The 57671-nt window shown below is 65.0% G+C and carries 46 protein-coding genes (1 of these 46 cut by a window edge); 14 read left to right on the forward strand and 32 right to left on the reverse strand.

Annotation, left to right across the window (positions count from 1 at the left end; genetic code table 11):
* Positions 1-512, reverse strand: the 5' portion of a protein-coding gene (locus CH306_RS27435) for a hypothetical protein (protein WP_094648416.1). The gene continues 436 nt to the left of window position 1, outside the view; only the first 512 of its 948 coding nucleotides appear in the window; the start codon lies at positions 510-512; the stop codon falls past the left edge of the window.
* Positions 513-629: 117 nt separating this feature from the next.
* The gene (locus CH306_RS27440) at positions 630-1055 is read right to left on the reverse strand and encodes a hypothetical protein (RefSeq protein WP_032370876.1); all 426 of its coding nucleotides are present in this window, start codon (positions 1053-1055) and stop codon (positions 630-632) included.
* 253 nt (positions 1056-1308) lie between these two features.
* Here CH306_RS27440 and CH306_RS27445 point away from each other — a divergent pair, with 253 nt between their 5' ends.
* Together CH306_RS27445 and CH306_RS27450 are read left to right on the forward strand one after the other, a co-directional pair.
* Positions 1309-1671, forward strand: a complete 363-nt coding sequence (locus CH306_RS27445; protein WP_143544399.1) for a hypothetical protein — start codon at positions 1309-1311, stop codon at positions 1669-1671.
* Positions 1672-1685: 14 nt separating this feature from the next.
* Entirely contained in the window at positions 1686-2312 is a 627-nt protein-coding gene (locus CH306_RS27450) for a DUF6308 family protein (RefSeq protein WP_094648418.1), read from the forward strand.
* Positions 2313-2421: 109 nt separating this feature from the next.
* Here CH306_RS27450 and CH306_RS27455 read toward each other — a convergent pair whose 3' ends face one another.
* The 3 genes from CH306_RS27455 to CH306_RS27465 all read right to left on the reverse strand — a co-directional run bounded on the left by CH306_RS27455 (position 2422) and on the right by CH306_RS27465 (position 3895).
* Complete coding sequence (locus CH306_RS27455) at positions 2422-2757, reverse strand: hypothetical protein (protein WP_094648419.1); 336 nt, start codon at positions 2755-2757, stop codon at positions 2422-2424.
* A gap of 112 nt (positions 2758-2869) precedes the next feature.
* Positions 2870-3427, reverse strand: a complete 558-nt coding sequence (locus tag CH306_RS27460; RefSeq protein WP_094648420.1) for a hypothetical protein — start codon at positions 3425-3427, stop codon at positions 2870-2872.
* A gap of 3 nt (positions 3428-3430) precedes the next feature.
* Positions 3431-3895: a hypothetical protein gene (locus tag CH306_RS27465; protein WP_094648421.1), complete on the reverse strand. Its 465-nt coding sequence runs from the start codon at positions 3893-3895 to the stop codon at positions 3431-3433.
* A 202-nt stretch (positions 3896-4097) separates the two neighbouring features.
* Between CH306_RS27465 and mobF the strand changes: the two genes are divergently transcribed.
* A complete protein-coding gene (mobF, locus tag CH306_RS27470; RefSeq protein WP_179273037.1) occupies positions 4098-10271 on the forward strand; it encodes a MobF family relaxase in 6174 nt (2057 codons plus the stop codon).
* A 114-nt stretch (positions 10272-10385) separates the two neighbouring features.
* On the opposite strand, the gene CH306_RS27475 is transcribed toward mobF, so the two are convergent.
* The 5 genes from CH306_RS27475 to CH306_RS27500 form a co-directional block, all read right to left on the reverse strand.
* Positions 10386-16487: a helicase-related protein gene (locus CH306_RS27475; protein ID WP_256981291.1), complete on the reverse strand. Its 6102-nt coding sequence runs from the start codon at positions 16485-16487 to the stop codon at positions 10386-10388.
* Positions 16488-16513: 26 nt separating this feature from the next.
* Positions 16514-17128: a hypothetical protein gene (locus CH306_RS29680; RefSeq protein ID WP_068426468.1), complete on the reverse strand. Its 615-nt coding sequence runs from the start codon at positions 17126-17128 to the stop codon at positions 16514-16516.
* Positions 17129-17377: 249 nt separating this feature from the next.
* On the reverse strand, positions 17378-17860 hold the full coding sequence (locus CH306_RS27490) for a DUF4913 domain-containing protein (protein ID WP_094648424.1): 483 nt from the start codon (positions 17858-17860) through the stop codon (positions 17378-17380).
* Positions 17857-19758: a type IV secretory system conjugative DNA transfer family protein gene (locus CH306_RS27495; protein WP_094648425.1), complete on the reverse strand. Its 1902-nt coding sequence runs from the start codon at positions 19756-19758 to the stop codon at positions 17857-17859. The genes CH306_RS27490 and CH306_RS27495 overlap by 4 nt, the downstream gene beginning before the upstream one ends.
* Positions 19752-20411: a TraI DNA relaxase gene (locus CH306_RS27500; RefSeq protein WP_094648426.1), complete on the reverse strand. Its 660-nt coding sequence runs from the start codon at positions 20409-20411 to the stop codon at positions 19752-19754. Before CH306_RS27500 ends, CH306_RS27495 begins: the two co-directional genes overlap by 7 nt.
* A gap of 1486 nt (positions 20412-21897) precedes the next feature.
* On the opposite strand from CH306_RS27500, the gene CH306_RS27510 reads away from it, so the two are divergent.
* Entirely contained in the window at positions 21898-22449 is a 552-nt protein-coding gene (locus CH306_RS27510) for a hypothetical protein (protein WP_094648428.1), read from the forward strand.
* Positions 22450-22493: 44 nt separating this feature from the next.
* Here CH306_RS27510 and CH306_RS27515 read toward each other — a convergent pair whose 3' ends face one another.
* A complete protein-coding gene (locus CH306_RS27515; RefSeq protein WP_094648429.1) occupies positions 22494-25808 on the reverse strand; it encodes a type ISP restriction/modification enzyme in 3315 nt (1104 codons plus the stop codon).
* Positions 25809-25946: 138 nt separating this feature from the next.
* Here CH306_RS27515 and CH306_RS27520 point away from each other — a divergent pair, with 138 nt between their 5' ends.
* Together CH306_RS27520 and CH306_RS27530 are read left to right on the forward strand one after the other, a co-directional pair.
* Positions 25947-26882, forward strand: a complete 936-nt coding sequence (locus CH306_RS27520) for an abortive infection family protein (protein WP_094648430.1) — start codon at positions 25947-25949, stop codon at positions 26880-26882.
* Between the two features lie 206 nt (positions 26883-27088).
* Positions 27089-27451 carry a hypothetical protein gene (locus tag CH306_RS27530; protein ID WP_143545451.1) on the forward strand — a complete coding sequence of 121 codons (363 nt, stop codon included), beginning with the start codon at positions 27089-27091 and terminating at the stop codon, positions 27449-27451.
* A gap of 69 nt (positions 27452-27520) precedes the next feature.
* On the opposite strand, the gene CH306_RS27535 is transcribed toward CH306_RS27530, so the two are convergent.
* The 18 genes from CH306_RS27535 to CH306_RS27615 all read right to left on the reverse strand — a co-directional run bounded on the left by CH306_RS27535 (position 27521) and on the right by CH306_RS27615 (position 45010).
* Complete coding sequence (locus CH306_RS27535) at positions 27521-29911, reverse strand: DNA topoisomerase III (RefSeq protein ID WP_094648433.1); 2391 nt, start codon at positions 29909-29911, stop codon at positions 27521-27523.
* Between the two features lie 68 nt (positions 29912-29979).
* Entirely contained in the window at positions 29980-30552 is a 573-nt protein-coding gene (locus tag CH306_RS27540; RefSeq protein ID WP_256981287.1) for a hypothetical protein, read from the reverse strand.
* Entirely contained in the window at positions 30549-30695 is a 147-nt protein-coding gene (locus CH306_RS29315) for a hypothetical protein (protein ID WP_155288950.1), read from the reverse strand. Before CH306_RS29315 ends, CH306_RS27540 begins: the two co-directional genes overlap by 4 nt.
* A 73-nt stretch (positions 30696-30768) precedes the next feature.
* On the reverse strand, positions 30769-31197 hold the full coding sequence (locus CH306_RS27545) for a hypothetical protein (protein WP_094648434.1): 429 nt from the start codon (positions 31195-31197) through the stop codon (positions 30769-30771).
* Between the two features lie 10 nt (positions 31198-31207).
* Positions 31208-32833: a M23 family metallopeptidase gene (locus CH306_RS29815; RefSeq protein WP_094648435.1), complete on the reverse strand. Its 1626-nt coding sequence runs from the start codon at positions 32831-32833 to the stop codon at positions 31208-31210.
* Entirely contained in the window at positions 32830-33168 is a 339-nt protein-coding gene (locus CH306_RS27555; RefSeq protein WP_094648458.1) for a transposase, read from the reverse strand. The genes CH306_RS29815 and CH306_RS27555 overlap by 4 nt, the downstream gene beginning before the upstream one ends.
* Positions 33168-35027: an ATP/GTP-binding protein gene (locus tag CH306_RS27560; protein WP_094648436.1), complete on the reverse strand. Its 1860-nt coding sequence runs from the start codon at positions 35025-35027 to the stop codon at positions 33168-33170. Before CH306_RS27560 ends, CH306_RS27555 begins: the two co-directional genes overlap by 1 nt.
* Before the next feature lie 52 nt (positions 35028-35079).
* Positions 35080-36585 carry an SCO6880 family protein gene (locus CH306_RS27565; protein WP_094648437.1) on the reverse strand — a complete coding sequence of 502 codons (1506 nt, stop codon included), beginning with the start codon at positions 36583-36585 and terminating at the stop codon, positions 35080-35082.
* Positions 36582-38156: a hypothetical protein gene (locus CH306_RS27570; protein ID WP_094648438.1), complete on the reverse strand. Its 1575-nt coding sequence runs from the start codon at positions 38154-38156 to the stop codon at positions 36582-36584. Before CH306_RS27570 ends, CH306_RS27565 begins: the two co-directional genes overlap by 4 nt.
* The gene (locus CH306_RS27575; protein WP_094648439.1) at positions 38144-38980 is read right to left on the reverse strand and encodes a hypothetical protein; all 837 of its coding nucleotides are present in this window, start codon (positions 38978-38980) and stop codon (positions 38144-38146) included. The genes CH306_RS27570 and CH306_RS27575 overlap by 13 nt, the downstream gene beginning before the upstream one ends.
* Entirely contained in the window at positions 38977-39615 is a 639-nt protein-coding gene (locus tag CH306_RS27580) for a hypothetical protein (protein ID WP_094648440.1), read from the reverse strand. Before CH306_RS27580 ends, CH306_RS27575 begins: the two co-directional genes overlap by 4 nt.
* Positions 39616-39669: 54 nt before the next feature.
* Entirely contained in the window at positions 39670-39939 is a 270-nt protein-coding gene (locus CH306_RS27585; RefSeq protein ID WP_094648441.1) for a hypothetical protein, read from the reverse strand.
* Positions 39936-40142: a hypothetical protein gene (locus CH306_RS27590; protein WP_027494129.1), complete on the reverse strand. Its 207-nt coding sequence runs from the start codon at positions 40140-40142 to the stop codon at positions 39936-39938. The genes CH306_RS27585 and CH306_RS27590 overlap by 4 nt, the downstream gene beginning before the upstream one ends.
* Positions 40139-40438, reverse strand: a complete 300-nt coding sequence (locus CH306_RS27595; RefSeq protein WP_051364808.1) for a hypothetical protein — start codon at positions 40436-40438, stop codon at positions 40139-40141. The genes CH306_RS27590 and CH306_RS27595 overlap by 4 nt, the downstream gene beginning before the upstream one ends.
* 36 nt (positions 40439-40474) lie before the next feature.
* The gene (locus CH306_RS27600) at positions 40475-41113 is read right to left on the reverse strand and encodes a DUF6668 family protein (protein ID WP_027494127.1); all 639 of its coding nucleotides are present in this window, start codon (positions 41111-41113) and stop codon (positions 40475-40477) included.
* A gap of 32 nt (positions 41114-41145) precedes the next feature.
* Positions 41146-42858 carry a cutinase family protein gene (locus tag CH306_RS27605; RefSeq protein ID WP_094648442.1) on the reverse strand — a complete coding sequence of 571 codons (1713 nt, stop codon included), beginning with the start codon at positions 42856-42858 and terminating at the stop codon, positions 41146-41148.
* Positions 42859-42863: 5 nt separating this feature from the next.
* Positions 42864-43712: a hypothetical protein gene (locus tag CH306_RS27610; RefSeq protein WP_094648443.1), complete on the reverse strand. Its 849-nt coding sequence runs from the start codon at positions 43710-43712 to the stop codon at positions 42864-42866.
* Positions 43713-43801: 89 nt separating this feature from the next.
* Positions 43802-45010 carry a hypothetical protein gene (locus tag CH306_RS27615; RefSeq protein WP_068050844.1) on the reverse strand — a complete coding sequence of 403 codons (1209 nt, stop codon included), beginning with the start codon at positions 45008-45010 and terminating at the stop codon, positions 43802-43804.
* Positions 45011-46166: 1156 nt separating this feature from the next.
* Here CH306_RS27615 and CH306_RS27625 point away from each other — a divergent pair.
* The 5 genes from CH306_RS27625 to CH306_RS27645 all read left to right on the forward strand — a co-directional run bounded on the left by CH306_RS27625 (position 46167) and on the right by CH306_RS27645 (position 49683).
* Complete coding sequence (locus CH306_RS27625; RefSeq protein ID WP_027494123.1) at positions 46167-46643, forward strand: helix-turn-helix domain-containing protein; 477 nt, start codon at positions 46167-46169, stop codon at positions 46641-46643.
* Positions 46644-46902: 259 nt separating this feature from the next.
* Entirely contained in the window at positions 46903-47580 is a 678-nt protein-coding gene (locus CH306_RS27630) for a helix-turn-helix domain-containing protein (protein ID WP_032407514.1), read from the forward strand.
* 101 nt (positions 47581-47681) lie between these two features.
* Positions 47682-48131, forward strand: a complete 450-nt coding sequence (locus tag CH306_RS27635; protein ID WP_027494122.1) for a hypothetical protein — start codon at positions 47682-47684, stop codon at positions 48129-48131.
* The gene (locus CH306_RS27640; protein ID WP_027494121.1) at positions 48131-48742 is read left to right on the forward strand and encodes a hypothetical protein; all 612 of its coding nucleotides are present in this window, start codon (positions 48131-48133) and stop codon (positions 48740-48742) included. The genes CH306_RS27635 and CH306_RS27640 overlap by 1 nt, the downstream gene beginning before the upstream one ends.
* Positions 48743-48834: 92 nt before the next feature.
* Positions 48835-49683, forward strand: a complete 849-nt coding sequence (locus CH306_RS27645) for a hypothetical protein (RefSeq protein ID WP_139278505.1) — start codon at positions 48835-48837, stop codon at positions 49681-49683.
* On the opposite strand, the gene CH306_RS29695 is transcribed toward CH306_RS27645, so the two are convergent.
* Positions 49673-50017: a methyltransferase family protein gene (locus CH306_RS29695; RefSeq protein ID WP_231893830.1), complete on the reverse strand. Its 345-nt coding sequence runs from the start codon at positions 50015-50017 to the stop codon at positions 49673-49675. The two genes, CH306_RS27645 and CH306_RS29695, sit on opposite strands and share 11 nt — an antisense overlap.
* A 327-nt stretch (positions 50018-50344) precedes the next feature.
* On the opposite strand from CH306_RS29695, the gene CH306_RS27655 reads away from it, so the two are divergent.
* The 3 genes from CH306_RS27655 (at position 50345) to CH306_RS27665 (ending at position 54829) form a co-directional block, all read left to right on the forward strand.
* On the forward strand, positions 50345-51400 hold the full coding sequence (locus tag CH306_RS27655) for a DUF3068 domain-containing protein (RefSeq protein ID WP_051364804.1): 1056 nt from the start codon (positions 50345-50347) through the stop codon (positions 51398-51400).
* On the forward strand, positions 51397-52476 hold the full coding sequence (locus CH306_RS27660; RefSeq protein ID WP_051364802.1) for an acyl-CoA dehydrogenase family protein: 1080 nt from the start codon (positions 51397-51399) through the stop codon (positions 52474-52476). The genes CH306_RS27655 and CH306_RS27660 overlap by 4 nt, the downstream gene beginning before the upstream one ends.
* A 523-nt stretch (positions 52477-52999) precedes the next feature.
* Positions 53000-54829, forward strand: a complete 1830-nt coding sequence (locus CH306_RS27665; protein ID WP_139278506.1) for a hypothetical protein — start codon at positions 53000-53002, stop codon at positions 54827-54829.
* Between the two features lie 206 nt (positions 54830-55035).
* Here the strand turns inward: CH306_RS27665 and CH306_RS27670 are convergent, their stop codons facing one another.
* Positions 55036-56208 (reverse strand): ATP-binding protein, encoded by a 1173-nt coding sequence (locus tag CH306_RS27670; RefSeq protein ID WP_027494118.1) that lies wholly within the window; start codon positions 56206-56208, stop codon positions 55036-55038.
* A 383-nt stretch (positions 56209-56591) separates the two neighbouring features.
* Positions 56592-57593: a hypothetical protein gene (locus CH306_RS27675; protein ID WP_237606104.1), complete on the reverse strand. Its 1002-nt coding sequence runs from the start codon at positions 57591-57593 to the stop codon at positions 56592-56594.
* Between the last annotated feature and the right edge of the window lie 78 nt (positions 57594-57671).

Here is a 57671-nt window from a genome sequence, read left to right on the forward strand (position 1 = left end):
CCGAGATCGGCGGCGAGCTGCTCGGCGATGCGGTGTGCGTCGTCGGGGACGTACGCGCCGACCTCGGTGCGCGAGTTCGGGATCGGGCCCGGTCGGGTGGAGTAGACCTCCACGTCCAGAACCGCGACTGCGTCGGGACCCTCGACCGCCGAATCGGGAAGCGGTGGTGACGATTCGACGACGGCGGCTACTGCTGCGGTGACGTTGCGGGGTGCGGGGATGACGGTGCGCAGGACACCGTTCTTGTAGGCCGGGAGTGCGGTCAGGTCGGCCGCGAGCTCGCCGGGGCTGCCGATGAACTCGACATCACGGCGTGAGGTTCCCTCGGCGACCGAGTCGATGACGACCGAGACGGTGTCGAGCTCGTAGGTGTCCGCCACTGCCGCTGCTTGGGTGAGTGCGAACTGTCCAGCGGAGCGGGAGGTGTAGAACGAGCCGCGAGCGAGCACGAAACCGGGGTCGCCGTACTCGTTGATGTTGGCTACTTCGACGTTGAATTCGGGCTGGGTCATGTCTGTGGTCCTTCTGATGATGTGGGTGCGCCCGTACGCGGGAAGATGTGTCGAGCGTGCGAGGGCACGGGGATCCGCGACCGGTGCCGGTGCGCGGGCGGTGCGAGGGAAGTGCGGTCAGTGCGCGGTGGCAGGCGAGGACTGCGGTTCGGTCGGCGCGTCGGGTGCAGTCGACGAGGCGGCGTCGTGTTGTGGGTCGGGGCCGGCGGTGTTCTCGGCACCGACTCGGCGGCGCGGCGTACTGCGACCGGTGACGCGCTTCGATGCCCTGGATGTTTTCTTGCCGACAGGTGTCGGTGCGGTCAGTCCACTGCCGGTGAGTTCGGCAACGGTCCACCCGGCGTCGATCGCTTCTTTGTACGCGGCAGCGTGTTCGGCGTTCGCGTGTTCGGCGGCGCGAGTGGCCTCGGCGACTTTCTCGCGCGCGGCGGCGGACGCTTGGGCGGCGTCGAAGAGGGACTCGATGTATTTGGTGCGGTTCTCGATCGCAGCGCGTGCGCGCGCGATGACGGTGTCTTTGTCGACCGTGGGTGTGATGGACATCAGATGTGAGGGCCTTCCAGATTCGGTGCGCGGAAATCCCCACCGGACAGGCACCGATCGCTCACAGAGCAACACAACCCACAGTGCGGTGAACGCAGTGCAGGGTGAATCGGTACGGGTGGGGCGCGCTCGAACGTGACCCTCATCGACGCTCGAACTTCACTCGATCCTAGATCATCTGCGCGCTGGGCGGCGAGCCAACCGGCGCGGAGGTGGATGTTTCCTGTCGGTGCCTGCTGGCACTGTGCCGACCATGACCGACGACAACGCCACCACACCGCAGCCCCTCGTGCGCGTGCGAGAGGTGCTCGACGGCAAGGTGCCCAACGGGACGCACGTCGTCGTGCACGGCACCCTCGACGCGGTCACAGTGAAGACGTACGAGCAGACAGGTCAGTGGGCGATGGGGCGTCTCGTCGACGGCAAAGACTCGATCGACTTCTGGATGTTGGCGCGCGCGTTCGCACGCACCGGTCGATTGTGCGTCGAGACGGCCGGCCCGATCGCTGCGACCGCATGTGTGTCGGGCCCGCCGTATCGCACCGCGCTGGTGATCAACAGCATGGAGCGCATCGAACCCCGCCCGGAACCCGGCATCGATCGGACTGCTGTCTGACACGATCGACCGCTATGAGCGTCACTCTCCCCCCGCCCTTGACCGCCGACACCGACGACGATGCAGTCAATCTGCTGCGGCGGTACTACGGGAGCACCTACCTCGGCAGTGGGTGCTATACCGGTGCGCTCTTCGACAGCTGGGCACCGGAGAACCGCGTCGCCGACAGCAACCGGTTCACCGCCGACGATCTCGTCGCGATCACGTTCTTGTCGGTCGCCGTCAAAGCGGGAGCAGCACGCGAGCTCCTCGTCACCCGTGCCGCACGATTTGCGGAGTTGCTCGACGCCGTCGGCCCGGATCGCGACCTCGTCGACGAGACGGACGGGCTCACGCCCGACGCACCGATCCTGCTGCTGGAGAACGAACTACGAGGCGTGACCGACGTCGGCCGCACCATCGCAACGAAGCTGATGGCCCGCAAACGTCCCCGCCTGGTGCCGATCTACGACGTGGTCGTCGGCCGCGTTCTCGATACCGAGAAAGTGCACCGTGATCCCATCCGGGAAGCGCTGCGCGCGGACGACGGTGCGCTGCACGCTCGACTGCTGAGAATCAGGGCGGCAGCAGCATTGCCCGACGAGATCAGTGCGCTGCGCGTCCTCGACGTCGTCAGTTGGATGCACGGCAAGTCGGCGTAGACGGACGTGCACAGTCGTCGCGTTGCAGCCGTGCACATTGCGGTTTCATCGGCTGCACACGTCATCGTTGCGACTCGTGCAGAAGCGTCGGTGCGTGCGCCACGGACGGTCAGTAGTAGTCGTTGTCGTACTGGTTGCGGTAGTACCCGCGACGGGCCCTGCGGTCATCGACTCCGCTGGCACCGCCGAGTGCGAGGAGGGGAACCATGAACAGCATCACCGCGATGAACGCGCCGATCACCGCGATGAACGCGCCGAACGCGACAGCGAGAACGACGAGGTATGCGCCGACACCGATGACGGTGAGAATGTTCGCGACGAACCCCTTCCATCCGGGGTCGTTCTCACCGAGGTACCGCACGTACCAGATCAGGAATCCGGCACCGGCGACAGCGAGCAGGGGGAGCGGTCCGACGTCGTCGGTGAAGAGCGAGGAGAGCGTCATCGTGTACGTCCTTGTCGTGTGAGGACTGCTCTCACCGGTGCGGCGTCGCGGCCCAAGCCTGATGGATCAATGTGTACCGTGCGCCACCGACACTGATCGGTCGCGCACGGTTTCAGAACAGCGTTGGTGGTGCTTGTGCGTCGAAGCTGTGTCCGGCTAGCGCGGCCAGCATCCGTGGTTCGTCGTAGCCGCCAATGAGTGCGTCGCGGATCGCGATCGCGCGCCCGTAGCGTCCGCGCGGATCCCCGCCCGCTGGTGTCGGGCCGATATGTCGGCCGACAGCGACGGCGTGCGCGAGGTTCGCCGATTGGGTGCCGCGTTTGAGGTGCCCGTCGGCGACTCGCACGCACAAGGTTTCGTCGCAGTCGTGCTCACCGACGATCCCGTCACCGAGGTCGCCGTATTCGAGCAACAACGCGAACCGGTGCGCCGACAACGTGCGTGGCGTGTCGCCGTCAGTGAAGGTGAACCTCCCATAGGAATCAGGAAAACTGACGGCTGAACGCCACCACCAGCATGTCGGAGTTTTGACGACTTTCGTCCAGAACCGTGCCACCGTCTTGGCGGTCAACGGCCCTTGCAGCGGTCGCCACACCCGAGAAACCGGCTGCGGCTCAGCGGCGTCGGTGTCGTCACCGAACAACGCCAGTTGCATCACCGGAGCGGTCACCGGCTACCCCTGACCCGTCGCGGGATCGGCGTCCGGGACGCTGTCGCCGGTCGCGGGTTTGCTCGTCGCTGCATCGCCTGCCGACGTCGAGTCACCCGGCTCGTTCAAGGCCGATCCATCACGCGACTCTGCGTTTGCATCCGAGTCGGAGTCCGAGGTGTCGTCGCCGGTGTCCGCGCTCGCCGACGGCGCTGCGGTGTCGGCGAGCAGTGCCAGAAGTTTGCGTGCTTCGCCGGTCGTAATCCCCGCGAGTGTCGCAGCGGCGCTGAGTGTTCCTTCCCGGCCCCTGATGTCGTCGAGCGCGCGGGCCATCGCCAGCCGGGCCGCGTCGATCTGCTCAGCGGCCGCGAAGTAGTCCGTCAACGAGCCCATGTTTTTCTCGTCGCGCGCTTTGCGGTCGGCGACGACTTTTTGCTGCGCTGCCCGCGCCCGAGCACGCGCAGTCATCCGAGCCTGAGTCGACGCCATGCCGCCCACTCTAACCCCGAGCACCCTCGAATTCACAGATCCTGACACAACCTCCTCCCGCATCACCGATCCACAACCACCGAAACTCCACCCCACGCCACCAATCTCAACCCCTACCGATCTACAGCCAAAAGCCAAGACCAACCCCACAAACCTCATGCATTCAGGCCACTTTGGGGATTTCGCTGGTAGGGTCCGGTCCATGATGGGTCTGCACAAGCTCACCGCTGGGGACGGGTATACGTACCTGACCAGGCAGGTTGCAGCGGCAGATTCCACTGAACGAGGGGCCGCGTCACTGGCCGAGTACTACTCCGAGAAGGGGGAGTCACCGGGCCGGTGGACCGGGTCCGGTCTGGCCGAGCTGGAGACGATCGGCGCGGGGGAGCAGGTGTCCGAGGCGCACATGAAGGCGCTGTTCGGTGACGGCCTGCACCCCGAGGCCGACACGATGTACGCGGAGAAGTTCGCGGCCGAGCTCGCTGCCGGTGCGTCGACGAAGAACGCAGAGCGAGCAGCGGCGGCGGCGATCAAGCTCGGTCGCGCATTCAAGATCGACAACGGAGCCTCCGACTACCGGGTCGCGTGTGCGAAGGCGTTCGTCGAGCACAACCTCGCGGCCGGCGAGAAATGGAACGCACCGATCGAGGCCGAATCGCGCGCGACGATCCGCACCCGCGTCGCGCGTGAGATGTTCGAGCGCGAGTACGGACGCGCCCCGGCCGACGAGCGTGAACTGTCCGGGTGGGTCGCCAAATCGGGGCGACAGAACACCAAAGCCGTCGCCGGGTTCGACCTCACGTTCACGCCGGTCAAGTCGGTGTCGGCGCTGTGGGCGGTTGCGCCGCGGGAGATCTCGCAGGAGATCGAAGCAGCGCACGACGCCGCGATCGCAGCCGCCCTCGAATACCTCGAAGAGCACGCCTGCTTCACCCGTCTCGGCAACGGCGGTGTCGCGCAAGTCGACGCGAACGGATTGATCGCCGCAGCGTTCACCCACCGTGATTCGCGCGCCGGTGATCCGAACCTGCACACCCACGTCGCGATCTCGAACAAGGTCTCCACAACCCTGCCGGACGGGACGACGAAGTGGCTTGCGCTCGACGGGGCTGCGTTGTACCGCAACAACGTTCCCGCCTCCGAGGTCTACAACACCGCCCTCGAAGCGCAACTGCGTGAACGCATCGGAGTCGACTTCGCCGAACGCCCGAGCGAGGACCGGTCGAAGCGACCCGTCCGTGAAATCGTCGGCCTGGACACACGGTTGGCCGAACGCTGGTCCTCCCGCAACGCTGCCATCGTCGTGCGCACCGCCGAACTCGCACGCGAGTTCCAGGCCGAGCATCACCGCGAACCGACCGCCATCGAAGCGATCCGGTTGGCGCAGCGCGCGACACTGGAAACCCGGCAGGCGAAACACGAACCGCGCTCGCACGCCGAGCAACGCGGAGGGTGGCGCGCCGAGGCGATCGACGTCCTCGGTTCACCAAAAGCACTGTCGAAGATGGTCGCCGAGGTGACCGGCAAGAAGCGCACCCGGGCGAGCGTGGACATCGACGACCCGCGCTGGATCGACTACACCGCCGCCGACGTCGTCGAGGTCGTTTCCCGAGCACGCTCGCGCTACCAACGGCACAACATTCGCGCCGAAGCGATCCGTCAGGTCCGCACCGCCAACCCGCCGGCCGATCGCATCACCGACCTCGTCGAAGCGATCACCGACCGCGCCTGCGGCACCGACCTCGCCGTCACTCTCGGCGACGAACTCAGTGACGACGTCGCCGCAGACATCGCCCCGAATGTGATGCGTCGACGCGACGGCCGGGACGTGCACACCCGCCACGAAGCAACCTTGTTCACCACCACTGCCGTCCTCGACGCCGAGACGCGCATCGTCGCCCTTGCACAGCGCAACGACGGTGTTGCAGTCGCCGACGAGCATGTGGAGATGGCGCTGCTCGAGTCCGCTGCGAACGGCCGCGAACTCAACGTCGGACAACGCTCACTCGTGCGCGCAATGGCCACGTCCGGTGCAAAACTTCAGCTCGCACTCGCACCCGCCGGAACCGGCAAGACCACCGCCATGACAGCACTGACACGGTCGTGGCAGAACGCAGGCGGGCACGTCGTCGGGTTCGCGCCGACCGCCGCTGCCGCCGCAGTCCTGCGTCAAGATATCTTGACGACAACCGATACGTTGGCGAAGTTCGTCGACATCACCAAACGTCTACGCAATGGCGATCCGGTATCCGTCCCGGAGTGGTACACCAACATCGGACCGGACACGCTCGTCATCGTCGACGAAGCCGGAATGACCGGCACCCTCGACCTCGACGACGCAGTCACCGCCCTCGCCGAACGCGGCGCAACGGTACGGCTGATCGGCGACGATCAGCAGCTCGCGTCCGTCGCCTCCGGCGGTGTCCTGCGCGACATCCACGACCGCGTGGGCGCGCTCACGCTCTCGCAGGTGGTGCGCTTCCGCGACAAGGCAACCGGCGCCGCCGAAGGCGCAGCATCTCTCGCACTGCGCGACGGCGACGACGCAGCGATCGGCTTCTACATCGACCACTCCCGGCTGCACGTCGGCTCCATCGCCACCGTCACCGACGACGCCTACAGCGCGTGGAGCGCCGACCGCGCCGCCGGCAAGGACGCACTGCTGCTCGCACCGACCCGTGAGCTCGTCGCCGAACTCAACACCCGCGCCCGCACCGACCGCCTCGCCGCCACCGACGCCAAGGTCGGACGTGAAGCCGTCCTCGCCGACGGCCTCCGCGCGAGCGTCGGGGACATCGTCCGCACCCGCTCCAACGATCGCCGCAACCCGCTCTCGCAGACCGACTGGGTCCGCAACGGTGACCGCTGGACCGTCGAGAAAGTCGGCCGTGACGGATCACTGGTGGTACGCCATCTCGAACTCGGACGCACCGTCACCCTGTCACCGGACTACGTCCAGGAATCGACCGAACTCGGCTACGCCGGAACGGTCCACTCCGCGCAAGGCTCGACCGCCGACACCTGCCACGTCGTGGCCACCGGCGACGAAACCCGACAGCTCGCCTACGTCGCACTCACCCGGGGGCGACTGAACAACCACATGTATCTCGCGACCGCCTCCGACGGTGATCTGCACACCGCGATGACCGAACGCGGAATGCTTCCCCCGACCGCCGTCGACGACTTCCGGGCGATCCTGCGCCGCGACGGCGCACAGGTCTCCGCGCACTCGACCCTCGCTGCTGCCGACGACCCGCATGTGAACCTGGCACCGGCCGCGAACGCCTACGACTACTCCGTCGCCACCGCCTGCGAAGTCCTCGCCGGACCCACCGTGATGGCCGCGATCGACACCGCCGCCGACGCCGCGATCGCCGGCCTCACCGACGACGCCGCATGGCCGGTCCTGCGTGGACATCTCGCGATCCTCGCCGCCGGAGGCGACGACCCTGTCGCCGCCCTGAACACCGCGATCACCGAACGCGAACTCGGCACCGCGGGAGATCGGGCCGCAGTCCTGGACTGGCGACTCGACGCCACCGGACGCCACTCCGCAGCACGTGGAGCATCGGGGCGGGGGCCGTTGCCGTGGCTGCCTGCCATCCCCGACGCACTGCGCAAGGAACCGGAGTGGGCGAGCTACCTCGATGCCCGCGCCGACGCGATCGCCGTCCACCGTGAACGCATCGCCGCCGACGCCGCCGGGTGGACACCGACAACGGCACCGGTCTGGGCGCGGGCACTGCTCACCGACGAACCCGACCTCGACCTGCTCACCGATCTCGCGGTGTTCCGCGCCGCGCACGACGTCGACCCCGCCGACCGTCGACCGACCGGACCCGAGCAGTACGCGGCCGCGTCGGCAATCGTGCAGCGTCGCCTCGACACTCGCGCCGAGACGATCATCGGTACCACCAACGACGCCGTCGTTCGGTGGCGTCCGTTCGTCGACGAACTCGACACCCACATCGCCCGCGATCCGTACTTCCCGATCCTCGCCGACCGACTCTCCGCCGCCGCCCGCGCCGGAATCGAAGTCCACACCCTCGTCCGCGACTCCCTCGCCGCGTCGCCGCTACCCGACGAGCTGCCCGCTGCCGCACTGTGGTGGCGACTGTCCGGTGAACTGTCCGCCGCTGCCCTCGACACCGACGCCGCGGACACCGCAGCGCTGATGCCGTCGTGGGCACCGATGCTGACCGAACTGCTCGGCGAGCGCGCCGCCACCCGCGTGATGTCCGACCCGGCGTGGCCCTCACTCGTGGCGACCGTCGACGCCGCCGACCCCACCTTGTGGACGCCGGGGGAGTTGCTGGGGACTGCGTACGAGTTCCTGCACGGGGGCATCGACCCGGTCGATCACGGTGTCACCCTGCCCGCCCACGAACTCGCCACCGCGCTGACGTGGCGGGCCGAGATGCTGGTGCGCGAGAACCACCTCGCCCGCACCTACACCCCACTGCCCGTCGAACCACTCTCGATCGAGGACGAAGAAGCCCTCGCACCGCTCGACGAGACGATCGGCGACACGACCGGCGACGTGCTGCCGGCCGAGTTCGCCGATCCGGACTACCTCCCGGCACCGGCCAATACGCAGACAGTTTCAGCAGCGGTCGATGCGGACGCGCCGTCGATCCCGCTGGGCGGTGATGCCGACTACCTCGCCTCCCTCGACGCACTCGATGCGCCGCTGGAGTACGACGACGCCCCGCCGCCCGAGTACGACGGTCACAGCGACGATGTCACCGCCGACGATCCGGACGTCGATACCGACGTCGATCCGTACGCGGCGATGCTCGAACACGCACACGTGTTGGCACTGCCGTACCCGACGGTCACCGCCGACGAACGGGTCCGACTGCTCACCCGCGATCTCGCGGCGGCGAAGGCCGACCACCGCGCGCTGCGCACAGCAATTGCCGATGGCACCAGTCCGACGGTGTTGCACCTGCGCACGGCACTGACCGAGATGCAGGAACACGCGGACCGGCAACGCCCCGCCCGGATCGCGATGCTCGACGCCCGCCAGGACTGGATGGACACCGAATTCGAGGCCGAAGCGCTCTGGCACCGGATCGACACCGTCATCCGGCCCGCGGTCGCCGCCGACGTCGCAGCCGCCGAGGACGACGACGCTCGTCTGCTCGCTCAGCGTGGTCTCGACTGGGAGATCTGGCGCGCCGGATTCGCCGACGACGCCGCGACCGCCGCCCGCACCCGCGCACACGAAGCCGCTGCCGAGTACGAGCGCGTCACCGCCGCCGACGGAGGAGAAGTCACCACAGCCGACGTCATCACCGCTCGCGGAACAGCCGAAAGCATCGACCTCGCCGCACTCGCAGAACTCCAGCAGGAAGTGGACGGCCTCGACGGCATGTTGCTGCGGGCCGAGCACGCAGCGAGGCGTATCGCGGTGACCTCGACACACGCGCAGACCACCGTCGAGGTCCTCGACGCACCAGAAGTCGAGACAGCGGACCACCTCGAGCAGGAAACGCTTGCTCCGATAGAGCTGGTAGTGGAGGACGCAGCCGAGCCTGCCGCCGATCCGCAACCTGTGCTCTCGCCGGCGGACGCCGCCTTGCTCGCGAGGATGGAACAGGACCCGATCAGGCTCGTCCCGGACGCGGAGTTGATCGCGTTCGTCGACCGCGCCGGACGATCGCGCACCGCACCGACCGTCGTCGCGGACACCGAGAAGCTGTACGCCCGCCTCACCGAGCAAGCTGCAGCGATCGCCGCCGCCCGAGAACTCGACGCCGAACTGCGCCGGATCGGGGCAGAACACGAGGCGGCGCGCACCGAACACGCTGCACTCACCGATCGACTGTCGACCGCCAAACGGCGCGACCGCAAGACCCTCGAACCTGCCGTCGCTGACGCCCGACTACGGGAAGAGCGCCTCGCACGCCAGGTCCGCGACACAGAGCGGGCGGCCAGCGATGCAGCCGGACGTGTGCGGGCCGAGACCAGCGAATGGCCCGCGATCGCGGCACGCGCGAGCAACCCCGACCGCCGCGCCGCCGACCTTGCAGCCGCCGCCGTATTCGACACCGCCATCACCGAGCGTGACCGCCGTCTGCGGGCGGTGTCCTTGGCCGGTGAGCGTCACGCCGCCGAACAGCGCATCCGTGCTTCCTCAGCGACAGCCCGAACGGTGGAGGCTCCTGCGATCGGCGGAGTCACTGACACGACGAACCGTCGAACCGCCGATGCTCAGCCCGCCGACCCTGCCGCGCAGAAGAACATCGCGCGGCTACTCGCAGACGCACCCGGACCCGGACGTCCCCGCAGCGGCAAACAGACGCCGCGTCCGCAGCAGCTGCCCGACGCTGTCGTCACCGAACGCCAGCTCGATAACGACCACGGCCTGTAACGAGCTGCCCGGGCGGTCCGGTCGGAATGGGATCGGTGAGGCAATAGCCCGGGCCGTCCACGATCCGTCAGGAAATGTTGACGGACCGTGGATGCGAGCGGTGCGGTTCGTCGACTAGCTGTCGAGGCCGTACCCGTTGTCAGGTTCGTGACCCGGTTCCGGCCCTTCGTGTTCATTGCCCTTCCACGGCTTGGCGGGCCCCGGACCGTCTTCTACTGCGCGGAGGAAGTGTCCGGGCCGAGTCGATGTGTCGCCCGGTTGCAGATGTTCGCTTCCTCCTGCGGTCTGCGCGCTCGCATGTTGAGCAGCAACGGATTTGGCGTGCATCATGGCCCGCACTTCATCCGCACTTTCCATGCCGAGTTCTTCGACGAGGGCTTTGGTGGGATTGAGCATCAGCGACCACTTCGGGTCGCGGCCCTTCGCTGCCGCGCGTTCCGCGCGGGCGGCGTCGCGCGCGAGCGCTTCGGGGCTGGTCTCGGCTTCCTTGATCTCCCGCCGCAGCCGCGTCACTTCGTTCGAGAGGTCCTTGAGCTGTACCGCTTTCGGGAAGTCCGAGAGCTCGACCAGTTCGAGGTCATCGAGGCGTTGTTCGTCTCGATCGAGTGAGCGTTCGGCCTTCGCGAGGTCGGTGTCGACGGTGTACGCCATGTTCTCCATCCGCGTGAGCAGACCGAGTGAATGCTGGCTGCGATCGCCGTCCCCGATCCTCGGATACAGATCGTGGGCTTCGATGACCTTCGTCGACGACCCGAGACCGGAGAACGAGAGATACAGCGCACTGTCCTGGGCCGGGCGAGAGGCCTCGATCGGGAATCCGCTCATCTCCGCGATCACCATCGTCTTGGTCAACCCTTCGCCCTTGAGGGCCTGGTAGGTGCCCTGCAACGCTATGGCCATCGCATTCGCGGCGTCGCTGCGCTTGTCGTAGAACACCCCGCGGATGGTCATACCGGGCCACTGGTCGACCTCGCGCCGGCCCTTGAGTACCGGTGCTGCTTCTTTCAATCCGACGACCCGCTGGCGTGCGCGGGGTACTTCACGGCGCAACCGATCGCGGTCGCGTTCGATGGAGCGTTGCTCGGCGAAATGCGAATCCGCTTCGGACTGGAGCTCCTGAAGCTGGGAGTCCAGCTCGATCTGCTGGATATATCGATCGTCACCGGTGGCCAGGGCCTTGGTCATCGCCGAGTTCTCGGCGAGCGAATCGCTGTCGAGGTCGACCACACGCCGCATCGACCGGTCCGCTCTCTTGAGCTGTTCGATGAAGTGCGCCTTGCGGTGCACGGTCTGCCACATGACGGTGTCGAAGGTCTTCTCGGCGACGTAGTTGAACACCTTGACATGCGCGTTCTGGTTGCCCTGCCGGATGATTCGGCCCTCACGCTGTTCGAGGTCGGCCGGTCGCCATGGCACGTCGACGTGATGCAAGGCGATTGCGCGATCCTGGATGTTGGTGCCGGTGCCCATCTTCTCGGTGGATCCGAACACCACCGATACCTTTCCGGTGCGGCACATCTCGAACAGGCGGGCCTTCTCCGACGGCTTCGGGTAGTCGTGGACGTAGGCGATCCGGGCGGTCTCCATCCCGCCGGCGAGCAGCTCGGCGCGGATCCCGTCGTAGATCGACCACGACCCGTCGGCTTTCGGGGTGGATCGGTCGCAGAACACGATCTGCAACGCACCCGGTGTCGGGTGCGGTTCACCGGACGAGTCGAGGTAGACGTTCTCGCTCGATTCTCTGTGCACGTTTAGGATTCGCTGCGCGACGATGTGCGCGCGGGAATGCTCCGGCGGTGCCGGATCCAGATGCGCGACCCTCGGGTCGAGGGTGGCGTTGCGGCCGTCGTTGGCGACCTTGAGCGCATTGTCGATATCAGGCCGCTTGGCGTCGGCATTATCGGCGCGATACCCGAGGTCGGCGATGAAGTCCTGCACCTCGAGCGCCGGGGTGAAGGTGACGTCGGTGTTGCGGCCACCGTCCTTGACCGGGAGATTCGCCGGCACCTGATCGCGGGTGACGGCATCGGTGTACACGCTGGTCATGCCGATGAGATCGCCGACGTTGGTGAATTCACCGACCCGAGTCACTGCCCGCAGTCTCGATCCGGACGAATTCAGCTCGACTCGTTCGACGGTGTCGGTGAACGTTGCCCCCCAGTCGTTGATCGAGGCGACCCCGGCGTCCTCGAGGAGGTCGGGCCGTAAGTAGTGCTGCATGACCCACAGTTCGGCGAGGGAGTTCGCGACCGGGGTGCCGGTGGCGAACGTGGCAACTCGCTCGATGTATTCCTCCGGCGGGATGCCCTTGGTGATCGCCTCCTCACGGCGCATCGACCGCAGATAGTTGAGCTTGAGGTCCATGTCGGTCGCGCGGTGCGAGCCGGAATTGGCGAGCTCGGCGACCCCGGACGCGCGGGCGAGGTTCTTGAACTCGTGCGCTTCGTCGACGAACAGGTAGTCCGCCCCCGATGCCTCGAACGTGAGCCCTCGGTCCTTCCCGGCCTGTTCGAGGGCGGTTTCGAGTCTTTCTTCGAGCTTGGCTTTCATCGCTTCGAGCCGCTTCTTGGTCAGACCTTCGTCGACGTTGCCGAGTTCGGCGTCCAGCTCGGCGACCTGTCCACGGATGTATTCCGCTTTCGTACCGGGGTCGACCCCTATGGAGGAGAACACCGACCGCGGGACGACGACCATGTCCCAGTCCTGCGAGGCGGACTGGGCGACGAGCAATCGGCGCCCTTCGGCGTCGGTGGCCGCCGATCCGGACAGGATCCGTGCGCCGGGATACCACTGGCCTGCTTCGCGGACGACCTGGTCGATGATGTGGTTGGGCACCACCACCCACGGCTTGTTCGCCAGCCCGAGGCGCTTGAGCTCCATCGCACCCATCAAGATGGTGCCGGTCTTACCGGCCCCGACGACGTGATCGAGCAGCACTGTCGGTTCGGAGACGATCCGAGCGGCGGCGTCGCGCTGGTACGGGTACGGCGAGTACTTGTCCCCGAGACCGGGGAAGGACATATGTGCACCCGAATGCACCGGTGCGACAAGGGAGTTGAACTTGTCGTTGTAGATGTCGAGGAGCTGTTCGCGCCGCACTTCGTCGGCGTGCAACGCCCATTGCCCGAACTCTTGTGAGAGCCGCCGGGCCTTCGATTGCGCGGCGCGGGTCGCAGCATCGTGGATTGCTCCCGCGCCCGCGCGATCACGGAACTCCTTCGAGCTGGTGATCTCGACGGTGTCGCTGTTGAGCAGGTCTTGGAGAAGCTCTTTCCATGTGTAGTCCCCAGCGCGCATCCCGGCGTTGGCGATCCCGCGGTCTTCGGCGGGCCGGTGCTCGAAGTTGAACTTCGTCGACCATGCGTGACGTTTGGGCATCAGCGCCCACTTGAGGTCCTGCTCACTGCTGCCCGGGTAGTGGCCGACGGCGACCTCCCAGCGCCCCGACGCCCGTTCGATGGTGACCGGCACATCGGCCGGTACCTCGAAGGTTTCCCGGACGAACTGGGTGTAGGTCTCGATCGGCACCCACGGCGCACCGAGGGAGACATCGACGTCGGTCTTGCGCGGCGGGATCGCCGCAGTCAGGGCGTCGACGTTGGCTTGGTAGCGGGAATCGAGCGCGGCGACCTCTTCGGCGTCGGCGAGTTTGGTGCGGACGTTGCCCGACAGATACGTCGACGATGACACCCACCGGGTCGGATCGGTCAGCGTGCGGAAGGCCCGTCCTTCCATCTGCGTTTCGGCCTGCTCGACGGTGGTCCCGAGTAGCTCCGCGATTCGCCCGACGTCGAGGCGGGCTTGCTCGTCGAGGCTGATGGCCATCGCCTCGTCGACGGTCTCGGCGTAGTCCCGCAGCTCACGTGAATGCAGGACGTCGGTGTGGAAGATAGCCGCCTTGCGGGCGGTCATCGTCTCCTCGTCGAAGTGTTCGAGCGCGAAGACCGGCGCGAACGTCGGATCGGTGCGTAGTGCTTTACCGAGGTGGCTCTGCAGCTTGGTGGGCTGTCGGGGATTGATCCACGCATCGTCGGAGAGCCGGTCGTAGACGTCTTCAGGGATCTCCCCCGCGTACGGGTCTCCGGCGACGCCTTCGTCCTTACGCCAGGTGTCGATCAATTTCGCCAGAGCGGCATCGTGCCGCGATTCGGTGAGGTCCTTGGGCACGGTCATCGCGAACCGGTTGATCGGGCCGTAGCGGCCGACGTAGGCGTCGTACTGCTCACCCAGGATCTCCCGCAGAGCTTGCCGCTGCCCGGGACTGGTAGCGGCGTCCTTCTGCGACTCGATCAACGCGCGGGTGGTGTCGCGCAGGGCCAGCAACTGTCCCCATTCGGCGACCTGTTTGGCTCCGCGGGTGCTCACCGGCTCCCAGTCGCGGGAGTTCCAACGTTCGATGGTCTCTGCCTGCGCGTCGTGCCGAAGGGTTCCCACCGCGAGGTCCGACTCCTCGAGGGTGTTCCCGGCGGCGAGCAGACCGCGCTCGAAGTCCTCTCGGGTCGGGCCGAAGGTGTCGCGCCACGATGCGGTATGTCCGAGACCGGCAGCTTTCGCGGCGTCGACGATGGTTCCGAGCCGATCCTCGACCAGTGCCGGGAGGTCGACGTCGCTGTCGGGGGCGTCGACCGACAAAGTCTCGTTGCCGTACATCCCGTGCCCGACCCGCAGCTCACCGAGCACCCATTCCGGGTGATCGGTGTAGACGGCATTGATCGGCACACCTTTGTCCTCGCCGGCATCATCGAGTGCGGTGGCGTTCTCGAGCTGCAGGAACCGCTCGGTCAACTGTGCAGGTTTCGCCCCGTCGGCGCGGCGACGCAGCACGAGGATGTCGGTGACCACCTCCGTACCGGCGACGCGGCGGAACGCGTTGGACGGCAACCGCACTGCCCCGACGAGGTCGCCGAGGGCGGCGATGTCGCGGCGCGCCCGCTGGTTCTGGGCGTCGAGGGTGTAGCGGGAGGTCAGGACGGTGACGTAGCCGCCGGGTGCGGTCATCGCCAACGATTTGACGATGAAGTGGTTGTGGATCGAGTGCTTGGCCTGGTTGTGGACCGGGTCGTAGAGCCGATAGTCACCGAACGGGACGTTGCCGATCGCCGCGGTGAACGAGGACGCCGGCGCGGTGGTCTTCTCGAATCCTTCGCCGCGGATCTGCGCCGACGGATTCAATGCGGCGGCGATCGCGGCGGTGGTCGCGTCGAGCTCCACCCCGACCATCTGCGCCGACGCCGGGGCGTGAGCGATGAACGTCCCTGCCCCGCAACCCGGTTCGAGAACTCGGCCGCCGGTGAACCCGGCCCGGATCGTCGCCTTCCACATCGCGGCAGCGATCGCCGGGTCGGTGTAGTGAGCGTTGAGGATGGTCCGCTGTGCCTGAGCCCACGCGGTGTCGTCGAGTAGGGCGCGGACCTGCTCGCGTTCGGTGTTCCAGTCGTCGCGGCGCGGGTCGAACACCTGCGGGGTCGCACCCCAACTCGACCAGCGGGCGAGGACCGCTTGCTCGTCGGCGGTGGCGTAGCGATCCTGCGCAGTCACAGCCGCCAGCACCCGCAGGGCCTCGATGTTCGCTGCCACACGGGCTTTCGCGCCGGACGGAACCAGGACCTGTGTGCCGGGACGGAAGTCGACGGGCTCGACGTTCCACAGTCGCTCGGCGACCGTCTGCGTGTCGACCACCATCCCTTCGGTGGTGTCAGGGACTGCGGTATTCGGGGTGGGATCGGGGGTCGGTTCGATTGTGGGGGAGTCGGTCTCGACGCTGGGCGCGGGAGGGTTCTGCGTGGGGAGGAGTTGGTCGACGCGGCGGCCGTCGACGGCGATCAGGTGCCGACTCTGGTTGCCGTAGCTCACCGCCGCAGCGTGATCGTCGGGCCCGAGGGTCTTCTGATTCTCTTCGGGGATCAACGACACATCGCCTGCACGCCGAAGCTCCATCAGTGCGTCGGTGACCTGCTCGGCGGTCAGTGTCCCGTCGAGGTCGGTGCGGATCCGCGCCAGCCGCACATACGCCTCATCCTCGCGCGCCAGCCGTCCGTAGGCATCGCGCACGAGTTCCGTCGGTGTCGGTGCCGCGATCTGTACGGCAACGTCCGGTTCGGTGTCGGCGGCGAGGATGTCGGGATCGACCGGGTCGGGGAGCGGTGTCCCGCCGATGTCGGCGGCATTCGGGTCGATCGGTGCGGCACCGTCGGCGTCGAACGCGAACAGGTCCAGTTGGGCGTCGGATTCGCTGCGGCGGGTTACTTTCCGCTTGCCGCGTGCTCGGCCACCCTCTCGTCGAGCAGGCTCGTGAACGACGGAAACAGCGGGTGGCTCTGCGACGTCGGGTAGGGCAGGTCGTCCTCGATCCTCGCCTGCAGCAGATGCATCGCGTAGTACCGGAACTGCACCGGCTTGTCTTTCCACAGTGCGTCCGTCAGCCACAACGTCGACTGGATCGGATCCGCGCAGTTCAGCGGATCGCGCCACCGTTCCGGATCGCTCCGGTGCACCTGGATCCGTGCCCGGTCCCGTTCTGCTTCCGCTTCCGGGCTCTCCTGATCCGGCGGATAGGCCTCCATCTCCACCGGGAGCTGGTTGTAGATCTCCTCGTTGATCACGAAGTCCGTCGCCTGCGCCCACGCCTGGTTGATCAAGCCCACCTGCTCCATGAACGGGGCCGGCTCCCCGTTCTCCCGCAGATACCTCTCCAGGACCTGGCTCTGCATGTGGACCTTCATGTTGTCGATCCGCTCCGCTATCCGCTCGCTCTCGCGCTCGAGGAACTCCTGCTGATCGTCCGGGTTCAACTCCGGCGGCAGCCCCTGGTGCTCGAGATACAGCTTCATTATTTCTTGCGTTATCGGGTCGATCATGGGTGTCACTGTCCTCTGTCTCGGCGAACAAATCGAGCTGGAAATCGTCGGAATCTCTGGCCATGGTGGGTGCGCTCCTGGAGTCGGGCGAGACGGGCGTATGCGACCCGCACCTGCTGTGGTGGGAGGCGGTCGCTACCGTCGTCGTCGGTCGGAGACGCACTCTCCGGCCACATCGGCCCTGGTGGGTCTAGCCACCCACCAGGGCCTCTGGCTACTTCGGTCAGGGGTTGTGTCAGGTTTTCGCGATCAGACGCCCAAGTCGTCGAACCATCCGGGCGGTGCAGCGACGAACTCGTTGCGCAGCGCCGGGGTGTTCTGATGGGAATCGCGGCTGCACCGATACATCGGGCCGTGTTCGGCGTCGAGCATCGTGCGCAACTGTGGGTCGGCGTGATGGACCCACCACCCCGACATCGCCGCCCCGTCGTCATCGGCGGACGTCGCGGACTCCCATGCGGTCCACAACGAGTGCAGCCGCACCACGACTTCGGGGTGCTCCCACCAACTCGGGCAGAACACCTGGTTCTTGCCGGGCGAGGACGACAGTTTGCGGGACACGATCGCCGAGAACCACGCATCGAACCAAGCGTCGAACGTGGGAAATCGTCGGGGCTTTTCCTTGGCGAACGAGGGGATCTCGTCGTGTCCGGTCTCGTCGTGTCCGGTCTCGTCGTGTCCGGTCTCGTCGAATTCGGTCTCGTCGAAACTGGTCTCGTCGTATTCGGTCATCGGTACGGCTCCTCGTCGCTGATGGCCGTGACTGTCTCGGCGGTCGGGGCTGCTGTTCGCTCGATCTGGATCAGGTCCTTTTCGGGGATGCCGTAGCGGGCGAACGAGGAGTTGATGCCGTTGGCGTTCGGTCCGTCGGACCAGTACACCTTCACCACCAACACCGGCCGGTTACCGGAAATCAGCACCAGTGCACGGGTTTTCGGGATCGCTCCGAGGTCGTCGACGGTCAGGATCGGCTCTTTCGACCAGGACTGCGACTTCGAGGACGAGCCGCTGTCGAACATGCCGCCACTGCGGGAGTTGGACCAGCGTTCGACGTCGTGGTCACCGACGAGCGCGGACAGCTCGGACAGGGTGGTCTTGTCCTTGAGTCCGCCGCCGTACCAGAGGAAGTTCGCGGCATCGAGGAGCTGCTTGACCCCGTCTTGTCCCCACACCTTCTGGGCCTGGGACAGGTTCTGCACGATCGTCATCACGCAGATCCCTTGCGATCCGAGGTGGGAGTACCAGGCCGGGAGTTCGGGGAGGCGGCACACGTTCGCGGCCTCGTCGAGGATGCACAGCATCGGCACCGGTAGCCGGCCGCGCGGGCTACGTCGTGCGACGCGCTGTGCGGCGTCGATGATCGACCCGATCAGCGCGGTGGTCAGCGCCGAGGAGGAATCAGGGCCTTCCTTCGACAGCGCGTAGAGGGTGTCGGTGCTGGTGACGAACTTCTCCACGACGAACTCCGTCATCGCGTGCGGATATCTCACTCCGGCACCGATCGTGGTGTCCGGAGTGTCCTCGACCCCGAGGTCGGCTCGGTTCGGCGGCAGGATCGACATCGCGTACGACTTCTCTTCCAGCAGGCCGATGAACCGGCGAGCCATGTCGTACAGGCCGTCTCGCTGGCGCGGGTTGAGATCGCTCGTCGATTTCAGGCGCATCGCGACGATGGCGTGCCCGTGTTCCAGCAGCAGCTTCTGGGGGAGCTCGTTCGCCTCGTCGGACAGCCAGCCGTAGACGTGCAGGAGATCTCCGCCGCCGCACGCTGCCGCGAACATCATCTGCGCGAGCAGTTCCTGTGCGCCGCCGTCGAAGTAGGCATCGACTTTGGCCGAGTCATCGCGCGAGGCGGCAGCGAAGTACGAGGCGAGCTTGCGGGCGGCGACGATGGTGTCGATTCCGCGCAGCGGATTCCACCAGAACCCGTCGCCGGTGGTGAGCGGACCTTCGGCGATCCCCTGCAGGTCGTAGCGCCACACTGTGCCGAGCTGCTCGCGGACACCGCGAGTGAAGTCGTGTCCGTCGCGCTTGTTCGAGGTGAACAGCGCCGCGCCGGGCGCGGCGCACAGTGCGTCGATCGCCAGCGCCGCGGTCTTGCCCATACGAGGTCCGGCGAGGGCGAAGAGCATGTCCTCCCACGACATGAACACCTTCTGATTGCCCTGGACGGTGCGTCCGACGACGACTCCGATGTCGGAGTCGTCGAGGGTGTCCAACTCGGCAAGATCGGATCGTAGCGACTTCGCTCGTTCGCGTGCCTGCTTGCCGGTCACCCCGGTCAGCTTCGACGTCGGTCCCATCAGGCGGGCCTTGGCGTCGACGTCGTTCTTGCTGCTGCCCGTCGCGCGGGCTGCTGCGGCGACGCCGGTGAGACCGGAGACGATGATCACCGCGATCACGAATATCCATGTCGAGACCGTCGGCCAGGTCAGCTTCCCGCCGGCGACCGAGAACAGCGCCCCGAACGGGTTGACGGGGATATCTTCACCGGTGTCGACGAATACGTGCCCGAGCCACAGTGAGCCGTAACCGAGCGCGATCAGCATGATCACCACCGAGACGGCGATCAGCGGGAACATCGACGACGATGTCCCGGCTCCCTTGGAGGTCGGCTTCTTGGTCACCATGCGTCCACACCAGCCCCGGTGGAGGTGTCGACGCCGCGGTCGATCTCGATGACGTTCGCGACTCGGTCGGTGATGTCGATGACCGACTCCGACGGGCGGTTCTGTCGTGGTGCCTCGAGCATCAGATCGGCCAGACGGATCGGTTCGACGTCCGCAGCGGTGGAGGACACATCGAGGGTGCGTTCGGCAATGTCGTCGAAGTCGAGGCCGTCGAGCTCGGCGGGCAACTCGAGGACGTCCAGCGATAGACCTGGGCGCAGTACCGCGTCGTCGATGCCGTTGTCGACAAGCCGCTGCCGCCACGCATCCTCGTGGACTGCCGTGCGATCGGCTGTGGCGTCGGCCCAGTCTTGTTGGACGGGGTCGGTGAAGGTCTGGCTGGCGATCAGCTCGTGTGCGACACCGGTCGCGGCGAGAAATGCCGCAGCCCGCGCCAGCGAGAGGTCGGAATCGAGCAGACCGAATGCGCGGCTGTCACTACGCGGTTCGTACAAGTGCGAGCGCGCGCGAATCTCCTCGCGTCGGGTGTGCGCCCGATCGGGCAAGCTGCGGCGGCGTGCGGCAGCCAGAGCGGCGCGGCGACCGCGTTCGTAGGCGGCAGCAGCGATCTGCGAGCGACGCTGGAGTTCGGCGGTAGACGGTTGGATGCTCATCGACGGACACCGCCGTCGAAACCTGACTGATTCTCGGAAGTGCTCGACACGAGCAGGAATGAAGTCGACATGGAGGGCCTTCACTGGGAGCGTCGGCCAGCCCACAGCTCGAAGACACCGGCACCCGAAAAGAGGTGCGGTGCAGCGCTGTTGCTGGATGGACGCTCGACCGTGACCCTCATCGACGGTCGAACGTCATCAGACTAGCTCATCGCCGCGTGCTCTCGCATCCTTCGGAAGCGAGCCCGACGCCGGACGTGTCCCGAGCTGATAGGCCACAGGGTAAGTACAGCCAAGATTCTGCCCCGCCCGACGGAATCGCAGCGCTGACGTCGCTACCCCAGTGCCACATGCCGTGCTGAAAGTCGACGTACGGGGCGAACACAGCGTCGACGCTGTGCGATGAGGAGGCTAGTAGTGAGAGAGGCGCGCGGGGAAGCGGCACAACGTACTATAGGAAACTCAAGACTTGGCCTATCGAAAAGAGGCGAGTGCGCATGACCTCTATACACTGGAGAGCTGACCAGGCAGACTGGCGTCGCCGTCAAATCGCCTTCCTTCAGCGCCCCGAGAATTTGCAAATCGCGGAAATCGAGAAGGCTAATCCGGAACGCGCTTCGGCTTTGAGGGAAATGGCTTCGACTTTGAGGGAAAGGGCTTCGTCGATGCCGCCGATAGATGCTGAGCCCACAGACTGACGATCACTCAATGTCTATTGTGCAGCAGTACGGTCCGCTCCTAGCGGCCGGAATTGCGCTATTTGGGGTCTTAGTGACCGTTCGTGCTACGACCCGCCGAGAGCTAGAGCGCGCTCGGTTGGATCGTGAAGATCGGTATCGACAGGATGCACGAGCTGGCATAGCTGTCGTGCTTACCGGCGCGACCCTGTTTTCACGATACGGCCAGGTCATGAGTGTCCAGTGGAGGTGGGTGCGACTTGGCTTCGTGAGATCTACCGAAATGGCAACAGCCACTGAGAATGCTATGCGCGATCTGAATGCGTCACTGGAGCATGCTCGTCTACTTGTCCGAGACGAGGCTATAGCCGCCTCGCTGGAAGACCTAGTCGAGTCCTTCTCTGATGCAGCTTCGCAAATTCATAGCGCGATAGACGCATTCTGGGACGGCGGCCCAGCTGTTCTTTCTGAAGACGATGTCCCGGATGTCTGGCAACGCTTTCATAATGTGTGTGCCGAACTTCGGAATGTGGCAGGAGTAACTTTAAGCCCAACTGTCAGAGCGGAGCGCTAATCGAAGCAGTACAAAAGTGCCGTTCCGAGAAAGCGAATCTGGTGCGCTTAGCAGACCTCGGATGCTCACGCAGCACTCGAGAAGCGATCAGGGGGCGCACCCTGACATTGCTGCGGGGCAGGTACGGCCACACAGACCACAAACGTTCGTGGGCGTAGTCGCTGGACCTGGGGATACATCTCGGATAGGTGGGAAATCGTCTGTAGAACCGCTGCGGACCGGCAGCATGGGGGCCATGGGTGATGTCATCGACTTCGTGCCGCGGTTCTGCCTCACCGATCGACAGCGGGAGCTGATGCGGATACACGCGTGGGTGTGCGCCGACGGAGCGTACGACGACATCGAAGAACGCGGAGACGATCCTGTCGACCCGACCGACTGGTGGGATCTGTTCGACCGACTGCCGGAGTGCACCTACAACGAATCAGCCCTGTGGCGACGCCAGATGGCCCGATCGTTCGACGACTTGGCCGAAGACCTCGACGCCGGCCGCCTTCCCCGTCCCCGCACGATGGCCGAGCAACTGGCGCTCATGATCGTTATCTTGCAGGCCTCGGCCGCTCTGGCCGACGCCGAATACGGCGAAGACGTCGCCGCCCTCGACGCTCATCCTCACGACGGCGACTGGGATGCCGTCTCGGACGGCCTGATGGACGATCGTGACGCCGAAGCGTTCTATCACCCCGCCACTGCCGTGCAGTGGCTACAGATTTTCCCTTGCGATACCTGGTTCACAGCCCGACTGGGCGAACAACCCCGCGATCCTCGCCGGGGGTTCAGGCGATGAGTTCCCTCAAGCGGCTCGCACCACGGTCGTTGGTCCTCGCGGACTTAGCTCTCATCGAGTAGACCACCACGAGCAGCCTTGCGGGGCTGGCGATCCTTGTCTCCTGTTTGGGCAGGCCATCGCACTCCCATAGTTGCCAACTCGTCGGCCGTAAGCACCTCGCCGTCGAGAATGTCCTCGAGCAGAGATTGCTGAGCCGGTTCGAGGTCGATCAGTTGTGTCAAGACACTCAATAGGTCGGAGAACTCGATCGACCATTCGGCGGGCCACGTTGTGACATTGACGCTATCGAGGGGCGATCTTCTTTTTCCCTTGGGCCTTGCGAGCCGGTAACCGGTCCACGAATCGATGATGTTCGCGCCGCCGACGGTGTAGTCGCGGACCTCCTGGGTCACTCCAGTCCATCGGCCTTCGCCTAGTCGTAGGATTTCTGACTCGGGGTCGTAATCAACGGACGACGGCATCGAGTTGCCGACAGATGTCGCGTAGACCGGGTGTGCGGCTCCTGGCTGGACTCCCTCCTGAACCGAGATCTTTCCTGAGGGGTGTTCGCCCTGATCCCCGTACGTGTGAAGCCAGACGATGTGCCTTCCGAGTTGAATGGCTCGGGTCCATAGTTCTGGGTTCGTTGTAATGGGGACTCGCACGCCCGGGGTCTTGAGATCGGCGGCAAAACGCTCGACGAACCCGGGGTGCGAGCAGACTGCAGCGAGGTAGTACACAACATCGGCGGGGGCGACGCCCAGATCGAATTGGGCTCGCAATGCCTCGACCAAACCTGCGGCCAGGTTAGGCGTTCCGTCAGGATGCAGCATCGGAAGCGCCCGGCCTCCACCACTGCCGCGGAAATGGTGGACGTCAGGAATGAGCGACGTGAAAACAAGCCCTGGCCCTGACTTCGGAAACTCTGAATGGAGCTCGATCGTAAAAATCTGGCCCGGTATGCGTGCGTGCCATAAGTCCGGTGAGGGCTGAATGATCAGCCGTTTATCCGCGATCAGCCATTGTCGATCGAAGGACCGATAGCCGACACGCACGATTTTGGGGTCCGTGATGATGACTGTGGAGTTGAAAGGTGTCAGGGTGTCGGTCTCGACATCGTCACCGAACAGTGGTGTTTTCGTTTTGGTCAGTGACGCGTCGCGTCCCTCGCCGAATTTGGTCGACTTCACGGACGGATCGGATTCGTTGACTAGATCTCGAAGGCGTTCTTCGAGAATGTCTTTACTGGGTCCGTACACCCAGCCCCGTCCTGCGAGGACGCCGTTGGCACGCCATGGCATCAGATCATCGACAGCAGGGTATTGGTCCCAGGTGTCGGAGCCTGCCGGGACGAACGAGTCGGTCCAGCCAGTGCGAGCTTGTTGCCAACCCGGATCGGAAAGCTGGAGGTTTGCGAGGCGCTCGAACTTTTCGCCTCGAGTTCCGTTGACGTCGATGTATCGGATATCAGCGGGTACGTCTGCGTCGGTATCCGGGCGACGCAGGAACATCGCAATGGCCACAGGGGTTTCGATGTTGAACACGGCGTTCTTACTCGGGGGCTGCTTGCCCTCCGGCGTGACGTTGATGATCCACCCATGAGAACAAGTCGACCGCAAGTACTGTCGCATTCCGCGAAACCCAGGACCTGAAAGGTACCCGGTAGCAGTGATGAAGCAGACTACGCCGCTGCCGCCGTCGCGAACATCAGGATGATTCGTCGATTCGAAGACCTTCCATGTGGCCCATCGCCAGAAGTAGGCATAGAGATTGCTCAGGTGCCGCTCGTGCCGCCCGTTTCCCTCCAGTTTGAACGCATTCAGCGGGGGCAGGTTCGTAGCTGGATCGCTGCCGGTCTCGATCCATCCGCCCATGCCGCCGGCATGGTCTTTGTAGGGCGGATTGCCGATGCAGACCTGGATATTGCGCTCGCGTTTGACTGCGTTCGCTTGCTGTCGTTGCTTGGCAATCAGCTGGAGTGTGTAAGAGAGTTGCGTCTTGCTCGCACTGTAGGGGTCTTCGAGGGTGTCAGCGACGTAGAGATTCAGTCCCGAGGCAGGCATCTGCGCCCCTGAATCGCGCAGTGCGGCGGACACTCGCAGCTCGGCAACGGAGAACGGCCCGGACTGCAGTTCGATTCCGTACAAGCGTGCAACGGTGCTGGCAACTGCTTCCGGCGCAGCCCCCGGGCCGTACTGCTGAGCAGCAGCGGCACCGACGTGCCTGAGCACAGACAGTGGATATGTTCCTGTCCCCATCGCGGGGTCGATGATGCTGACGTGGGGATTGCGCAACCCCTCGGGCTTGCCGAGGTGACTTTTCAGAGCGTCGTCTGTGAGTCGGACCATCGCATCCACCACTTCGACCGGGGTGTAGTACGAACCGGATTTTTTGCGCTTCTCGGGGTCGTACGTTCCTAGAAAGTGCTCGTAGAGGTGTAGATAGACGTCGTCGCCGCCAGCAGCGATCGCGGGCCACCGTGCGGCGGAGAGAGTCCGCGCGATTATTTCGATGGCGGTCCATGTGGGGGTCTTGGTGATGTGGGCGGTCAGCAGGTCCAAAGCCTTACCCATCAGGCTGTAGTTGCCTTCGAGCTTGCGGGCGACATCGTGCAACGTTCCAGCACTGATGTCGATCCCGTCACTGACAGCGAGCACCAGAGCGAAGACCACCGTCTGTGAGAAGCCGTCTGCGAACTCTTCGTCTCGGGAGTGCGGGAACAGCAGTGTGCGCCAGTCTCGAGCGATGCCGAGGAACGGTTGTAGGTCAGGATCTGCGCCAGCTTTGATTGCACGTCGCTCTGCCTTGAGGGCCAACCGAACTTCCTCGCGAAGCATCCGAGCCAGCGGTGCCAGTGTGTCGACCAGTTTAGAGACCGATGAGATCGGTGCAGGCTCCCACCGCAAGAAGCCGTTGAGCAGCATCTCCATGCGACTCGGCGCTGTGAGCTTGCCTCGTGTTCGCGTCAGACTGGGTGTGTGAAGGCTGACCGGCTCGTCCACCAGTTCGCCGTATCGCCACAGACGCCACTCCACGCCGTTGGTGTGAAGTAGGTTGGGAAGTTCTTTCAGGCGCTGCCACTGCCGGTAGTTGTGGGTCGTCTTTCGGTAACTCTCTGGGTCGAGACTTACCCCTGGCGCTTTGAGCTCGATGTGCCCCACCAAGACGTCGTTGACACGAACACCGAAATCGGGGCGAACCGATCCGTCCTGCTCTCGAACCTCATCGTGCGCAACGGTTTTCATGCCAGATTCGGCACCCAGGTCTTCGATCAACCTGGCGACAGGGCCGGAAAGCAGCGCTTCGCGCTCTCCCGGCCCGTCGAGCTTGTCTTTGGCAGTGGTGCCGAACTGGGCGATAAGGTCCGCAAACGTCATCTGACTACCTCCATTTGTTCGCAAACCGTAACCGTTGAACGCGCGGGCCCAGCGTCCGGGAGGCATGATCGGCTGGGCCGAGAAGCCACCTTTGTACCAAGCCGCAGGCCTGCACACGACCTAAGCGAAACTTGTCCGATGAACCCCGCGGACCCTGCGCGCCGATCCCACACGGCTCGCGAGATCACAGACATCACTCGCCAGGCAGTGATAGACACACTGACACTCGATCGCGACTATTTCTGGGTGGGCAAACTCGACGAAGTCACTTTCCTGAGCGCCCTGTACGACCTGCACGACCTTCCCAGCACCGACCGTCGGTACACGGACGCCGCCGGCGACATACACCAGCACTGCATCAACAACACTGACTGGGGTGAGGGCTGGGTCTTCGGGGACACCAGGTTCAGCATCCGCACCGGTCCAGATGATGCTTTCCTGCGGTTTCTCACCCGCACCGTGCACCCTCTCGTACGAGACCCCGATATCGCAGAATCCATGGTTATTCGCCTCAACGAACTGCTCGCCCCCGACAACTACGAGCTGGTCGCAGACGGAACCATCAGTGGGCGAACACTTTACAACTGGCGACGAATCAGTAGCTTCCACGGCGACCGCCCCGCCGGCCTGGTCCTCGACCGAGCAACACTCGACGACCGTACAACTCTCGATCGGCATCTGAGACGTATCGAAGCAAGCATCGCAACGGATCCCGAAGCTGCCATCGGCGCGTGCAAAGAGCTGATCGAGTCTGTGTTCATCCAAATCCTCGATGACCTTGGAGGGACCTACAAGCGCAGCGACGACCTCCCAACCCTCTACAAAGCGACCAGCAAAGCGTTGGACATCGCCGGTAAATCAGTCGAAGGTGACGCCGCCGCGAGCTCGGCCGTCAACGGGCTCTTAAGAGGACTCGCCAGCTCGGTACAAAGCCTCGGCGAGCTGCGGAACAAGATCGGAACCGGTCACGGCCGAGGATCTCCGAGCACCGCCGATCGACGACACGCCCGGCTCGCCCTGAACTCAGCTGTGGCCATCAGCGAATTCCTGTTCGATGTATGGGACACACGGTAGATCGAAACGCGCTACTCGAATCGGCCTACGACGACATCCGAGGAGCGTGGCGACGCCCGGTCGATCCGGAACCTGGTGGCATCCGTTCGCGATCCCCGTCGGGGATTCCGGCGATGAGGCGGCGAAGCGATTCTCCGGCGGGTGGACCGTCGCCACGAGTGTCAGGTGCGGGCTGTTCGTCAGTGCCCGGCTCTACAGTGGCGAGTGTGAGCGACAACGAGTCCGTGGCCACGGTGCCTGAGCGTGTGCTCGATGAGTGTGCGCACGTGTTGATCGACAAGATCGATCAGCTACTTGATCGGGTGACCGACCGCGCTGTGGCAGCACCGACGCCGGGGTCGGCGGCATGGGAGTTGGAGTGGAGCGTCCGAGACACTCCGATCGGACGTACGCGCGTGGCCGAACGCTCCCGTGTGCGAGAGGAATTGGCGCGCCGCGCGTGCGCCGGCCTCGGCATCGCCGAAGGTTCCACACCGGCGGTGCCGGCTCGGCACGCTCCCCCGGTCCGGCCCCGCCGGACGAAGCCCGGACGTGTCCGCGTCGACGAGGCACAGCTGGCATTCTTCTGAACCCGCCGCTCGAACTCGTTTCCCGATGGGTGCAGGCGTACGGCCCCGCTGCTGTCCTGCGGCACCCGTTTACCGACGCACGGTGCGTTTCTTGGTGGCTGCGGTGGATTTGCGGTCCTCGAACTTCAGTTTGAATCCAAATGTCTTGCTGCCCTGGTAGGTACCTGCGGCCAGTGCGCCCTTGGCTCGATACGTCTTACCTGTCTTGCTTGTGGCGTCGAATTCGATGGTCTCCCCGGCCAATAGCTTTTCCAGTTCCTGCTCGGTGAAGTCCTTACCCGGCCACTGGTCGTTGGCACCCCATCCGCGGCCCTTGAACGTGACCGGCTTGCCTTTCCACACTCCGCTGACCAGGTCTGTGCGAGGTGCACGCTCTGCGAACTGCGGGTTGAAGCTCACGTGTGGATACTGCTTACCGTCCTTGTCCATCACACCCGGTTCGAGCTTTCCCGTGCAGGTGAACGTCTTTCCCGACTTCGCGCTCGTCGCGACGATCTCGATAACCTGGCCGGCCAGCAGTGCCGCTACTTCGGCGTCGGTGAACCGGTGGCCACCGAAGACCCGCTTCGCGCGGGTCACGACCGTGCCAGCGTGGGTGAAATGCAGCTCCGGTGGCAGCTCGATCATCTCCACCGCTTCTCGGGTCACCCCGGCCTTGCCCATGCGAGCCTTCAGTTCGCCAGACAGCGTCCTCGCATTCGCCGTCATCGTCTCGAGGTCGCGGCGCACCAGATCCGCCACGAGGGACAGATAGTCGGCTGCCTCACCGGTTCCGGCCTCGATCTGCGCCATCTGCTCGAAGACCTGCTCGGTGATCGTCAGATCCCCGATGTGTGTACCCGGCAGGATCCGATGGTTGAGTTCACCGATCGCGCTGAGGGTGATCTTGCCGCGCTTCTCGACCATCAAGGCCTTGCCGCCCGCGTTGTTCGTGACCTCGGCATAGGTGCTCGTCCGGGTCGCGCCGGTACCTACGCTCCGCTTCTCGAGCTGCTTCATCAGCCATCCCATCGTCGGATGCGGCGGCCGCGGCGGGAAGCCCTCGTGGACGAACGGGTCCGCGACAGTACCCAACGCCGTCACACCAGTGGGTTGCTCGTCGCGCTCGCCGCCGTCCTCCTCCTCGACGACGAACACACCTTTCCATCCGAGCACTGCGGGCACATTCAGCGAGCCGACGAAACTCGGGTATTTCCCGACGTGCCCGCGATGCTGGTCGTACTCGTAATCGGGGGCGAGCATCGTCAGGTAATTCTTCGCGAGGAGCTCGTAGATCTCCCGACCCAACTCGCCGTAGGCCTTCTCCACTGCCGCGAGGCTCGGCGGGACGTTGGGCCCAGGACGGTTGGCACCGTGCGCGCCACCGGACTTGACGTGGCTCGTACGTGGGCCGCGATGGCTCAGCGCCGCCGGATCCACGCCCACCACACCGGCGATCGCGTCGACCGAGGGAAGCAGCTCGTTGAACTGCTCGATCGAGATGAACTTGTCCTCGGTACGCGGGTAGGACACCACCTGCGCCTCGTACATCTTCTGATAGGTGTCGAGAACGTTCTTCGCCCCGAAACCCTTCTTCGACAACAGAGACGACAGTCCGGCCAGGTCCATCAGTTTCGGCGGTCCCGTTTTCTTGCGTGTGGTCCCGTCGTGGACGACCGGTGACGACTGAAGGCCGCCGCGAACATCGTTCTCGTTCTCGAATCGATCGACCTCGGGGTCGGTGTACGTCACGCCGTTCTCGTCCCGAAACCGGTTCTCGTAGAACGCCTTCTTGATGTATCCGTGGTGCGCGTCGAGCCCGTCACCGACGATCACGACCATCGCGGACTTGAGTCGCCCGTTACGCAGTACCGTGCTCGCCCCGGTCGTCTTGGTGGCAACTCTGGTGAACTGCATCGAGAGCATGTCCCACTTCGACCGGAAGTCGGCCTTGCGGTAGTCGCCCTCGGCGGCGATCGCGGTGACCGGCCGGCGGGCTGTGAAGGCCTTACGCAGCGATGCCGGTGTCTCGTCCAGGAACTCCATGCGTTCGAGCTTCTTGTTCTCGAGGCCCAGGTACTCCACGATCTCCCAGCCCAGCAGGGAACCTTCACCGGTCGGATCGAGATCGGCTGCATTGCAGATGCTCTCGCAGCCCGAGAGCACTGTCTTGAGGTCCTGCAGCAGGCTTTTCGCGTCCGGATCGGTGACCAGCTTGCCGCCGGACACCCGGCGCCGGATCTCTCGCTCCCAGCGGAAGTCGTCGGCGTTCCACGGGAGATGTTCGAGCTCCCAGCTCTTGTACTTGTCGGTGAGAGGCGCGGGCACCATTGCGGAAGGGTCTTTCAATTCCAGCAGGTGGCCGCGAGCGTGGACGATGACGTACTCCGTGCCTGCGAACGTGCCACTCATTCCGCCCAGTGCGGCGGCGAAGTTGCGAGCTGCGGAGGGCTTTTCGGTGAGGATTCCGACTTTTCCCATGACAATAGATCCTTCTCTGCGGTGCGTGCGGCGTGTGGACAGTGAGGGTGTTGCCGGTGGCCAGTCGGCTAGAGGCCTGCGCTGACGAGGCGGTAGTTCGCGACTTTCCAGCCGTCGTCGGTGCGTTCGAGGTCGACGGCTCCGGTGTAGCCGGTGAACGGGGTGATCTCACCGCTGCGGTGTTGGACGACGCGGTCGATGACGACAGCCACGGTGGCCTGGTTGTCACCGTCCATCTCGGCGGCTGCGCCGTCGGCGTAGATGCTGGTGTCCGGTCGAGCGACGGCGGTGACGACGTCTCCGCTGCGTGCCCATGCCGACCATTCCGGGATCGGTTGCGGGGCTGGATCGGGTGGCGTGGCGGCGGCGGTGGCCATCGATCCGGTCACGTTGTCGCGTTGCGCGTGCAGGGCATCCCACGGTGAGTCCTGCACTGCGGGTTGCCAGGTGTACACAGCGGACATCACCGACGTCGCGACGCCGACCGGGTCGGTGGCGGACGGGTCGATGGCGATCCCGGCGTCCGTGCCCGGTGGTGGCGGTGTGTCCGAGCCGCGGAAGACGAACACGACCAGAGCGGCGATGGCGACCACACCGACGATGCCGAGACACGCGAAAACAATGCCTGCTCTTCGGCTCATCTCGTGGTCTCCTGCGAGTCGGAGTCGTTCGCTGATTCAGCGTCGGTGTCGCAGATCTGGCCCAGCGCAGCGGCTTTGGCGATGACTTCGAGCCAATCGACGATCGGTGCATCCGCCTGGCGGTTGTGGAGGATCTGTGCCATATCTGTGCTCCTTGGTCTGTGATGGTGCCAGTGTCCTGGTGGCCACCGACAACAAATGTGGTTGTGTGCCGCGCTAGCCGACGGTGGGGACTCCTGCTGCGGCGAGGACGCTGACCGTCGAGATCGCCCACATCGCCGCCACTGTCGAGGCGAGCCGGATGGCCTTCTGCAGCGCGGTGACAGTCCAGTTCCGGCCCCGCGAGTGGTCCACCGCGACAGCGAGCGCGCTGCCGATGGTCATGGCGACGGTGACGACGATGACCGCCCACCAGCCCTGAGTGACGGCGTCGCGGGCCGCTGCGACACGGCCGGACTCGACGGAGGCAGAACCGGTAGAGCCCAGTACCCAGTCGGCGACCGGAACCGCCCACGCGAGCCACACGGTGAGCGAGGTGAGGGCGATCGCGACCAGTACCCGGTGGACATCGGTGTGGGCGACCTCGTAGGTGGTGCGCGGCGGTGTGGTGGTCATGACGGTGGCCTTTCGCTTGTCGGTGCGCATCCGGATGTCTCTATCGAGCCAGGTCGTAGTCGGATGCGGTGGCGGTGATGGTGGTGACGTAGTTCTGGGTCTCCGAGTACGGAGGGACGCCACCGAACTGCTGGACCGCTCCTGGGCCGGCGTTGTATCCGGCGAGCATCAGATCGACTGGATCGCCGGTGATGGAGCCGGATTCGATACCCGGCCGCAGGGTGTCGGCGACCGAGCAGTTGTATCGTCCCTGCGCCATGACGGCGTCGCCGATGTCGTTGGGATCGCCCTCCCCCGCAGCTCCGGTGACCACGCCCTGATCGTCGACGGGGAAACCGAACGACGCCCACGTTCCGGGGAGGAACTGCGCATACCCTTCGGCACCGGCCGGGCTGGTCAGGCCGGGTGTGAAGCCGGATTCCTGTTTGAGCTGAGCGGCGAGGATCGCGGGTGAGAGCTCGCGGCACTGCGCGGACGACAGGGCGAGCCACGGCTCGAACTCCGGAGGGATCTGGCCGGCGGCGAGGTTCGCGTGATCACCGAGACCGGCGCCGGGCGCGGTCGTGCAGGTGCCGGTTGCTTTCGGTGCGGATCCGCCGCCGCCGGGGACGGGCCCGTAGGTCTGACCGGGTGCCGGTGCGCCGTGGCCGACGGTGGTGACGTGAACGTGGTCGAAGTGGTTCTGGGTGGGAGATCCTCTGTCCTCCATGGTGTTCGGTTCGCCTTGGGAGGGGATGTATTCCTGTCGCCAGATCATGTATTCGATCTGGAGGTAGTCGCGGTTCGCCCATAGGTAGTCCTTGACCTGGTCGCCGAGTGCTTTGCCTTCCTCGGAGGACCAGTTGTCGATCATGATGTCCGCGGCACGTCCAGAGGGGTGGTCGTCGAATCCCCCACCGTCAGCTCGCCACCCACCGATCGTGGTGATCTGCGGGAACTTCGCGTGCACGGCGCGGGCGACGCGGACGGTGTCGACCTGGAAGTGCTCTTCGGAGCCGACGGTGGCGGGGAGAGCGGCCATCTCGGTGGAGCCGCTGGTCGAGGGTGCGGGTGTGGCCGGGGTGCTCGTCGACGGGGGTGGGCTTTGGCCGGTCGCTCCGGTGCCGGGGTCAGCGGCGGCGTCGTAGAAGGGTTGCGGGTCGATCGCGTGGCCCGGTGCCCAGCCGCCGGGGTGGTACTCGAAGTGCAGGTGTGCGCCGGTCGACTGTCCGTTGTTGCCGATGTCGGCGATGTGCTGACCGGCGGTGACGCGGTCCCCAACCTTCACGAGCACACCGTCGGGGAACATGTGGCCGTAGACGGTGGAGACGACCGCGCCGTCGATGTTGTGATCGAGGACGATCCACATGCCGAACCCGTCGGCGGGTCCGGCTTTCGAGACGACGCCGTCGGCGTAGGCGTAGATCGGTGTCCCGACGGGACCGGCCAGGTCGATGCCGTTGTGGTTGGTGCCCCACCTCGTCCCGAACGGGCTCGACACGGTCGATTCGGTGGTCTTGACCGGTTTGGCGAACGACCCGGCCGGAACACCGCCCGCGGCGGAGGAGATGCCACGACCGGGGACACAGTCGGTGACTTCTTCACGGACACCGGTGGTGACGAACAGGACCACGAACAGGGCCAGCGCGAGCACGACGGTCAGAGCGATCGCGCCGCCCTTCTTCACAACGCGGCCGCCGACATCGACTCCGCGCCGATCGATCGCGGGGCGTGGGCGGCCAAACGCTCGGTGAGGGAACGGTTCTCCGAACGCAGTCGCGTGATCTCCTCCTCGGCGGCACGAAGTCGCGCGGCCACCTCGTCCGCTGCGGGGCGACGCGACGAGCCGTACTTGTCCTTGATCCACCGGGCCACGGTGTTCTCATGCGCCCCGATCGAGACAGCCAAGGCTGCAACGCATTCGGCGCGGGAGGCGTAGTTGTGTCGAGATTTTTCGTATTCTTCGAGCGCCCACGCGCGGGTCTGCGCCGAGTATTCGGCGCGGGGGTACTCGGCGGTCATCACTGCGCTCCGACCAGTGTCGTGTCGTGCGCGTCGTCGGTATCGGCGGCGTGGTGCTGGCCGGCGAAGTACTCGGCGAAGCGGGCATTGGTGTCGTGGACCCCGGTGTCGTATTCGACGTCGGTGAGCACCGTCTGGATGGGAATGCCGGGGGTGTTGTCCTTGGCGACCTTGATCAGGAACTTCCCGCGCCCGATCGGGTTCCGGACCGTACGTCGTTCCGAGCCCCGGAGTGCTGCCCCGCGCGACCAGGACGTGACCATGCCTGCTTCGGCGGCGGTGAACTTCAGCTCCCCGGACAGACGTTCGACCTCACCTATCGGCAGTCCCCCGCACACGACCATGCCGGCGCGGTCGATGAACCCCTTGGCGGTCTTGATGTCGGCTTCGGTGGGCAGGGTTTCGAGGTCGCGGCCGGTGTGGGTGATCATCAGCAGCCCGGTCGCGTCGGTGCGGTTGAGGCGGGTGATTTCGTTGACGCGGGCGACCATGCCCGGTCCTGCGCCGATGACCTGCCACAGCTCGTCGAGTGCCATCAGGAACAGACGTTGGCGGTCCAGGCCTGCGTCGGCGAGCAGGTGCGCCGCTTCCACGGTGCCGTAGGCGTCGGCCCAGCAGGAGAGCATCACGGCCGCTTTGAGGGTGGTGTCGCCGCGGTCGAGGGACGAGACGTCGATGCAGATCATCGGTGCGTCGAGGTCGATCGGTTCGGTGGTGTGGTCGGCGAAGATGTCCCCGAGCGGGCCGGAGGTCAGTGCGCCGAGGGCCTGCATCAGCTCGGTGATGGCCTCGCGGTAGCCCTCGCGGTCGGTCTTGTAGGCCGCTTGGAGCATGTCCGCCGATCCGGCGTCGATGCGGGTGTAGAGGTCTTTGAGCAGCGGCGGGTGGGTGTAGGAGAATCCGCCGTCGGCGTACAGCTCACGCAGGGCGATCCCGATCAGGGAGTTCTCGAAGGCTTTCACCGAGTGGGTGTCGTAGCGGATCAGCTCGACCAGGGCGCAGACGGCGTTGATCTGGCGGGTGGAGATGGTGATGGTGGCGACGTCGATCAGCTCGTCGAGCTCGGCGATCCGGGCGGGGTCGGTGGCCTCGTCGCGGGCGGCGATCGCGCGGACGACGGCCTGGCCGAGGGCTCCGGCGGCGAGGGGGTTGAGATGTCCGCCGCCGTGGCCGAGGGTGATGACCTGCCCGCCGACCAGGTGGGTGAGTTTGACGTATTCGCCTTTGATGTCGCCGGCGACGATCGGGGTCTGTCCCCATCCGCACGCGCCGAGGAGGATCTTGCGGATCAGTGTCGACTTCCCCAGGCCTGGCAGGGACAGGACGAACATCGACGGGTTGCCGATGAGCTTGTCGCGGAAGTAGGCGAACGGATCGCAGGAGACGGCGTTGCCAGTGATGGCGTGCTGACCGACGATGGTGCCCGCCGAGGGTGCGGCCGCGCCGATCGCCCACGGGTTCAGTCCGCACATCTGCACCGAGGTCGCTTCGTACTCGATCGGGGCCGGGACGGTCGACATCCGGCCACCACCGGCACCTTTGAGGCCGCGTGTGCTCGACGACAGTGCTGCGCGCCACCACGGGTCTCCCGCTGCCTCGTGGACGGCTTGTTCGGCCCGCGGGTGGTCGTTGCGCCACCGGGTCAGCCCGAGGCCGCGCCGGGAAAGAGTGGAGGGCTCTTCGGCGTCGCCGGTGGCGACGGCTGCGGCGAGCTCGGCGTAGTCGGTGTCGCCGATGATCCACCGCACGAACGCCGACGGCTGCGGCGTTGACGTCTCGTACAGGTCGGACTCATCGGACCTGTACTCGTCGTATCGAGGGCCGTAGTCCCTGCGCGGGCGGTGGTCGGTCGTCGTCATCGTGGGTGTCTCTTTCTCGTGCAGGGGTGGGCCGGATGCGGTCGGCGGCGCTCTAGCTGCGGCGCACGAGGATCGAGGTGGAGATTTGATCGGGTAGCAGCACACCGACGCCGAGGCCGGCGGCGAACGCTGCGTCTTGGAAGGCGAATGCGCGCCGCAGTCGCAGGCGGGAGCGGGCGGCGAGTGATTCGGTGACGGCGGCCGCGTTGGCGATCTCGTCGACCGATCCGACGGTGATCGTCAGTAGTGCCGAATAGCGTTCGTATCCGGCTCCGGAGACCATTTCGCGGCGGGCCTGCTCGGCGATTTCGTGGCGCTTCTCCGACCCGGCGGAGGTGATCTTGTTTCCGCGAGAGTTGATCGCGTGCAGGGCGTCTCGGTGTTGCTTGTCGACTTTCTTCGCGGCGTCCCCGGCGGTGTAGGGGCGGTAGACGAGGGTCAATCGCTTGCGTGGGAGGTCGTCGTGCGGCTGCAGCAGGGGTTTGAGGACGGTGTCGGTGAACACCGATTCGGGAGGTGCGGCCATTTCCCAGACGACCGAGACACCGCCGTCGTGACGGTAGTGACCCCACTCGGTCTTCGCCCGTCCCGGTCCGGCGTCGTCCCAGTCGACTCCGTGCTCTTCACCGGAGATTTCGAGTTCCTCGAAGTCGTTCTCGGTCGAGGGGTTGTAGGAGCGGTGCACGGCCGCGGTGATCTCGGCGGCGGTCATCGGCTGGGCGTCGATCCCGGCCCCGGAGAGCGACTCGTACAGATCCGGCAGACGGCGGGCCAGTTCGGTGGCCATCTCTTCGGGGTCCTTCTGGCGTTCGCGGGTGGTGGCGCGGAAGGTGATCGACAACCGCGCGAGGGTGCGGTGGCGACCCGAGGGCATCCGGACAGCGGACTGCTCGACGAACGACGCCGCCAGCGGCGGTGCGGTGGGGACGAGTTCGTGTTCGGCTCGCCGCGCCAATCGCAGACCGGTGGCGGGGATGTTCTCCACCACCACCACGGCACCGACGATGTCGCCGGGCAGGCCGAGGTCGGCGAGGTAGACACCCCAGTCGGCGGTGTAGAGGTCCTTGTCGCGCTGGACGATCGCCTCGTCACCGCCCGGGAGGGCATCGAACACGACGGTGTAGCGGTGATCGTCGGGGTTGTGGATCATCCCGAACTCGTTGCCGTGTCGATCGATTCCCATGTAGACCTTGGTGCGGGCGAGTAGGCCGGGGAGTTTGTAGCGGCCACCGGGGATCCTCGAGTGCGGTCCGGCGTGGTACTCGGTGGACTTGTCGATGTGCTTGCGCCGCATCCATTGCATTCTCAGTTGTCCTGTCTCGTAGAGAGTTCGACCGTTCGGGGCGATGACCAGTGGGGTGAGGATGAGCGCGCCGACACCCATCAGGGCGAGCCCGACGACGACGTGGACGAAGATCAGGACTGCGAACGAGACCGCGAAAAACCCTGCACCGTAGGCAATGACCTTCGTCGGCAGGCCGAACGCGAACGTGCTCTGCGGCCGGTTGCCGGCCGAATAGATCGGCGGCTCGTACGGGGCCTCGAGCTGGGCGCTCATCGTTGAATCCGTCCGTGGTAGTTGCCGACTGCGCCTTCAGCGGCCGAGCCGAGAGTGGTCGAGACCGATCCGGCGGTGCGGCCGACGGTGCCCGCGGCTTTGAGTGCCCCTGCTGCGCCGCGCAGGGTTGCTGAGGTTCCGGTGCGGCCGGCCGATGCAGCGGCCGTTCCGACTCTGCGGGCTGCGCCCATCGGCCCGGACGATGCGCCCGCGTGCGAGGGACTCGATCCACCGTTGTAGCGGCCCTGGAAACCGGGGGACGAACGTGCGCCGGTACCGGCCGCACCCGAAGACCCGCCCTTGCCGCCACCCGAGGATCCGCCGACGGAGTTCGCGACCGAGCCGAGGGCACGTGATGCAGCCATCCCACCGGCACCCATCACCGCCCCGCCTGCTGCGCCGAGCTGACCGACTTCGCGGCCACCGGCGGAGATGGTGTCCGCTGCGGGAGCGACGATCTTGATCAGGGTCGGCAGGGAGAACCCGATGATTGCCAGGAGGACGGAGCCGATGATCACCGTCGCGATTTGGTCCGAGCTCGACGCCGACGACGCCCAGAACGCGAACAGGTACAGCAGCGTCGCGACCGGCTTGAACAGCAACGCGCCGAGAGTGAAGGCGATCATCGACTTGTAGGAGCTGCGCCCGGTGCCGGTGGCCGACGCGGCAGCAGCGAGCGGGATGACAGCAACGACGACACACAGCACCGCCTCACGGATCAACAGTGCGATCAATTGGGCGACCGACCCGAGGAACGCGAACCCAGCGCACGCGAGCGCCAGGATCGGGCCGAGACCGGTCTTGTCGTCGAACGCGGTGATGGCAGTGATCTTCTCGTTCAGATCTCCGCCGACGAACTTCTCCAGCGCATACGACGAGGCGATGTCTCCGCCTTGGTGGAACATCAACACCAGAATCGGCAGCAGTGACACGGTGACGACTGTGCGGACCAACATGGTCGCGGTCTCGGTGGCCCCCTCCATCACGGCTTGTTTGCGGGCGATCGCGAGCTTGATCATCGCGATGATGATGGAGGCGAACAGGGCGACGACGGTGAACCCGGAGATGAGGTTCCGCAGACCCGACATCGCGTTCTCCGCCGCGAGGCCCGGGATGCCGGAGGACATCCAGAACGTCATCACCGACCGGAATGCTTGGGTGTTGCCTTCCATCACCGATTTGGCGAAGTCCCCGACCGGGTCACCCCAGAATGTCGAGACTGCGGAGTCCACAGCGGTAGAGAACGCGTCACCGGGATGATCACTGAACGCTGAGTCCAAGCAGAAGAACTGGTCGGCGGCATCACGTCCGCCGACCGCGTCCAGGAATTTGTCAGCAAGCCCGCCTTCGACGATCACATCCGATCCGTCGGTCAGGCATTCGCGGCGTTGCTGCTGGAAGTCGTTGCCGTCGGCGTCGGGGTTGATCTGCTCGGTCAGATTCGGTGCTGGGGCGGGGGTGGGGTCTTGGGCGTGTGCGAGTCCGCTGGCCCCGACGACCGCGATCAGCGACAGTAGCGCGATGAGGATCGCGCGGGCGGCGAAGGCCGCTGCGCGCGTCACAGTGCCCACCGGGTGAAACCATCGAGCGAGTTGTACGGGCCGAATGAGGCGGGTCCGGTGGCTTCCCGGGCTTTCCATGTGCCCTGGTTCCACACCATGTTCAATCGCAGGCCTCCGTAGACCGGTGATTGCATGCGCTGGCCACTGTCGTCGACGTCACGAATCATGGCGAGTTCGACGACGGTGAAAGTATCCGTGCAGGAGAGGATTTTGAATGCAACCGGTGCCCGCAGTGCCACAGTGCCGGTGTTGATCGGCCGGTTCTCTTCGACTGCTCGTGCGTCCTGGCCGACGACGTCGCTGCCGTTCAGGATCAGCTTGTCGCCTGCCTCGATAGCAACCTGCCCTCCCGCGAGTGTGCGAGGCAGGATGTTGGCGGCGGCCAAAGCCGCTCCCTGCGGGGTGCGGGTGTAGCCGGCGAGGACCAGGCCGTCGATGTACGACGGCCCGTCCGTTTCGGAGTAGAGGGTCGAGACACCGAAGTTACGTTGGATCATCATCGACTCCGGGGACGTCACCGGTTGCCCGTCATTGGTGCATTCGACACGTAGGCCGGTCGGCTCACGCTGCGGGAGCGGTTGGCCAGCAGGGTTGTTCGGGACCATCACCGTGCGCCCGGACAGGTCCGCATCGGGAACACCGAAGCCTTCCGTGCCGGTGTCGAGCTCGGAGTCACCGGTGGCAGGTGCTGCTGTCGTGGGCGTTGGACCAGCGGTCGTCGGCGGGGTGTCGTCGTCGTTCATGTTCGGGATGATGAACACGATCGCGCCGACGATGGCGATGATGACGATCGCAGCAACGGTAATCAGAACGGTACGTAGCCGACGGTTCATGGGGTGCGCTCCAAAGTGGTGTAGCCGTCGAGGGAGTTCAGTTCGACGGCGTCGATGTTCTCTTGCGCGGTCGGTAGGACGATGCGCCAGTCGTCAGCGATCCATTGCAGTGCAACGGGATAGGAATAGATCTGGTCGTCGGTGCCGATGGTTTGTGCCACCGACACCCCCGCCGAGAGCGGATCATTGGAGTAGTCGGTGACCTCGAACCCGACGAACTGCGGTGCAGCGTCGGCCGGGACGGATCCGGAGACGGTGACGGCGGCGCGTGCGGCCGCGAACTCGTCACGTCCGGGCCCGGGTGCGGTCACGGTGTTGACGACTTCCGGCCACGCGCGGTCATCGGCGACGGCGAGTGCGGTCTGCCCGTTGATCGCGGCCAGGACAGCACCTTGTGGGGTCTGTGCATATCCGCTGCGGTTCACCGATGTCCCAGCGAAGGGCCCGTCGACCCGCGATGTCGGCACCGATACCCCTGCGACCTCGCGCCAGGTCAGCTCGGCCGGGGCGGAGCGCAGATCCGGTGCCGGATCCGGGGTGGCGGTCGGCGTGTCGTCGTTGCCGGATCCGCACGCAGCGAGTGCGAGGACGGTCGCCGCTGTCGCGGCGATCCGGAGTGTGCGGGAGACGGTCATCAGGAGAATGCCTTTCGGGTCGATGCAGTTCGGGCGCAGGAAATGTCGGTGTTCTCAGGCGAGTACGGCTTGGGCGATTCCGGATGCGGATCCGATGATGGCGGCACAGATCAGGATCCGGGCCAGGGTGGCGTCCTCGACCATCTGTGTTCCGGTGGATTTGCGTTGGTTGACGAACACCGCCCCGCACACGAACAGTGCTGCGATGCAGGTGACGATGGCGAACCAGAGCAGCCACGACAGGCCCGTCATGACCGGCTGCCACACCTCGTCGGGCCACTCGACCGGTGAGGTCGGTGGTTGCGCGAGCACGTCGGTGTTCATGTCATCGCCGCCGTGACCACTGTATTCGCCACTCCAGCAACGAATCCGAGCAGTATCGACGCATACAGCAGTCCGGTGGCCCGCTGGTTGGCCTGACACCAGCGGCCCCTGAATTGGTCGTACGCAAGCTCACCGCCGCCGACCATGACTCCGACAATCGAGGCAATGATCAGACCCCACAGAGTCCAGTTCACGATGGTCATAGGACGAGCATGTTGACCAGGCCTGCGGCACCACCGATGACGATGGACCCGAACAGTCCGCCGACGAGTTTGCCGGTCGCGTTGCCGCCTTGGCCTCCGCCGGAGATTTTCTCGTACGCGAGCATCGCGCCACAGATCATGATTCCGGCGACGGCAGCGATGATGCATCCCCACATCAGCCAGGACAGCAGGGTCAAGATCTTGTCCCCGGTGGGGCCGTCCGGTGCTTGGGGGCTGACGTCGCCGATGTTCTGCGCGAGGAATGTGGTCGTCGATGCGGTGAGGCTGGCAATCATGGTGTTCTCCTTGGGTGTTGGTTGAGAGGGTGCGGTTCAGTGGCCTGACGCATTGCGGGCGGCGGTGAAGATCTCCCGCCCGATCGCGGCGAGTTCGTGGTGTGGGCTGGTCGTAGAAGGGGCGGGGGCTCGCATCCGCCCTGGTGGGGGTGGGTCTGGTTCGGTGGGGGTCCAGATCGCGAGTTCGTTCTGTCTGTGGGTGCGCAGATCCTCGACGTACGGGACTCGCCACACCGCTGGTGCTGCGGAGGCGACGACGTCTGCCCATCGGCGCAGGGTCTTGGGGAGTGGGCCGGGGGCGTCGGGAACAAGGACCAGTCCCAGGAGAGTGCAGTCGCCGACGAGGCCCGCCTGAGCTTGCAGGAGAAGATCGTGCGCGGCGTCGAGGCCGGCCCGGTCCGTACGGCACACGACCACGACGTTGCGGTGCCGGTCGGCTGCGGGCCAGCCCCGGCGAGCATCGCCCGCCGGGGCCCAGATCTGAGCGAGTGTGCCTGCGCCGGAGCGCCCGTGAGCGGCGAGGAGCCACATCACGGGCGGGCGACCGTGGACTGCAACCGGGTCGTCGTGAATCGGTGCTCGGCGTTCGGGCGGCGGTATCCGCAGCCCGGCCGGGGTGACCGACACGTCGTCGTCTCGGTAATAGTCATGGTGCTCAGCTGGTTGTGCGGCCATCTCGGGCGCACCTCCTTCTCCGGCGTTCTCGGTCACCGAGTGGTGGTTGGTGAGACGGTGGTCGGCACAGCGGCAGAAACAGAGGGGGTCGTCGTGGTGGCCGCTGAGGTCGTCGATGCGGTTCCGGTGGCTCCGACGGTGGCGTGGGCGGCGAGGATGCTGCCGGCACTGCGGACGGTGTCGGTGGTGGCGAACAAGGCCGCACCCTGTTTGATCACTGCCCCGACCTTGTCGGCGAGAGACTGATCGCCGGTCAGGTCAGCGGCGAGTGCGACGATCCACCGCACGGTCAACTCGACGGGGGTCTCACCTTTGGATCCGACCGGAACACTGTCGTAGGAGCCGTGTTTGGTGGCGGTGTTCCAGTACGAAGTGTCGGTGACGAGCTGCGCGAGACCGGCGTTCTCGTCGATGGTGTTCGACACTTCCTCGAACGCGACGTCGACGGCCGAGTCGATGGTGGCCGGGGGCACGAGCTTGACCGCCGAGGACAGCACTTTGGTGGCGAGTATGCCGAGGGCTGCGGGTGGGTTGGTCAGGCCGACGGTGGCGAGCTGGCCGATCGTTTCGGGGGTGATGACGTCCTTGGCGACGGTGATCGCCGCCCCGATGGCCATACCGGCGATCTTGGTGACCGCACCGACCGCTTCGTCGATCATCTCGTCGGTCGAGGTGGCGGACGGGTCGGAGTACTTCGCCATCTTCGACAGCACCGTTTCCGACGACGAGTTGACCTCGAATCGTCCTGCCTTGGAGTCGAAGTCGATGTTGTCGTTGATCACCGACGCGCCGGTCATCAGGGCGGTGCGTCCGACGGCGGTGGAGACGTCGGTGAGGATCCGGACGGGGTCGCGGGTGTCCATCGAGGACTGTCCGGCAATGGAGGCCACCAGCTTGGCGGCGGGGGCGTCGATCGGGGTGTCGCACGCGAGATCGCCTGCGGTGCAGTACGAGGCGACCCGGTCCGAGACTGCTCCGAATCCGGCGATCTTCGGTGTCGGTGCGATACCGCCGCCTGCGGGGGCGGCTGCGGCGACGGCCGGGGCGAGTTGGACGGTGTCCACTGCTGCACCGCTCGTTCCCGGTGCCGGAGCGGGGGTGGAGCCGCCGCCGGCGATGACATCTTCACCTTCGGCGCGGGTGGGGTCGGAGAACAGTGCTGCGCCGGCGAAATGGTCGGCGTCGACGGGTCCGGTTCCTGCCCCGATGTCGCGGGTTACCTGAGAGGCGACCTCGCCGCCCTGGGAGTAGCCGGAGAGGAAGACTTTGGTGCCGGGGCACCGTGCGGCGATGTCGGAGATCATCTTGGTGGTGTTCTCGACGCCGATGTCGACGGACTGGGCGTAGGGAACGGAGCTGCGGTCCCCTGGCTTGCCGCCGAACGATGCCGGGTAGGGAACGTAGCTGCGTTCGAGAGCTGGTCCGTCGCCGGAGTTCGCATCGCGCATCGCGGGCACGGTCAGGCGGGAGAAGAAGCCGGAATCGGTGTCGGGTGAGGTGTTCTCGTCGATCTCGGTGGTACCGGGGACGACGACGAGATGCAGCACCGGGCACTCCCCGCTGCCAGTGTCCGGTGGGGTGGGTGTCGCGGACGGCTGCGCGGCCGCGACACCACTCGCGGAGACCACGATGGTCACGGCGGCGGTAGCGGCGAGCAGGCGCACGGTCAGGCGGCGAACCTGGTCGATGGATGTGTGCACGGCTTCTCTCTTCTTCGGTGGGATCCAGCGGATGTGCCTGGTCATGGGGGTCAGCGGGAGACGATGGCGGAGATGAGCGTCGTGCCGTCCTGCTGCTCGGTGGTGGTGATCCGTTGGCGGCTCATGCGTCCGTCGATGCCGGGGCCGCGCTCGACGACGGTGACGTCGTAGATCCCGGCGTCGATCGGGTCGGCCAGGACGCAGAACTCGATATCCGGTTCGAGCTGGTCGATGCCCGCTTGCAGGCGCTGCGCGGACGCCATCACCGCGTCGGGTGCGCCTGCTGCGCGGGCTGCGGCACCGTCGCGGTCGAAGTAGAAGGCCTTCTCGAACCGCCAGATCGCCACCGCGCCGGGGTCGTCGCTGTCTTCGGTGACCGGGTCACCGTCGGCTTGCCCCCGGCACCAGGTGACATCGGCGGCCGCAGCTCCCGCTGCAGCGGGAGCGGCCGAGGTTGGAGCTGCTGTGGTGGTGACGATCTCGTCCGGGAGAAGTGCGGGCGTTGGTTGCGGTTCGTCACCGAATCCGGTGAGCACCAACCCGGCTCCCGCTACTCCCCCTATCAGGACCGCGAGTGCTGAGGTGACGGCGACAGTGGAGCGGTGGCGTCGCCACCACGACTGTGGAGCCGGTCTGGGCGCGATGTAGGGGCCTCCAGCGCGAAGTAGAGAGGTCCGTTCGTCGAAGGAGCTGTATCCATCCGCTGGCCGGGCGGAGCCCATGTCCTCCGCAGAGTCGCCAGCGAACCAGTCGTCGTCGGGATCGACGTCGGTGTGGTGCTGGTCGGTCAGGACGGTCAGTCTGCGCTCGGACGCTGCAGCGGCAGTCTCTGTGTCGGCGACGACAGGGTCGGCGAACCAATCATCGGAGCTGTCGTCGGGGGTCTCTCGAGGTGCCACAACAGGGCCTTTCCGAGTGTCGAAGTGCAGGAACGGGATCGAACCTTCGGATACAGCCCGCCCACCGGTGGTCGGGCTGCACCCGGAGATCAGATCGCGAGGTTCAGGCCTGCCAGGGCAGCGTTCGCCTGGTCGAGAACCGGTGCGACGGCAGTGCTCACCGCGGCGACGGTGTCAGCCACAGCGGGCTGCTCGAGCACTGTCGAGGTGAACTGCGTGGCCTGCTCGAAGGCCGGTTCGGTCCACACCGGGGCGTCGACGGCGCTCTGAACGCTGGGGGCATCCAGTGCCAGCGGCGCGGCGGTGACCGGCGGGGCCGGGGGTGCCGGGACGGCCTCGCGTGCCGGGAGCGGGGCGGGCTCTTCGATGATCTGCTGCTCACCGCCGAGGACGGTGGCACCGAGGACGCCACCGATCGCAGCGCCTGCACCGGTCAGACCGACAACGATCGGTGCCGACAGGGCTGCGCCGACGCCTGCTCCGGCGAGTGCTGCTGCGCCGGGGATGAAGACCCAGCCGACCGGTCCGCCCCAGACGATGGCTCCGGTGCCGGTGGTGGCAGCGACGCCGAGTCCGCCGCCGATCGCAGCGGCGGTACCGGTGATGACTGCGGCCGGGACGGCGGATGCGGCGAGGCCGGCCGCGCCACCGGCGACGACGCCGGTGATGGTGCCCGCAGCGATACGGTCCGCGCGGGACGCGTCGGCGAATCCGTTGTCCACGAGCCAGTTTCCACCGTCGGCCTGAATAGCGGCTCCGGTGTTGTTGAACTGCTCTACCAAGTTCGGATCGAGCAGGTTCGGGTCGTACGGCACGAGTTCGCCGCCGACGAGGACATAGCCCTCGGGTGCGTCGATCGGCGCAATGACCTTGCGCTGCACGGTCGGAACCGGCGGCGGGGTCGGCGGGGCCGCTTGCAGGGCGGGCGGTGCGTCGGTCGGTGCGGCCTGCGGCGCGGGGGCGGGCGCAGGCTCATAGTAGGTGTTCTGGTACGACGACTGCTGGTTGCCGGACCGGTAGTCGTTGTAGCTACGCCATTCGGTCTGCTGCACCTGGGGTGAGGCCTGGTAGCCGGGCAGGAACTGGCGTTCCTGGGTCGGCGCGGGCGGCGGCGCGACGGGGGTGGTGTCGGTGGTTCCGGACTGTGCGGTGTCGGGTGCGGTCACGAAGTCCTGTGGTGCTGCGTGTGCGGTCGCGGTGCCCCACGCGAGGGCGACGGCCACGGGAACGGCAGTGAGAACGAGAGCCCGGTCCCTGCGGCGGCGGTGACGCCCACCGATTCCTTGCTGAGGAGACATGAGTGGTGTGCCTTTCGTAAGCCGCTGTGATGCAGCGGTATTGGGTGATGTGTGACAGGAGTGGTTGATGGTGGAACCACCACTGTCCGCGCTGGGGAACGACCGAAAACGAGGGTCAGCCTTCGGGTGATCCCTCAGCGCGGACGGCGGGTGATGCCTTGGGAGTGGATGCCAGCGGGCGTCCGTTGCACGCTGGCATCCACGAGCTGTCAGCCCAGCAGGCCGAGCTAGAAGCGAAGTTTGCGAGACAAGCCGAGGAAGCTGCGTATTCCTTTCTGGTAGCGAGTGATTGGGTCAACAACCGGCAGGTTCGTGCGGTTCGGCACATGATGAGTGAAGCGTTACCGTACGACCCTCGTGCCGGGTCACCAGATGAGAGTGAGGGGCAGCCTCAACAGGAAACATGCCGGGCTCCATCTCAGGATTTTTCTTCGTGGCAAGGAGCTTGAGCTGGCGTAGATGTGCAGATCGAGCTCCCAGTCACTCGTGGTGAAACGTGGCGGCCTGGCCCCGGGCGGTGGGGCCAGGCCACCACGTCCTGAAACCGGCACTTGTTGGGCAGGTGCCGATTTCAAGCATTAGGCTCGTCAGGCGACGTGCTGGAGGTCAGAAAAGTTCGGCTGTTTGAATTGGCTCGATCGAGATGGCCACTGTGTCAGGATCTGGCCCGTGGATTCGTCGATCTCTTGGTGAGGCCGATCGCGGTCGTGCCCACCGTCGAGTGAGCACGCGACGAGGCCGATGCCGGCGACCGTGGTGAGGGAGGCGCACGGAGTCGACTCTGTGTAGCCGTGAGGGGGCATGGGGGCGGGTCGAAATCGTAACGGTTGAGGTTTCAGCAGCGATGTCATAGGTGCTCCAGTCGTGTGGACTGCGCTGTGCACCTAGGCTGGTAGGCCTGCGGGTGCCGTGTGTTCAGGCGCAGTTGTCATTCGCAGATACGGGACCCCGGGGCGTTCGGACGCCAATCACTTGCGCACCCGGGGTTTCTCTTACTTTGCTTCTGCCCCTCTTTCGATCAGGGGCATCGCCACCTCCACGTTTGCGACGGTGGAGGGTAACTGCCTGTCCTCCAGGTCAATAAAACGGTTCGACCTATCACGACATTTGCATCGTTTAAGGTCATGCACAGATTAGACCTTAGTGGAGGTGCGGCATGGTGTCTAGCAATGAACGGAATGCGACAGTGAGTCGACGCGTCTTGCGGGGGTTCGACCCGGCACGGCTGACGTCGCTGCGTGAAAGTAGAGGCATGAGCCGGGCGGATCTCGCACGAAAGTCCGGGCTCGGAGGTGCCACCGTCCAGCAATGGGAATCCGGCACCCGGAGTCCTCAGGTCGACACCCTGGCCCTTGTTGCGAAGACCCTCGGCCTGCCCATCAGTGAGCTTGTCGACGTACCCAGGGATCAGCGCTTCCCTGGAGATTGGCGCGTCCTTCTCGGGCTTACGCAGCCGCAGCTGGGCCAGCAGGTGGGTATCAGTACGTCGATGATTGCCCGTATCGAGCGCGGCGAGGTGAAGTTGACCGATGAGAATGCTCGCCGCCTTGCTGCGGCGCTCGAGATCGGGATCGATGAGCTCGTTCGCAGTTACGAGCGTGCGCGAGACCGGCCGGCTGGCGTTCAAGCGTGACGAGGCTCGCCAGTTCCTGAATCGGCAACGTCGTTGAGTCGACGTCGTGAACCGCAGCGACGGTAAGGGTGGCGCGGCGGGCGTCGGCATGAGTGCAGTATGTACCGGCGATCGAAAACAGAGCAACTTAGAAGCAAAATTTTTGCAAATTAGACGGGTTCGTAGCGACAACCTCGTAGTCCTGAGCTGCTTCTATGTCCATCCGGTACATTTACTTGGGAATTGCGATTTTTTTGCTTACCGGACATAGGATGCAGTAATGCAGGAAACAGACGACCTGGCCCGTTTTGGCAAGGTGGTGGCGGCGCGGCGGGCAAGGCTTGCGTTGACTAGGTTCGAGGTCCGTGATGCTGGTGGACCGTCGGACACCACACTTGGCAACATCGAAAACGACACTCTCGGTCGGGCGCCCAGTCCGGCCGTGATCAGGAAGCTCGACCAAGGCCTGCGGTGGAGCAAAGGGAGCGCAGCTGCTGTTCTCGCCGGTGGCGATCCTGTCCCCCTGGAGAGCCTGTCGAACAGAAACTCCAGATCGAGCAGTGCCGCCGCCGAGCCGGATGCAATTGTGCTTCCCCTGGACGAAATCAACAATCTGTTCGGGCTGCACCGGCAGCTCAATGCCGCGCACGAGAGCTGTCGTGGCGCGGATCCCCCACTAGAATACTTCGACCAGGTCGTCGGGGGATTCAACGCCTTTGTTTCCCGCGTAGCCGGACGGTATGCCACCGCGGTCTTGGAAAGAAGTGGGGGCCCTGGGAGAACCCTCCCTCCGATGGCGGAGATGGCATTCGGCCCCCTCCTCGATAAACCCGCCGCCGACTACGACCCGGTCGAGCGCGAAGAACAGCTCTACCGTCGCTGGCTGGCTGGGCGGCACGACGACATCGACGACGAGCTGGACGCCAGGTTCCAGGAGCGATGGGCGGAGCGCGAGTGAAGCAGTTGAAGTTGCGCAAGAAATGGGCAAGGGTGCTTGCTCGGGACCAAGCCTCTCGTAGTACTCCGCGGGGAGAGAACGTTCGGAAGGAACAGACCACAATGGACAGCCAGCTACCGCTACACGATCGAATCAGCAGGCTATTCGGGGGCTTCCGACATCTGGGGACACTCGATGATCTGGACCCGCAGGTCGCGGCGCATGTGAGCAAAAGCGTCGGTCGCCACGTCACTGCGGAAGAAGTGAAAGTGCTCCGCAGCCAGGCGGTCGACGACGCCGAACGAGACGTCCTCGAGGCAGTAGCGACCTTCTTCGAGTCGCCGGTTACCTACCTGGTCGGCACCACTGCCGAGCAGATGGACTATAACGCGCAGCTCGATTACTTCGACAATGTTCGGAACTCCCAGGCCACGGTATTTGCTCTACGAACTCGGGTACCGCAGCTGACTCCGGCGATCGCTGAGCGTCTGAGCGAGCTGGTCCGGGACACGCACGGACGTTTCGAGAAGCAGAATCGGCACGAACCGGCCGAAGCTGGCGAATCGACATAATGAGCTCGGTCCGAGACGCTGCCGCTGCAGCGAGAACTATCGACGACCCCGAGCTACGTGCCAGATCCTTCCTCGACACACTGCAACTGCAGTTCACGAGACCCTGGTCGATCGACCGATTCGTTGCCGAGGTTGGGTTCAAGATCGGCCGCGTCATTGTGATCCTCGATCTACCTGACGATCTGAGCGAAAGCGGCGAGGTCTCGGGCTTTTGGGTACGAACTGCCCCGGTCGATGTCATCTACGTCCGTGCGGACGTAGATCCGCTCTTCCGTGAACAATGCATCCTCCACGAAGTCGCACACATACTTCTCGGTCATGATGCCGATGTTGTTGTCACCGAGGACATTCTGGTCGAATCGTTCATGAGGATGGCTCCTGCCATTCCGAGGACAATGATCAGCGCACTTGCCGAGGAACAACGGGCGAAGGTGTGCTTCACACGAGTCCCGGATTTCCTTCAGCCCATCGAAGCAGAGGCCGAATGGCTCGGCACACTCATGCTTGCCCGCGCCGATTCCCTACGCAAGCCGTTCTACCCGGAGAACATCGACTCGAAAGACAAGGAGACCCTGCGCCGGGTGGCCACAATTTTTGGGTGGCAGATGTGAGCACGTTCTTCGAGGCGATACTGCCAATAGTGTTGCTGGTGTTCGGTCTTCAACGCCTACCGTTGTACAGGCGGAGGCCGCAAACTCGCCCCATGACGGTGCTACTGCTCACTCTCAGCGTTGCGCAGATGTTCAGAATTCATGCGCTGGCAGACGACAAGCTTGACCCTGTCATACACGACGTAACGGGCCTGTGGAACATATCTGTTCTGATAGCTCAGGCCATGGCGATTTGCGCCGCAACCCAATGGGTCGGGATGGTGGCTCACTCGACCCAACGTAGTTTCTCGCGTCGCTCTCGCTACGCGGTCACCGCGGCGTTGGTTGTCGGTCTGGTCGTCTCTTTTCTCCTTTCCCCCGCGCCGTCGAGACCTACATATTACCTAAGTCAGACCTTTCCAGCCGAAGGCTGGATGCTGGTCTACTGGGTCATCTTCCTCGGAAGCCTGTCGCTGTGCGTGGTAGTGCCGTTCTACCTGTTGGTTCGCATGGCTCTGATCGTGAAGACCGGAGAACTAGCGCGCGTTCTCACCGCTGCTGCGGTGGCGTGCGGGATGATCCTGCTCTACGCAGTTCACAAAATCGTCTACCTAGTTGCGTTCACCCGCGGCACAGAGAACTGGTACACCGACCACACCGTTCAGATATCGCTCTTCCTCATCATGTCGCCCCTGCTCGTCGCCGGATACGTTGCGTGGGTGTACATCTGGACGACACTGCTTCCTCGCGTCCAGCGGTACCGACGCATCGTTGCGTACATGGATGAGTGGCAGGCCTTGGCGACTCGAAGCAACGCCATCCTTGCGGACACTCTGATCCCGAGCTCCAAGCGGGCTGCCTGGCGTGCCAGCAGAAACTCCGTCGCGTCTACCCGACTCATGGTCGAGATGGTCGACGGTGAAGACGGTAAGGCAACTTCCGCGGGGGCGACTAGAAGATGAACGGGATCAAGCGCTTAGAGCGCGTCATGTATTCGGCGTACCCCTCTCCTATGCCCTCGAGCATCGCGGACTCTTCCGACGGGATCCGGTGGACATATCCCCCCGCCAGAAACGACACCATGACGGGGGCAAGCCAGTTCCCGTACGCGATGGAGAATCCCAGCGCGCAGATCAATGCCCCCGTGTACGAGGGGTGCCGAATCAACCGGTACGGGCCCGTCTGCACCACCAGTTGCTCTGGATGCGTGTGGACCTTGAACGTGAAGGACTCCCCGAGCTTCCGCGCCGAAGCCAGCCGGAGGGCCTGCCCGAGTGCAGCGGTGGTCAAGCCCACGACGAAAATCGTTCTCCGGTGCCGATTAATGACGGTTGCCGGCGAGGCCACGCTCAGCACGAGGCCTCCGCCGTACGCCAGTGCAAGGCCACGGCCAACTGCTCTACCGGACCCGTTGTCCCGATTCACAGAGCCCGCTCGCGGCCTCCGCTTGCCCATCCTGTACTCCGACAACGCAAATCCCGCGAAAGCGGTAGCCAAAACCACAGCGGCCGGTCGACTGGTCACGAACAAGGGCAGCCTCTTGACGATCATGCGACACAGCTTCTCAGACTCAGTAGCCGCTCCGAGACGAGCAGGGTACCGACCAACTTTAAGGACCAACGCATGACGACGGCGACACTACCGATCAAAGGCCTGGCACTGGTCGGGGTCGGTGCGTTCCTCGCCGCATCCTCCGCAACAATGTCCCTGTACATGGCTCCACAGCTGGTGAAAACGCCTCTCGACGTCGACTCCGCAACGGTCGCAACGGGCACCGCGACCTTGCTCGACACCGAAGCGCTCGTTCAGGGCGTCTCGAAAGTCGATCGCGACGTTCCCATTCGTGTCTTACAGCAGGTTACTGTCGAAGAACCGTCCGACAGCAACAAGATCACCATGCAATCCGCTGTTTTGTTGCAACGAGACGACAGACCTGGTGAACGAGGAACGGTCAACGCAACCGTCGACAGATTCACCGCCGACCGCAGAACTGCGATGCCGATGGACGATCCGATCGGGTCGATCCAGAAGTACGACGATCAACCCGCCGACGAAGTCACGCACGACGGGCTCTCGCTCAAGTTTCCGTTCGACGTCGAAAAGAGGTCCTATCCGTACTTCGATACGACCACGCGCCGCAGCCAGGACGTCCAGTTCGACGGCGAGACCAACATCAACGGCCTGGACGTCTACCGTTTCGTTCAGGACATCGCGCCCTTCGACACCGGCGGCAAGCTCAGCCTCCCTGCGTCGTACTGGGGTATCGACGGGGACGAAGAGATTCTGATGCACCGGTTCTACAAGGCACGCCGTGAGCTGCTCGTTGAGCCCACGACGGGTGCAATCGTCTTCGGGAAACAAGCGGTTCACCAGTACTACGGACGTACCGCTAACGACCCGTCGGCGGTCACCATCGTGGAAATGTCGCCAGAGCTCGACGCTGCCACGGTCGACGAGCAGGTGCAGCGGGCAGTCGAGTCCAAGCGTCTCATCGACTGGGCTGAGACATACGGTCCCGTTCTTCTCGGGCTCGCCGGTCTCTCTGCATTCGCACTCGGCGTTGGGGTGTGTTGCCGTCCGAGGCCCCCAGGGCCGAGTTCGCTGAATTCTGACGGACCGGCTCCTGGCGACAGAGGGGATGACATGCAGCAGCAAGCGACCGAGAGGACACTGTCGTGATCGATTGGATAGCCAAGGCACAGGAGCTTCGCAAAGAGGTCTTGGAACCTGCTGCGGCAGTGGTCGACGAGACCGCTGAGATTCCTGAGTCGCACTTCGACTTACTGGTCAGCCAAGGGCTCTACGGCGTAGCTTTAGGAAGCGACAATCCGCTCCAGACCATGTCCGCCGTAGGGGAGATCCTGGTAAGCGGTTGTTTAGCAACAGCGTTCGTATGGGCCCAGCATCACGGCACTCTCCTCAGACTCGCTACGTCGGGGAACGAGTCACTCAAAGCAGAACATCTCTCAGGCTTACGGATGGGCACGATTCGCGCTGGCGTGTCAGGCAGTGGCTACGCCTCACCGCAGCGACCCCTCGTCCGGGCCCACCGGACTGCGGATGGCTATCGGATCGAAGGCTGTGCGCCATTCGTGACTGGGTGGGGCATGATCGACGTCGTTGGAGTAACGGCGTACGACCAGTTAAACGACTCGACGGTCACGTTCCTCGTTTCGGCAGCAGGCGGTAGGGGCCTGTCCCATGAGCCGCTTCACTTGGCTGCAGCCAACGCATCTCGCACTGTCTCGCTTAAATTCGACGGCCTTGCCGTAGCCGACAGCAATGTCATGCACGTGCAACGAAAGAGCCTGAGCAAGCAAGGGCCAATGTCGACGATTGATCGTGCAATCGTTCGTATCAACGGCTCGCTGGCACTCGGGTTGTCGAGTCGATGCCTGACTGCCTTGGATGAGCTTGGTCAGAACAACCAAGCACTCACAGACGGGTTTATCAACCTCCGAAAGTCGTTGAATGAGGCCGTAACCGACACGAGGATCGATATTCACGAGGTACGAGCGCAGGTCTGCCGCTTCGCCGTCGACGTATCGGCATACTTCACAGCTGTAGCGGGCAGCAAGGCTGTGAGGCGCGGGGGGCTGGCTGAACGCACCGCACGCGAGGCGAATTTCGCGCTGGTTTGCACTGCCACTGCCGAGATACGCGCTCATCTACTGGCCAGCATTGAGCAGCAGCAGTCGATTGCCCAAACAAGCTCAGAAGGGTTCCAATCGAACGGGTTACTCACATCAATGTAATTTCCTTCGACGCTCTCGGCGTGTCTGAGCCCGTCGAACATGATTCTGCATCAGGATAGGCACTGGTTGGGACCGATGATGCAGATGAAGGAGGCCACGCTATGCCGATGCCCAGTAAGGGTGACCGGAAGCCGTTGACTGTCCGAATCCCGCTAGAGCTCATAAAAACGCTCGAAGAACAACAGAGTTCAGCAGGTGTGACATCTCTGGGTCAGTACCTGGCCGATCTCATCGCGATCGTGAATGACCGCGAGGACCTCGCGCTTGAACTCAACCGACCGCGAAACCAAGGAGTGTTGCCGCTGACTGCATGATCGTTCTGTCCCGAACTGACATTCGGCACATACGACCAACTGAATTAGCGCAGCACAGATAACGAAAAACCCCCGGCGGGCGGGCCGAGGGTTCTCGAAGTCAGAGAAGCGAGTGACTAGCTCGCAACTCGTTCTGTGGTGCTTTCCCCGAAGGGACTGTCTTGGAGGACATGTCTCAGGGTACATCGTGCCCTGAAGTAGGTACAAGATTGAATGCTCGTGTCGTCCATCCGGATGCGACTGCGGACCGGCTGTGGCGTCGTTTCGCACCGGCCATTGCTGCGCGTCGATCGATGCGTCTCTACGACCCGACGACCCGTAAATACGTGTCCGCGGGACCGTTGACCGTCAAACGGCCGGTACTGCCAGCGGCTGTGCCGCTGTTCTCACGCGCGCGCGCCGGCATCGTTGCCCTCGACTTCGACACCAAACACCACGGTCACGCCTGCGTTGTCGCCGACGTGAGGCGTCTGCTGGCCTGGTTGACCGAATGCGGTGGCCGCGCAGTCGTCGACCAATCGGCCAGCGGCGGCCGACACGTGCTGATACCGCTGGCACCGGGAAAAACAGTCACCGCCGACGAAGTACGGCCACTGCTACGTCTTCTTGCAGCGCGACTTCCGACGTTGGACATCACACCGATGACCAACCACAAATCCGGGTGCATCACCGTGCCGGGCTCGCAGTGCAAAGAAGGTGGCTACCGCACCCTCGTCGACCTCGACCCGGCTACAGCGGCCGACATCCTGACCGTCGGGTCCGATGCCGGCACACTCCAACGCCTCGAAGCCCTGCTCGGAGGAACGGGCCGCACGGTCACCAGCCCGATCGACACCCACATCCGCGCCGAGACGTCCACTGAACGCGTCCTCGGCAGCAGCGATGACGCCCGGTTGCACCCACGTTTCTGCCGTTCCGCCCCGCCGCCTCGCTGCGTCCTCGACTTCGCCAGCACCGGCCGCATCGACACCCGCCGCTGGCCCTCACGCTCGGAAGCACGCCAATCCGTCATCACCCACGCAGTCCTCGCCGGAGCCAGCGCCACCGAAATCCTCACCCGCGTCTCTGAGCCGGCATGGGCGGGTGTGCGTGCCGCATACGCCCGCTACGCCGAGCCCGAACGCGCCATCCGCCGCGACACTGCCCGCGCCCTCGACTGGGCCGCATCGACACTCCCCGAGCCAGTCCGGGATACCGGGCACAAGCAAAAGCACACAGGGGGTACCTACGATCCGGTACTTCGTTTATGGCTTACCCACGCCCAAACCTGGGTCGCCTCCGAGTTTCTTCATCGCCGGGATCGCTGGACCACCCATGCAGTCGTTCAGGCACTGGCGTGGGCTGCCGCAATGTCAGGGCAGTTAGTGGAAGGCGTCCCCACTGTCGGTGTCGGTGGGCGGTCACTGTCCATCGCCGCCGGCATGCTCCCCGAATCGACGGTGTGGTCCGTTCTGGAGCGGCTGCGGGACATGGAAGGCTCACCGCTGTTGCTGATCGAACGCGGAGTCGGCCAGAACCCCGATCGGTACGCACTAGTGCCCACACATGCGGGACGTGCGGCGGTAGTCGACACCGTGGCAGGGCCAGCCGAAGTGGAGTCGGTACACCCGGCGTGGAGTGTCATCGGGTGGCGTCACCGCGTCCTCTACGACGCAGTAGTTGCCGCAGCCGAGCCTCTGACGGCGGATGAGTTGTTCACTGCCATCGGGATGGGACGCACCAGCGGGTACGAGGCTCTGCTGGATCTACGCGTCGCCGGGCTCCTCACAATCGAGAACACCCACATCGGTATCGGGCCCGTCGAACTCGACGACATCGGCCATCGTCACGGCCTCACCTCGGCCGTTCGTGCCCGCATCGTGCGCCACCGCGCCGAACGCATCGTCTGGCGAGAATGGCTCGCAGCCCGGGAGGAAGCACGCACCCCGCCGGAGCCCGATCGGTCGGTGTTCGCGGTCGCCGACGATCACCCGGCCGATTCACCCGACCACGACTACATCCTGGCCGTGATGAACACCGGCCCACCGGACCCGTTCTAACGCACCGTGTATCGGCCACGAGTTCAGGGTGACACCGAGCACCGGCCTTGTTCGCTTTACTCGCTCTGGCCCTCCTCCAGCGCGGCTGGAGGCTGCAACGCCGGACCGAACTGGACTCTTGGTGCACTGGCGCTGTGTGGATGCAGGGCGGCGTGAGCGATCGACGTGCTCGATGTCAGCCCAGTCGACGTCCTTGGGTGTCGAGGTCAGATAATCGGTGCGTTGGGTTGGCGGCGGATGAAGTCCGCCATCCCGGGGACGGTGAACGCAACCAGGCCGCGGGCCGGCGACCAGATGAGTCCTTTGCGTATACAGGAGTCACGGTGCGGTGCCATCGATTGCGGATTCGACCCGAGGGCCTCGGCGAGGGCTGCCGTCCGCGGAGTATCGGTTCCGCTGCGTGCGATCGCCACCAGATAGCGTTTCTCGGCGTCGGTGGCCCGTAGCCACCGTGAGCTGTAGAAGCCGGAATCGAGCGAGGCGTGGCCGGTGTCCACGGCGTCCTCGGCATCGGCGAGGGTGAACGGGGACTGCTGGGCTGCCTGCCAGAGCTCGTGACCGAACACCTGAAGGAAGTACGGGTATCCATCGCTCGCCGCGACGACGTAATCTGCTGCCTCGGCGTCGATGTCCTGGTTCAGCCGGGCGATGGGTGTGACGATCGCATCGCGGGCCTGATCGTCGGCGAGCGGACCGATGGTCCTGTAGTCGAACTGGCGCTCGGCGTAGGACCGTGCGTCGGCCAAGGCTTGCGCAAGGTTCGGCAGGCCGGCACCGCACACGAAGAACGGCCACTCACGCTGAGCCGCACGGTGCTGGGTAGCCAGGATCACCTGCAAGAGCGCCGGCTCGAGTTCCTGCATCTCGTCGATGAACAGCCCCAGCGCGGTGCCGTCCTTGCGGAGTTCCTCGGTAAGATCTTCGACGAGGTCCTCGAATTCGACCCCCAGGCTTGGTTTCTCGGCACCGGCGGAGCGAGCGAGCTCGACTCCGACACCGAACGCGGTGGCGGACATCGAGAACTCTTCGGTCAACTGCCGGATCTTGTCCGCCACCGGGCCGGCGAACTGACGACGGCGTACAGCGCGAGAAATATCTTTGGCGATACGCCTCCGCAGGGCCTCGGCACCTTCCACACTGGTCTGAGCTTCGACCTCGACCACCACCCAATCGTGGCGGCGAGCTTGATCCGCCATGGTCGCCAGGAGCGTGGTCTTCCCTACCCCCCGGAGGCCCTGCAGCATCAACCCACGGTCGTAGCGCCGCTGTTTCGCGCGGGCGACCAACAAGTCGAACCGTTCGAGCTCGGTGGTGCGTCCGACGAGCTCGGGGGGTCGGGTGCCAGACCCGGGTGTGAAGGGGTTCAGTCCGTACTCCATGCACATAGACTATCGGATTGTATGTAGTTGTATCAGTCCTATTCATATACAGTCAGATACATACCGATAGATCGGTGACTCGGTGCAGATCCGGGCGCGCCACGTCGACAAGCAGGGCCGGGCGCAAAGGCAAGTGCTGCGACGTCTCTACTGTGTCGATGTCGGCTGATGGCATGAAGAGCGGCTACACACCGTCAAGGTATGTTGACGATTGGCCCGGAAGGTCTCGAACCCGCGCCTGAGCCTTCAAACGTCATCTGTCGCGGCTCACTGAACCTAGGTGCTGCGCCCAGGTTGCGGCAACGTGGCGGTGTCCGATCTCTGTGCTCGACGAGTTGGACGACGACCAAGGTGTCGGTGTGCCGGGTCGTGAGTGCGCCGCATCAGGTGCTGTCGCCGTTGGTGGATGGGTCGAGGAGCTGCAGGGTGCGTTGCAGGAGTTGCTCGATGCGGTCCTCGACGTCGTCGACCATGTCCGGTACGTCGGCCAACGCCGTGTGGGCGCGTCGACGTGCCTCGACACCCGAGCGGTAGTACCCGGAGTCGAGCTCCAGGGGCACTGGCTCCGGAACGATGGGGTCACGCCGATCGGTACCACCGTCGGTGGGTCTGGCGAGGAGGCGGCGCGGGGTGTGCAGTGGAGAAGCCCCGGTGCGGTGCCTGGCGATCACCGCTCCGACCTCGGCGGCGGTCATCGCCGTCACCGGCAAGGGTAGGTGGCCCCACCGGTCGATCGGCACCGCGACCGGACCACTGCGAAGCGGCAGCCCCGTCATGTCGGGAAAAGTGTTGCGCTGCAAATGTTCTGCCAGCAGCGTGGTCGACGGGTAGCGCTCGGAGAACTGCAGGACCGGGTGCCACCGATCCCATATCGTGACCGGTTCGAAACCGGTGGAGTCGTTGGGGGCGATACGGATGCGGTGGCGGCTGCCGATCCACACAGCGTCGCCGTCGGTGGTGATCTCGGTGCGGTCTACTTTCGCAATAGCTTTGTGGGACAGGCCTGCTCCGGCGAGCATGAGAAGAACGGCGTCACGGCGACCGAACAGTGCCGCTGTCGATCCGGAGGTCGGCAGTCCGGCCGCGATCATCATCTGGTCCTGCTCAGCACGCCGGATCGTTCGCTCACTACGTGCCGAGTCCAGTGCGATCCGAATCGAGGTGACTCCGCCGGGGGCGGGTTGGCCGGCATCGAGGTGAGCGCGGTTGATCGCAGAAACCCGGCGCAACTGAACCGCGTCGCCGGCAGGGTTCTCATCGAGGAACTGCGCCAGCGTGATCGGCGACGCAGGTAGAGCCTCGACGTCGGCCGCAGCGCACCAATCGACGAACAGTGACCACTGATAGCGGTAACCGCTCACCGTGCTGACCTGTCTCGGTGTCACAGTGCGACGGTACCGGGCTGAAGGCCGACCGATCAGGGACGTCGCCGAGGGTCGCCCGCCGCGAACGTGGCACGCATG

Source organism: Rhodococcus sp. 15-725-2-2b, assembly GCF_002259075.1.
Taxonomy (GTDB): domain Bacteria; phylum Actinomycetota; class Actinomycetes; order Mycobacteriales; family Mycobacteriaceae; genus Rhodococcoides.

Excerpts from the sequence above, each read along its gene's own strand:
- CH306_RS27495 (WP_094648425.1), bottom strand. The coding sequence starts at position 19,758 with ATGGTGACCAAGAAGCCGACCTCCAAGGGAGCCGGGACATCGTCGTCG.
- CH306_RS27545 (WP_094648434.1), bottom strand. The coding sequence starts at position 31,197 with ATGCGCACCGACAAGCGAAAGGCCACCGTCATGACCACCACACCGCCG.
- CH306_RS29680 (WP_068426468.1), bottom strand. The coding sequence starts at position 17,128 with ATGATCGACCCGATAACGCAAGAAATAATGAAGCTGTATCTCGAGCAC.
- CH306_RS27595 (WP_051364808.1), bottom strand. The coding sequence starts at position 40,438 with ATGATTGCCAGCCTCACCGCATCGACGACCACATTCCTCGCGCAGAAC.
- CH306_RS27450 (WP_094648418.1), top strand. The coding sequence starts at position 1,686 with ATGAGCGTCACTCTCCCCCCGCCCTTGACCGCCGACACCGACGACGAT.
- CH306_RS27670 (WP_027494118.1), bottom strand. The coding sequence starts at position 56,208 with ATGGAGTACGGACTGAACCCCTTCACACCCGGGTCTGGCACCCGACCC.
- CH306_RS27615 (WP_068050844.1), bottom strand. The coding sequence starts at position 45,010 with ATGTCTCCTCAGCAAGGAATCGGTGGGCGTCACCGCCGCCGCAGGGAC.
- CH306_RS27580 (WP_094648440.1), bottom strand. The coding sequence starts at position 39,615 with ATGACCGTCTCCCGCACACTCCGGATCGCCGCGACAGCGGCGACCGTC.
- CH306_RS29315 (WP_155288950.1), bottom strand. The coding sequence starts at position 30,695 with ATGGCACAGATCCTCCACAACCGCCAGGCGGATGCACCGATCGTCGAT.
- CH306_RS27575 (WP_094648439.1), bottom strand. The coding sequence starts at position 38,980 with ATGAACCGTCGGCTACGTACCGTTCTGATTACCGTTGCTGCGATCGTC.
- CH306_RS27445 (WP_143544399.1), top strand. The coding sequence starts at position 1,309 with ATGACCGACGACAACGCCACCACACCGCAGCCCCTCGTGCGCGTGCGA.
- CH306_RS27625 (WP_027494123.1), top strand. The coding sequence starts at position 46,167 with ATGGTGTCTAGCAATGAACGGAATGCGACAGTGAGTCGACGCGTCTTG.
- CH306_RS27565 (WP_094648437.1), bottom strand. The coding sequence starts at position 36,585 with ATGAGCGCCCAGCTCGAGGCCCCGTACGAGCCGCCGATCTATTCGGCC.
- CH306_RS27630 (WP_032407514.1), top strand. The coding sequence starts at position 46,903 with ATGCAGGAAACAGACGACCTGGCCCGTTTTGGCAAGGTGGTGGCGGCG.
- CH306_RS27510 (WP_094648428.1), top strand. The coding sequence starts at position 21,898 with ATGGGTGATGTCATCGACTTCGTGCCGCGGTTCTGCCTCACCGATCGA.
- CH306_RS27455 (WP_094648419.1), bottom strand. The coding sequence starts at position 2,757 with ATGACGCTCTCCTCGCTCTTCACCGACGACGTCGGACCGCTCCCCCTG.
- CH306_RS27605 (WP_094648442.1), bottom strand. The coding sequence starts at position 42,858 with ATGACCAGGCACATCCGCTGGATCCCACCGAAGAAGAGAGAAGCCGTG.
- CH306_RS27585 (WP_094648441.1), bottom strand. The coding sequence starts at position 39,939 with ATGAACACCGACGTGCTCGCGCAACCACCGACCTCACCGGTCGAGTGG.
- CH306_RS27540 (WP_256981287.1), bottom strand. The coding sequence starts at position 30,552 with ATGAGCCGAAGAGCAGGCATTGTTTTCGCGTGTCTCGGCATCGTCGGT.
- CH306_RS27555 (WP_094648458.1), bottom strand. The coding sequence starts at position 33,168 with ATGACCGCCGAGTACCCCCGCGCCGAATACTCGGCGCAGACCCGCGCG.
- CH306_RS27465 (WP_094648421.1), bottom strand. The coding sequence starts at position 3,895 with ATGGCGTCGACTCAGGCTCGGATGACTGCGCGTGCTCGGGCGCGGGCA.
- CH306_RS27490 (WP_094648424.1), bottom strand. The coding sequence starts at position 17,860 with ATGACCGAATACGACGAGACCAGTTTCGACGAGACCGAATTCGACGAG.
- CH306_RS27655 (WP_051364804.1), top strand. The coding sequence starts at position 50,345 with ATGACGACGGCGACACTACCGATCAAAGGCCTGGCACTGGTCGGGGTC.
- mobF (WP_179273037.1), top strand. The coding sequence starts at position 4,098 with ATGATGGGTCTGCACAAGCTCACCGCTGGGGACGGGTATACGTACCTG.
- CH306_RS27600 (WP_027494127.1), bottom strand. The coding sequence starts at position 41,113 with ATGGCCGCACAACCAGCTGAGCACCATGACTATTACCGAGACGACGAC.
- CH306_RS27590 (WP_027494129.1), bottom strand. The coding sequence starts at position 40,142 with ATGACCATCGTGAACTGGACTCTGTGGGGTCTGATCATTGCCTCGATT.
- CH306_RS27500 (WP_094648426.1), bottom strand. The coding sequence starts at position 20,411 with ATGAGCATCCAACCGTCTACCGCCGAACTCCAGCGTCGCTCGCAGATC.
- CH306_RS27440 (WP_032370876.1), bottom strand. The coding sequence starts at position 1,055 with ATGTCCATCACACCCACGGTCGACAAAGACACCGTCATCGCGCGCGCA.
- CH306_RS27520 (WP_094648430.1), top strand. The coding sequence starts at position 25,947 with ATGAACCCCGCGGACCCTGCGCGCCGATCCCACACGGCTCGCGAGATC.
- CH306_RS27535 (WP_094648433.1), bottom strand. The coding sequence starts at position 29,911 with ATGGGAAAAGTCGGAATCCTCACCGAAAAGCCCTCCGCAGCTCGCAAC.
- CH306_RS27635 (WP_027494122.1), top strand. The coding sequence starts at position 47,682 with ATGGACAGCCAGCTACCGCTACACGATCGAATCAGCAGGCTATTCGGG.
- CH306_RS27560 (WP_094648436.1), bottom strand. The coding sequence starts at position 35,027 with ATGACGACGACCGACCACCGCCCGCGCAGGGACTACGGCCCTCGATAC.
- CH306_RS27515 (WP_094648429.1), bottom strand. The coding sequence starts at position 25,808 with ATGACGTTTGCGGACCTTATCGCCCAGTTCGGCACCACTGCCAAAGAC.
- CH306_RS27645 (WP_139278505.1), top strand. The coding sequence starts at position 48,835 with ATGACGGTGCTACTGCTCACTCTCAGCGTTGCGCAGATGTTCAGAATT.
- CH306_RS27640 (WP_027494121.1), top strand. The coding sequence starts at position 48,131 with ATGAGCTCGGTCCGAGACGCTGCCGCTGCAGCGAGAACTATCGACGAC.